We start from the raw sequence: 56,941 nt of genomic DNA, 5'->3' as shown, positions 1-56,941 counted from the left end.
TACCCGTTCAGGTTCACCAACCCGCGGTGCTCCGGTGCGCCACGCAACCGCAGGTCGGGATAGCGGTCGAACAGGGCCCGCAGCGCGGTCACCGCCTCGTTGCGCGCGAGCGCAGCGCCGAGGCACACGTGGATGCCGCTGCCGAACGCCAGGTGGTCGCGGGCGTTGGGGCGCGTAATGTCGAAACGGTCGGGCCGGTCGAACACCTTGGGGTCCCTGTTGGCTCCGCCGAGCAGCAGCACCACCGCGGTGTCCCGCGGGATCGGCACGCCGGCGATCTCGGTGTCGCGGCTGGCTTGACGCGCCGTCATCTGCACGGGGCTGTCGAAGCGCAGCATCTCTTCGATCGCCGACGGCCAGAGGTCGGGATCGTCGCGCAGAAGCGCGAGCTGGTCGGGGTGGTTCATGAGCGCGACGATGCCGTTACCGATGAGGTTCACGGTCGTCTCGACCCCGGCGCCCACGAGCAGCGCCGCGTTCGCGCGCAGCACCCGATCGGTCAGCCCGCTCTCGAGTGCCATCGTGCTGAACGGAGTGCCGTCCGAGCCGCCGGCGCGCAGCCGACGGAAGTGCTCCCGCATGTAGGCCTCGACGTCGCGCAGCTCGGTGATCGCGCCGCGATACGCCGACCAGGTGATGCCGATGTCGAGCAACGGGGCGATGGTGTTGCCCCACCGAAGAATTCGGGCGCGCTCCGCGGTCGGCACGCCGAGCAGGTCGCTGATCACCGCGGCCGGCACCTGAGCGGCGTAGTCCCCGATCAGATCGACCTCACCGCGCCCGTCGAGCCCGTCGAGGAGCTCGAGGGTCAGCTCGTCGATGCGGGCGTCGAGAGTGGCGATGGCGCGTGGGGTGAAGCTGCGCGCCACCATCTTGCGATAGCCGGTGTGCACGGGCGGGTCGGTCATCAGCATCGACGGCGCCTCGACGGGGTTGGGCAGCTCGGGGTCGAGTCGGCGGACGACCCGCGCGAGAGCGTCGGGCAGGCCGGTTTCAGACGGATCGGCCACGCGGAAATCGTTGTCGCGCAGTATCTCTCGGCAGACCGCGTGGTCTGCGGTGACCATCACCGCTGGCGTCTGCGTCAGGGGGCCGCCCCCGCGGATCTCTTCGATGCGACGCAGCCGCCCCGCAGAATCCTCCCGTCCGAGGGTCAACGCCGCCATCGGTTCCCCGTGGCGAGCTCGATAGGAGAGAAAGGCCCGCGGGAGCCCGTGCAGCGCTGTCCAGCGCATCCAGGTCGATAGGTTGCCAGCCATACCTCGACGGTAGGCACTCCAGCGCATGGGCGCATCGGCCCAGGAGCTGATCATGGTCTCCTACCCTGGTAGGAGACCGACCGCCGCCCGCAGACGGTTCCGCGGCTGCGGGACCGCTCCTAGACTGGGACGATGCTCGATGCGCTGCGGCACCGCGTGCGCGTGTACGCCGCGCGCACAGTGCAGGACGTGCCGGGCGGCTACACATGGCCGTTCGTCGTCAGCATCGACGTGACGATGGTCGTGGTGGCAGTGATCGCGGCCCTTCAGCGGCCGTGGTCGCATTGGTGGCTTGCAGCCGTCGCCGTGCTGATCGGTGTCCTGCCCGACATCGTGTTCGTCGTCGCCGGCCGGCGCGTGCCCGTCACCGTCGAGGCGACGACGGTGTGGCTGGCGTGGATGGTGACCACCGCGGTGTTCCTTTTCGGCTTCCCGACCCCGATCGCCGGCGATTTCGCGCCGATCCTTCTCGGCCTTCTGACCGGCGTGATCGGTTCGTTCACCTCATCGCGGGGTGGGCTGCTCGTCGCCGTGTCGGCGGCGGTCCTGGTCGCGGTGGCGGCGATGGCCGGTCGGGTGGACACGCCGTGGCTGTACCTGAGCTTCGTCGCCATCGGCCTGCTCGTCGGCTCGCTGATGCGCACCCAGCAGGAGTTGCTCCTGGAACAGCGGCGGGCCCAGGCCAAACGCGCCGAGCACGCCGCCGCCGACGAGCGTCGCCGCATCGCCCGTGAGGTCCACGACGTCATCGCGCATTCCCTGAGCGTGACTCTGCTGCACGTCACCGGTGCCCGTCGCGACCTGCAGGTCGACCGCGACGTCGACGAGGCCGTGGACGCGCTCGAACAAGCGGAGCGCCTCGGACGTCAGGCGATGGCCGACATCCGGCACACCGTCGGCCTGCTCGACGACGCGACCAGCACCGCGGTTCCCGAGCCAGGAATCGGCGATGTCGCCGCGCTCGTCGACGATTTCGTGCAGGCGGGACTGTCGGTGTCACTGCGCATCACCGGCGACACCGGTCGGATCTCCGCCGCGGAAGGACTCGCGCTCTATCGCATCGCTCAGGAGTCGCTCGCCAACGTCGCCAAGCACGCACCCGAGTCGACGACGGCGGTCACCCTCGAGGTCGCGGGTTCGGCGGCGGCGCTCACGGTCGTGAACCGGATGCCGGCTCTCGTCGCCGGCGCGCGCCGGCAAGACCGGCAGGAAGGGCGAGGCATGCGTGGGATGCGCCAACGGATCGAACTTCTCGGCGGCACCCTGGACGCGGGCCAGGACGGCGGGCAGTGGTCGGTGCGCGCGGTGATCCCGAGCGGCACGCTGTGACCACCGAGATGGTGAGCGCGTTGCTCGTCGACGACCAGGAGTTGGTGCGCTCGGGCCTGCGGCGCATCCTGCGCCGCCGTGACGGGATCGCCGTCGTCGCCGAGTGCGCCGACGGTGACGAGGTGCCCGGCGCCGTGGCCGAGCACGACCCCGACGTGGTCGTGATGGATCTGCGGATGAAGCGCGTCAACGGGATCGAGGCGACTCGCGCCCTGACCGAGGGTGGCGGACCGCCGGTGCTGGCGCTCACGACGTTCAGTGACGAGGAGCTGCTCTCGGGTGTATTACGCGCCGGGGCAGCAGGTTTCGTGCTGAAGGATTCACCGGCGGAGGAGCTCATCCGGGCTGTACACGCCGTCGCGCGCGGCGACGGCTACCTCGACCCGTCGGTGACGGCGCGTGTGTTGACCACCTACCGCACTGCGGCTACCAGCCCTGCGCCCGACGTGGTGCGGGAGCTGACACCGCGGGAGCTCGACGTGTTGACGCTGATCGCCAAGGGCCGCTCCAACAGTGAGATCGCCGAAGAGTTGGTGATCTCCGGGGTAACCGTGAAGAGTCACATCGGCCGCATCTTCGGCAAGCTGGGATTGCGGGACCGCCCGGCAGCGATCGTCTACGCCTACCGGCACGGCATCGTCGCCGCCCGCTGATCAGACGCGTCTGGGCGCCGCGAGACGTTCGCGCCGCAGCGTGTCGACCTCGGGAAGGTCAAGGGGGGCAAGCGGTCCCACCACCTTGGTGAGTAGGTAGTCGGCTAGCTCGGGGTTGCGCGCGAGGCAGCATCCGTGCAGATATGTTGCCACGATGCTGTCCTGCACCGCGCCGTCGAAGCCCGAGCCCGCCCGGTTGCCCGCGCCTTTGGTGACCGCGGCCAGCGGACGCGCCTGTGCGCCCAGATCGGTTCCGCCGCGGTGATTCTCGAAACCCGTCAACTGCTGCGTGAGCCCTTCGATCAACGGTGTCGAGGCCACCTCGCCGATCGTGCGTTCCGGCTGCGGCGATGTCGTCACGTCCAGCAGTCCGACTCCCGACACCCGTTCCCCGGCCGACGTCTCGTACCAGTGTCCCAGCACCTGGATCGCCGCGCAGATGGCCAGCACCGGGGCGCCGCGTGAAACCGCCTGTTGCAGGCCGGGATAGCGGGCCAGATGTTTGGTCGCGAGCCGCTGTGCGTAGTCCTCTGCGCCGCCCAGGGTGTAGAGATCCAGCTCGGCGGGCACCGGATCATCGAGCGTGATCTCGACGATGTCGGCGTCGATACCGCGCAACCGCAGGCGCTGACGCAGCACCAGCGAATTGCCGCCGTCGCCGTAGGTGCCCATCACGTCGGGCAGGACGAGTCCGATGCGGACCGCGGATTCGCTCATGGCAGCCGCCTGTTCAGCTGGAGGAACGCCGTGTAGTTGGCCAGCACCTCGACGTGGCCCGGTGGGCAGCTGCGGATCGCGGCCATCGTGTCGTGCACCAGCGTGTGCTCGACTCCGGCGTAGCCGAGGCGCACCGCGAGATCGGTGCCGCGTTCCCCGGCTGCGACCACCGGCACGTCCTCGAAGTGTTCGAAGCGGACGTCCCACAGCCAGGACAGGTCTTCGCCGTCGGGTACCTGTCCGTTGACCGAGATCACCACCCCCGCTGCGTCGCGGTCGAGCATCGACAGCGCCTCCTGCCATCCGGCGGGGTTCTTGGCCAGCAGCAGGCGGGCGGTGTGCGACGGGGCGACCGGCACGGTGCGGTAGCGGCCTGCCACTTCGTCGACGGCCGAGACGGCGGCGACGGCGGCGGCGGGGTCGGCGCCGAGGGTGACTGCAGCGGCGACGGCCTGGGTCGCGTTGCCGCGGTTGACGGTGCCGGGCAGGGTGAGCGTCATCGGCAGGCTCAGGCCGTCGGGGCCGTAGATGTGGGTGTCGTCGTACCACCAGTTCGGGGTGGGCCGGCGGAAATCGCAGCCCGTCGAGTGCCAGTCCGCTCCCTCGCGCACGATCACCTCACCCGACCGCGGGCAGCTCACCGAATCGCTGGCCCAGCCACCGCCGGCAGCCACCCACACCACATGGGGGTGGTCGTAGGCGGCCGAGGTCATCAGGACGTCGTCACAGTTGGCGACCACCACGGCGGCCCGGTGGCGCTCCAAGCCCCCGCGCAGGGTCCGCTCGATGTGGTTGATCTCACCCACGCGGTCGAGCTGATCCCGCGACAGGTTGAGCAGCACGATCACCGATGGGGAGACGGCGTCGCTGACATGCGGGACGTGCATCTCGTCGACCTCGAGCGCAGCCAGGGGCGCATCCGGCGCGGCGGCCAGCGCGGCCACCAGCCCGGCATCCATGTTGGCGCCCTCGGCGTTGGTCGCGACGGGCCCGACGGTGGCCAACGCCGCAGCTGTCATCCGGGTGGTGGTGGATTTCCCGTTGGTGCCGGTGATGACGACCGTGCGGCGGCCCTGTCCGAGCTGCGCCAGGATCGAGCGGTCGATCGTCATCGCGACGAGCCCGCCGATCATCGCCCCCGCGCCGCGGCCGGTGACCCGTGACGCCCAACGGGCGCCTGCACCTGCTGCGAGCGCCGCCCGTGCGCGTACCGAGACCATTCCCGGCAGTTTAGAGAAGGGGCCGACACGCGGCGTGGGGAGCAAGGCTTGTCGGGGCTGCGTGCCATCCTCGGGGGGTGAGCTCAACCGCCGTCAGCACCTGGGGCCGGCCCGCCGAGCAGGCGGGCGCGGGGTGGGCGGTCGTCGACGTCGAGACCTCCGGTTTCCGGCCCGGGCAGGCGCGCGTCGTCAGCGTCGCCGCGCTCGCGCTCAGTGACGACGGCAACGTGGAGAAGAGCCTCTACTCGCTGCTCGATCCGGGGGTCGATCCGGGCCCAACCCATATTCACGGCCTCACCGCGGAGATGCTCGCCGGGCAGCCGACCTTCGCAGACGTCGTCCAGGATCTGTGCGAGGTGCTGCGGGGCCGCACGCTGGTCGCGCACAACGTCGGCTTCGACTACGCGTTTCTCGCCGCCGAGGCCGAGATGGTGGGTGCGGCCCTACCGACGGACACCGTCATGTGCACCGTCGAGCTCGCCCGCCGGTTGGACCTCGGACTGGAGAACCTGCGGCTCGAGACTCTGGCCGCGCACTACGGGGTGACCCAGATGCGCCCCCATGACGCTCTCGACGACGCGATGGTGCTCGCGCAGATCCTCAAGCCGGTGCTGGTGCGCGCCTGCGAGCGGCGCGCGTGGCTGCCGGTGCACCCGGTGTCGCGGCGCACGTGGCCCAACGGTCGCATCACTCACGACGAGCTGCGTCCATTGAGAGCGGTGGCTACGCGGCTCCCGTGTTGCTTCGCCAATCCCGGCCGGTACGTTCCCGGGCGTCCGCTGGTGCAAGGCATGCGGATCGCGGTGGCCGCCGAGGTCGAACGTACCCACGAGGAGTTGATCGAACGCGCGCTTCAGGCGGGCCTCGCCTTCACCGAGTCCATCGACCAGAACACGTCACTGGTCGTCTGCGATACACCGGAAGTGCAGCAGGGCAAGGGTTTTCAGGCGAAAGAACTGGACGTTCCGGTGATGGCGTCGGCGGAGTTCACGGATGCTGTGGTGTCAGTCATAGGTGGTACCCAGGTCGAAGACTTCGTCGGCTCCGACCTGGGCGATGACCAACTCGCCTTGTTCTGAATCAGGGCGCTTCGCAGATCCGTCCCGGCGTGCATCCCGCGACGTCAGGCATCCCGTCCTGACCCGGCGGAATTTCCCCGACGATGGGCGGCGGACCGCCCTCGGGTGCCGTCGCGTCACATGCGGCGCCACGTGCGGCACCGCCCGGGTCGTCACACGGCACATTGGGCTGTGCACCGGCGATGGGTGCCATCGCGATGACCGTCGCGGCGGCCCCGGTCAGCATGGCTGTTCCGAAGGTGAAGAGTTTCATGCTGCTGTGAATTACCGGCGTGATCGCTGTTTAAACGGCCTAATCGTCGCGATGACGTAGACCCCGCACGGAAACTGTATCAACACAACACTTTTCAAGATCAGCTCAGCGCCGGGCGGCCCGGTTCACCGCCGACACCACCGCGCGCAGCGACGCCGTCGTGATCGAGGTCGCGATCCCGACACCCCACACGGTCTTGCCGTCGATCGAGGCCTCCACGTACGCCGCGGCCTGCGCTTCTTCGCCCGAGGACATGGCGTGCTCGGAGTAGTCGAGCACGTTGACGTCGTAACCGATCGCGCCCAGCGCATCACAGAACGCCGCCAGCGGCCCGTTGCCGGCGCCGACGATCTCACGTTCCGCGCCGTCGACCTTGACGACCGCGGTGATGGTGTCGGTCCCGCCGTCCACCTCGGCGGCGTCGACGCGTTGCCGCATGCGCTCCAGCGGTGTGATCGGCGCCAGGTACTCCTCGTGGAACGCGTCCCACATCTCCTTCGGCGACACCTCGCCACCCTCACCATCGGTGATCGCCTGGATGGCCGCGGAGAACTCGATCTGCAGTCGCCGGGGCAGCGCCAACCCGTGGTCGGCCTTCATGATGTAGGCCACGCCGCCCTTGCCGGACTGCGAGTTCACCCGGATCACGGCCTCGTACGTGCGTCCGACGTCCTTGGGGTCGATCGGCAGGTAGGGAACCTGCCACAGGATGTCGTCGACATCCGAATCCTGTTCGTCGGCCGACACTTTCATCGCATCCAGGCCCTTGTTGATGGCGTCTTGGTGACTGCCGGAGAAGGCCGTGTACACCAGATCGCCGCCGTATGGGTGCCGTTCGTGGACGGGCAGCTGATTGCAGTACTCGACGGTGCGGCGGATCTCGTCGATGTTGGAGAAGTCGATCTGCGGGTCGACGCCGCGGGAGAACATGTTCAGCCCCAGCGTCACCAGGCACACGTTGCCGGTGCGCTCGCCGTTGCCGAACAGGCATCCCTCGATGCGGTCCGCGCCGGCCTGATAGCCGAGTTCGGCTGCGGCGACGGCAGTTCCGCGATCGTTGTGCGGGTGCAGGCTCAAGATGATGCTGTTGCGCGGGGTCAGGTGCCGGTTCATCCACTCGATGGAGTCGGCATACACGTTCGGCGTGGCCATCTCCACCGTCGCCGGCAGGTTCACGATCAGCGGTACCTCGGGCGTCGGCGCCACGATCTCGGCGACGGCGTTGCAGACCTCGACGGCGTATTCCAGCTCGGTGCCGGTGTAGGACTCAGGGGAGTACTCGAAGCGCCACTGGGTGCCGGGGTACTTCTCGGCCTCCTCGACGCACATCCGGGCGCCGTCGGTGGCGATCTTCTTGACGGCGTCACGGTCGGCGCGGAACACGACGCGGCGCTGCAAGATCGACGTCGAGTTGTAGAAGTGCACGATCGCGCGGGGCGCGCCTTCACAAGCCTTGAAGGTCTTCTCGATCAGCTCGGGGCGGCACTGCGTCAGCACCTGGATCGTCACGTCGTCGGGGATCGCGCCCTGCTCGATGATCTCGCGAACGAAGTCGAAGTCGGTCTGACTCGCCGACGGGAAGCCGACCTCGATCTCCTTGTAGCCCATGCGGACCAGCAGGTCGAACATCCGACGCTTGCGGGCCGGGCTCATGGGGTCGATCAGCGCCTGGTTGCCGTCGCGCAGGTCCACTGCGCACCACAGCGGGGCCACGTCGATGACCTTGTCGGGCCAGGTGCGGTCGGGCAGCGTGACGGGCTCTACTTCAGCGGCGAAGCTGCGGTACCGGTTGACCGGCATCGCGGAGGAGCGCTGGGTGTTCCAGGCGGGCTGGCCGTCAGGACGGGGACCGGCAGGCGTGGTGATCGTGCGTACCGAATGGAAGGCGTCGGGGGTGAAGTTCTCGGTCATGATGTGGGCTCCGGGTTGGTCTTGGGAATCTCAGACCGGCGCATCGCGAATACCCGCGACGGGAGGCCAGTCTGGATCAGACCCCGTCGCGGCGTCCGAGAAGGAGCACCCGCTGCACGCGGATGACTGTACTCCCGCGGGCGCGCCGGGCAAAACGCCGGTTGTGCGACCGCGGTGGTGCGGTGTCATCCGCGACACGCCGCGGCGGGCGTATCGGGACGCACACTCGGCGCCTCAGATGTGTGAGTCGGGGAACGCGATCACCGACAGGAACCGGATCGGTACCTCGACCAGGTCGACGGGGCCGTGCGCGCCCTCGCCGTCGAACTGCAGCGAATCGCCGGGGTGCAGCCGGTAGACCGAGCGACTGTGGCTGTAGTCCATGACACCTTCGAGCATGTAGATGAACTCGGTGCCCGGGTGCTGGAACAGCGGATACGTCCGGCTCTTCTCCGACAGCGTGACTTGCAGACACTCCAGGCGCTTGTGTTCGCCGCGCAGGGAGCCGAGCAGTTCGTAGTCGTGCCCCTCGCGGGTGCCCTCGCGCACGATCCGCGCGCCGGTGCCCGACCGCACGAACGCCGCTGGGCGCTCGACGTCGGCGCCGCGGAACAGGCTCGTCACCGGCACGTCGAAACCCTTGGCGAGCAGCGCCAGCGTGGACAGGCTGCAGGACGTCTGCGCGTTCTCGATCTTGCTCATCATCGCCTTCGAGATGCCGATGCGCGCGGCGGTGTCGGCAACGGTGAGGCCCTGCTGCAGCCGCAGAAGCCTCACGTTGCGTCCGATCGCCGTCTCGATCTCGAGTTCGTCGACCGGCTCCTGCGGATCGCGGTCGCGGGCGGTGCCGGACTTGTTGCGCAGCAGCGATGCGTGATCGTCAGCAGAGGTCACAGCTCACCTGTCTAGCGCATCTGTCCGGCGCCGGCGTACGGGTACGGCGTGGTGAGCAGGTCGCCCTCGGCGAAGCGGGACAGCCGGAAATCCGATGCGGGAATGCGGGGGTCGCGGCTGTGCCCGTCGGTGACGATGTCGGCGGCGAGCCTGCCCACCGCAGGCGCGATCTTGAAGCCGTGCCCGGAGAAGCCCGCGGCGACGACGACGCCGTCGAGATCGGTGCGGGAGATCACCGGATTCCAGTCGGGCGTCACGTCGTAGCAGCCGGCGTAGCTACTGGTGATGACCGCATCGGGGAAACCGGGGAAGCGGGTGCCGACCTTGTCCACGGTGAGGTCGACGAACTCTTCGGTCGCCCGGTTGAGATAGCTGTCCGGGTCGGCGGTCTGCGCATCGCTGAGGTCACTGTTGCCGAAGAGGATCTCGCCACCCACCTCGGGCCGCACGTACTGCAGCGAGACCAGATCGGAGAACACAGGCACCGGAGGAAGATCGACGCCGGGGTCGATCAGCACGATCTGCTCGCGTACGACGCGGATGGGGACGTCGATGCCGTACGGCGCGAGGAACGGTTGTGTCCACACCCCGGTGGCGACGACGACGGTGCCCGCGGCGATCTCGGTGCCGTCGGCCAGTGCGACCCCGGTCACGCGATCGCCACTGGTGGTCAATCCCGTTGCGGCACAGCCCTGGAGGATGCGGACACCGGCTGTCCGAGCTGTCGTGGCGAATGCCTGGGCGGTCTGGTACGCGTCGCCGTACCCGCCGCGCGACTCGTACCCGAAGGCCGCGAAAGGCTCCAGATCGGCGAACGGCCACAGTGTCGCGACCTCGCTGCGGTCGATCTCCTCGGTGTGCACGCCGACGGCTTGTTGGGCGGCAAGGCTTTTCCGTAGCGCGTCGACGTTGGCTTCGCCGACGCCGACGACATAACCGGTCTGGCGGAACCCGATGTCGGTGCCGAAGATGTCGATGGCCTGCTCGAACACCTCCAGCCCGGTGGCCGCCATCGCGGCCAGCGAGCTGACCCCGTAATGGCAGCGCACGATGCCGCTGGACTTGCCCGTCATACCGGAGCCGACAGTGCCGCGTTCGACGACGACGACGTCCGTGACGCCGCGCTCGGCGAGTGCCCATGCCGTCGCGCATCCCTCGAGCCCGCCGCCGACGATGACGACGTCGGCCATGTTCACAGTCCCGGAATCCACGACGTGCCGGCCAGAGGGACCTTCGCCATCGCGGCGGCCTCGATGCTGACCGCGACCAGATCGTCGGGTTCGAGGTGGCAGACGTGGGACTTGCCGCATGCCCGCGCGATCGTCTGCGCTTCCATCGTCAGCACCCGCAGGTAGTTGGCCAGTCGCCGGCCGGCGGCCACCGGGTCGAGGCGGGCGGCGAGCTCGGGATCCTGGGTGCTGATGCCCGCCGGATCGTTGCCGTCCTGGTAATCGTCGTAGAAACCTGCTGCGCTGCCCAGTTTTTCGTACTCGGATGCGTAGCGTGGATGGTTGTCGCCCAGCGCGATCAGGGCAGCGGTGCCGATCGCGACAGCATCGGCGCCCAGCGCCAGCGCCTTGGCGACATCGGCGCCGTTGCGGATGCCACCCGACACGATCAACTGGACTCCAGCCTTTCCCGTCGCTCCGCTCGCCCCGGTCCTGTGGACCCCCAGCTCCTGCAGCGCGCGTACCGCCTCGGGGATCGCGGCCAGAGTGGGGATGCCGACGTGTTCGATGAACACCTCTTGGGTGGCGGCGGTCCCGCCCTGCATGCCGTCCACGACGACGACGTCCGCGCCGGCATGCACCGCGAGTTTCACGTCGTAGTAGGTGCGGGTGGCGCCGACCTTCACGTAGATCGGCTTCTCCCAGTCGGTGATCTCCCGCAGCTCGTTGATCTTGATGGTCAGATCGTCGGGGCCGGTCCAATCGGGATGGCGGCACGCCGAGCGCTGATCGATGCCCTGAGGGAGCGTGCGCATCGCAGCGACGCGTTCGGAGATCTTCTGCCCCAGCAACATTCCACCGCCACCGGGTTTCGCGCCCTGGCCGAGAACCACCTCGATCGCATCCGCCTTGCGGAGGTCGGCGGGGTTCATCCCGTACCGAGACGGCAGGTACTGGTACACCAGGTGCTTGCTCTGGCCGCGCTCCTCGGGCGTCATGCCGCCGTCTCCGGTGGTCGTCGACGTGCCGACCTCACTGGCGCCGCGGCCCAGCGCCTCCTTGGCCGGTCCGGACAACGCGCCGAAGCTCATGCCGGCGATGGTCACCGGGATCGCCAGGTGCAGCGGGTGTTTGGCGTGCCGGTCACCGAGAACCACGTCGGTGGCGCAGCGTTCGCGGTAGCCCTCGAGCGGATAGCGCGACATCGACGCACCCAGGAACAGCAGGTCGTCGAAGTGGGGGAGCCGGCGTTTGGCGCCCCAGCCGCGGATGTCGTAGACGCCGGTGTCGGCGGCGCGCTGGATCGCGGCGATGGTGGCGCGGTCGAAGGTGGCGGACTCGCGCAGGCCGAGGCGCGCGCGGTCGTCGGTGTCGGTCATCAGTAGCTCGCAGAGTTGTCGACGTGGAAGTGATACAGCGATCGCGCGGAGCCGTAGCGGGTGTAGGCGGCGGTGTCGTCGTCCTCGAAACCCGCTGCCTTGAGCAGTTGTTCGAGCTCTTCGTGGTGTTCGGCGCGCATCGGCTTGGCCACACAGTCGGCGCCGAGGGAGGCCACCTCACCCCGCACGTAGATGCGCGCCTCGTACAGCGAGTCGCCGAGTGCCTCGCCGGCGTCGCCGCGCACCACGAGACGGCCGGCCTGGGCCATGAACGCGCTCATGTGCCCGACGGTGCCGCCCACCACGATGTCCACGCCCTTCATCGAGATGCCGCACCGTGCCGCGGCGTCGCCCTCGATCACCAGCAGGCCACCGTGTGCCGTCGCACCAGCGGACTGGGAGGCGCTGCCTTTCACCCACACCGAGCCGCTCATCATGTTCTCCGCGACACCGGTGCCTGCGTTGCCGGCGATCACGACATCGGCCTGCTGATTCATGCCCGCGGCGTAGTACCCGACGTGGCCGTTGACCGTCACGCTGATCTGCGCGTCGAGGCCGACGGCGACGTTGTGCGCACCGGCGGGATGGTCGATGACGAACTCGCCCTGCAGGTCCGGGGCGTGCAGCGCGGCGTTGACCTCGCGCAGTGTCGTGGTCTGGAGGTCGAAGCGTGTCATCAACGGCTCCATGCGTAGACGACCTCCGGTTCGGGTTCCCAGATGCGGGCATTCTCGACGCCGGGAAGTCCTGACAAGGCGCGGTATTCACTGGCCATCGCCACCCAGTTGGTGGTCTCGGCGATGACCGCGGGTTTGCACGCGATCGCATCCCGGACCACGGCGAACGAGTCGCGGTTGGACACCAGCAGCGTGTAGAAGCCGTCGAAGGTCGCGCAGAGCTCCTTGAGCGCGCTCTCCACGTCGCGGCCCTCCGACAGCTGCGCCGCGATGAACCGGGCGCCGACCTCGGTGTCGTTCTCGCTGTCGAACACCACGCCGCGGGAACGCAGTTCACGACGGATGGTGGCGTGGTTGGCGAATGACCCGTTGTGGACCATGCACTGGCCCGGCCCGACTGCGTAGGGATGGCAACCCGACGGGGTGACCGCGGACTCGGTCGCCATCCGTGTGTGGCCGACGCCCTGCCAGCCCTGCGCCCCGGCCAGTCCCCATTGCTCGGTGAGTGCGCGGGGGTGGCCGACACCTTTGAGGACCGCCATATCGGAGCCGAAACCGGCGATGATCGCGTGCGGGTAGCACGACCTGACCGCCGCCAGCAGCGCCTCCGACGACGTGTCGCAGGACAGCAGGTGGCTGTCGCCGACGGCGACCACGTCGACGGCGACCACATCCTCGTCGAGGGCGGTGGCCACGGTGCGTCGGACCAGCTCGACGTCTTCGGCCCGCCCGGTGCCCAGATCGGCCACCGATACGCAGCCCTGACCCGGCGGGGCCCACGCGGGATCGCCGTAGACGGCGACGCCGGCCGAATCGCTTCCCCGGTCGCCCATTTCGCAGAGCATGCTGCTCAGCAGGGTGCCCAGGTGGGAGTAGAGCTCAGGTGTGCGCAGGTGCAACCCGACGATGCCGCACATTGTGTCCTCCGTGTTCAGCGCTGTCAGAAGGCGGTCAGGTACTGGTCGATCTCCCACGGGCTGACCGCGCTGTGGTAGTCGAAGAACTCTTCGCGTTTGAGGCCGGCGAAGTACGCGGCGACCCCGTCGCCGGCGGCGTCGAGCACGCCTGAGATGACGGTGTCGTTCTCGAATTCGTCGACGGCGTGCAGCAGCGTGGGCGGCAGCGGGCGGGCGCTGATCCCTGATCCGACTGCACCGGGATCGGTGCTGCGTTTGATTCCGTCGAGGCCGGCGCCGAGCGCCGCGGCGATCGCCAGGTAGGGGTTGGCGGAGCCGTCGCCGCCGCGCAACTCGACACGTTGGTTGTCCGGCACCCGGATGTAGTGGGTACGGTCGTTGCCGCCGTAGGTAGGCAGGCGGGGCGCCCAGGACGCACCGGAGCGCGTGGACACTGCGCCGGTTCTCTTGTAGGAGTTGACCGTCGGTGCGATCACCGCCTGTAGGGCGCAGGCGTGGTCGAGGATTCCGCCGATGAAACCGTATGCGGTGTCGGACAACCCGAGGCCTCGGTCGTCGGCGCCCTCAACGGGGAACACTGCGTTGCCCGCGCTGGTCAACGACAGGTGCAGGTGCAGGCCGCTGCCAGTCTTGTCGGAGAACGGTTTGGGCATGAACGTCGCGATCATGCCGCGCTCCGCGGCGATCATCGACAGCAGGTACCGCAGCGTGACGACACGATCGGCCGTGGTGATCGCGTCCGCGAAGGTGAAATTCTGCTCGAACTGGCCGTTGCCGTCTTCGTGGTCGTTGGCGTAGTTGGACCAGCCGAGACCGTTCATCGCGGCCGAGACGGTCGTCAGGTGGTCGTACATTCGGGTCACCCCGCGTGCGTCATAGCAGGGTTGGGACGCCGTGTCTGCCGCGTCGGCGACCGTGACGCCACCGTCGGCGGTGCGGCGCAGCAGGAAGTACTCGACCTCCGCGCCCACCCACGGCTCGAATCCGCCGTCGCTGCAACGTTGTACGAGATTCTTCAGGATGACCCGAGGGGCGTAGGGCCAGGGTGCGCCGTCGACGTGGGGGTCGCAGTGCACGATCGCGAGGCCCTCCTTGAGGAAGGGGACCGGGGTGAACGAGGCGGGGTCGGGCAGGGCCATCAGGTCCGGGTCCTTGGGCTCCTGACCCATGGCCCCGACGGCGTAGCCGGCGAAGCCGACGCCTTCGGTGGCCAGAAGGTCCACGGCCTCGACGGGAACCAGCTTGGCGCAGGGCTTTCCGCGCAGGTCGACGAAGAGCGCGAGGATGAATTTGGTACCGGCCTTCTCGGCTGCGATCGCGAGGTCCTGGGTCATGGCGTCCACCTTGTGTCTCTTGTAGGGAATCAATGTATCAGTAGCGGAAACACCCCGCACATCGAACGGCCGGTGCGAACGATGGAGCTGTTCGCACCGGCCGGCCGAGTGATCCGTCAGACGGGAGCGAGTTCGTACGACGCCTCGCGGTGGAACGCGGCGTCGATGCCCTTCTCCTCGTCGTCGGGCGAAATGCGGATGCCGACAGTCTTTTTCAGCGCATAAGCGATGATGCCGGCGACGACGAACGAGTAGACCATGACCGCGCCCGCTGCCACGGCTTGGCGCCACAGCTGGTCGAAGCCGCCACCGTAGAACAGGCCGTTGGTCGCATTGGGCATCGAGTCGCTGGCCAGGAGGCCGATCAGCAGGGTGCCGATGACGCCACCGACCAGGTGCACCCCGACCACGTCGAGCGAATCGTCGTAGCCGAAGCGCTCCTTCAGGCCCACCGCGTAGACGCACACCGCGCCGGCGATCGCGCCGAGGATGATGGCACCGACGGGGGTCACCGCACCGCAGGCGGGGGTGATCGCGACCAGGCCGGTGATCGCACCCGAGGCCGCGCCGACGCCGGTGACGTGACCGTCCTTGATCTTCTCCACGGCGATCCACGCCAGCGTCGCCGCGCAGGTCGCGACAAACGTGGTCACCATGACGATCGCGGCCGAATTGCCCGCTGCCAGGGCCGAACCACCGTTGAAGGCATACCAGCCGGCCCACAGCAGGCCGGCACCCAGCAGCGTCAGAGGCACGTTGTGCGGCTTGCGCAGCTGACCCCAGCTCGCCGACTTGCCGAGCACGATGGCGACGGCCAGCGCGGCCGCACCGGCGTTGATGTGCACCGCGGTGCCGCCGGCGAAGTCGATCGCCTTGAGTTTGTTGGCGATCCAGCCACCGGCCGAATCCTCGGTGACCACGCCGTCGAACGCGAAAACCCAATGGGCGACCGGGAAGTACACCAGCACCGCCCACAGCGTCGCGAAGCCCATCCACGCGCCGAACTTCATCCGGTCGGCGACCGCACCGGAGATCAGCGCCACGGTGATGGCGGCGAACAGCGCCTGGAAGATCGAGAACAAACTGACCGGCAGGCCAGAGATCGTGGTCTGCGTCTCGAGAAGATCCTTCATTCCGGCGAATTCGGTCAGGTTGCCGAGGAAGCCGCCGTAGGAGGTGCCGAAGACCATCGAGAAGCCGAACAGCACCCACAGCACGCCGACCACAGCGACCGCGCCGAACGTCATCATCATCATGTTCGTCGAGCTCTTGACGGACACCATGCCGCCGTAGAACAACGCGAGACCGGGGATCATCAGCGTGAGGCCGATGATGCAACACAGCATGAACGCGGTCGTCCCTGTATCCATAGAGTTCTCCTGCGATTACCGGCTCCGCTGCGGAGCCGTTCACCGACAGTTACCGATGTCTCTGTTACGTGGACTGTTTCCTCAGGTTTCGGGCGCGTAACGAGATTGGAGGGAGCCATGCCGGACGAGGTGGGGCGCGTGCCCCAGTACGACGTGTTCGCCGACGAATTCCGTGATCACGCCTACGACGGCCTGTTCAATGCCCACTACGACCGCCCGGCGTGCCTTGCGCTCCTCGGCGACGTGGCAGCAAAGACCGTTCTGGACGCGGCCTGCGGTCCGGGGCTCTACGCCGCCGAGTTGATCCGGCGCGGCGCCGCCGTTGTCGGATTCGATCAGAGTCCCCGGATGGTCGAGTTGGCGCGCCGGCACGCCCCAGCCGGACGCTTCCGGGTCCACGATCTCGCCGAACCCCTGCACTGGGTCGCCGATGAGTCCGTCGATCTCGTGCTGTTCGCGCTGGCGCTGGAGTACGTCGACGACCGTGTCGGCGCGCTGCGCGAGTTGCGACGGGTGCTGCGCCCCGACGGTGCCCTCGTGCTGTCGCGCCAGCATCCCACCGGCGACTGGCTGCGCCACGGGGGGAACTACTTCGAGAGCAGGGTGATCGAGGAGACGTGGAGTCGTGGCTGGAGGGTGCGTTACTGGCTGGCGCCGCTCGAGCAGACCTGCGACGAGCTGCGCGCCGCCGGCTTCCTGATCGAGCGGTTGACGGAACCGCGGCCGGTCCCGGAGGCGGCGAGCATCGACGCGGACAAGTACCGCCAGCTGACCCACGAACCCACCGGCTTCATGGCCATCCGGGCGATCCCGGACCCGCGCTGATCAGCTCAGCGGCCAGTTGAGCACGATCTCGTCCAGCGGGCGCCGTTCGCGGGGCGCGCGATCGCGCTCGGCGATGTCGGGGTCTACGTCGGCGTAGTCGCCGAGCCGGCCGACCGCGATCACCATCAACGGGCGCAGCTCTTCGGGCAGATCGAACGCCTCGACGGCCCCCTCGGTAGAAAAGCCCGCCATCGGGTGCACGATGAGGCCCCGCGCGACGGCCTCGACCGACAGCATCCCCAGGGCCGACCCGGCGTCGACACAGGCGTACTGCGCGGTGTTCTCGTCAGGTCCCTGATCGGCGCACAACAGGATCAGGGCGCTGGCCACCTTGGCGTAGCTGTTCCCTCCCCTGAGCAGGTCGGCCAACGTGCCGAACGTCTCGTCGCCGCGGCGGGCCACCACGAACCGCACCGGCTGGCGTCGCCCCCACGTCGGCGCCCACCGGGCGGCCTCGAGGAGCGCGATCAGCTCGTCGTCGGTGAGGTCGGCCGCCGGATCGAACGCGCGCGGACTCCAGCGAGCAGCGATAGGCGGGTGCACGGGGACCGAGGTCTGGGCCAACCGATCAGGGGACGTCACACCGGCGACGCTACTGGCGCGAATAAATCGGGAGCGCGCAGCCTTTATCCTTGTTCGGGATCTCCCCGGCTGTCGAAACAGTGATGAAAGGTTCTGCAGTGGCGCTCGTCGTACAGAAGTACGGCGGATCCTCGGTGTCCGACGCCGAGCGCATCCGCCGTGTGGCCGAGCGCATCGTCGAAACCAAGAAGGCCGGCAACGACGTCGTGGTCGTGGTCTCGGCGATGGGCGACACCACCGACGAGCTGCTCGACCTGGCCAAACAAGTCTGCCCGGCCCCCCCAGCTCGCGAACTCGACATGCTCCTGACTGCTGGGGAGCGGATCTCCAACGCGCTGGTCGCGATGGCGATCGAGTCGCTCGGTGCCCAGGCCCGCTCCTTCACCGGCTCCCAGGCCGGCGTGGTCACCACCGGCACCCACGGCAACGCCAAGATCATCGACGTCACCCCCACCCGGCTGCGCTCGGCGCTCGACGAGGGCCAGATCGTGCTCGTCGCCGGCTTCCAGGGCGTCAGCCAGGACACCAAGGACGTCACCACCCTCGGCCGCGGCGGCTCCGACACCACCGCCGTCGCCGTCGCAGCGGCCCTGAACGCCGACGTCTGTGAGATCTACACCGACGTCGACGGCATCTTCACCGCCGACCCGCGAATCGTGCCCAACGCCCGGCGCCTGGACACCGTCTCCTTCGAGGAGATGCTCGAGATGGCCGCGGCGGGCGCCAAGGTGCTGATGTTGCGGTGCGTCGAGTACGCCCGCCGGTTCGATTTGCCCATCCACGTCCGCTCGTCGTACTCCGACCGGCCGGGCACCATCGTCACAGGATCGATCGAGGACATCCCCATGGAAGACGCCATCCTCACCGGAGTAGCCCACGACCGCGGGGAGGCGAAGGTGACCGTCGTCGGCCTGCCCGACGTCCCCGGCTACGCCGCCCAGGTGTTCCGCGCGATCGCCGACACCGACGTCAACATCGACATGGTGCTGCAGAACATCTCCAAGGTCGAAGACGGAAAGACCGACATCACGTTCACCTGCTCGCGGGAGAGCGGGCCGGGCGCGGTGGAGAAGCTGACCTCCCTGCAGGACGAGATCGGCTTCACCCGGGTGCTCTACGACGATCACATCGGCAAGGTCTCGCTCATCGGTGCCGGCATGCGCAGCCACCCCGGCGTCACGGCGACCTTCTGCGAGGCGCTGGCCAAGGCCGGCATCAACATCGACCTGATCTCCACCTCCGAGATCCGTATCTCGGTGCTGATCAAGGACACCGAACTCGACCGCGCCGTCGCCGCCCTGCACGAAGCCTTCGGGCTCGGGGGCGACGAGGAAGCCGTCGTCTATGCGGGAACGGGACGCTGACTATGGCCGGGCGAGCGAAGCGACGGGGGAAATAATGGTGAGCATCGGTGTTGTGGGAGCGACCGGCCAGGTCGGTCAGGTCATGCGAACCCTGTTGGTGCAGCGCGACTTTCCGGCCACCGAGGTCCGGTTCTTCGCCTCGGCCCGCTCGGCGGGCAAGAAGTTGGAGTTCCGCGGGCAGGAGATCGAGGTCGAGGACTCCGAGACGGCCGACCCGTCCGGACTGGACATCGCGCTGTTCTCCGCCGGTGCGACGATGTCGCGGGTGCAGGCGCCGAGATTCGCCGCCGCGGGCGCAGTCGTGATCGACAACTCCTCGGCGTGGCGCAAGGATCCCGATGTGCCGCTGGTGGTCTCGGAGGTGAACTTCGCGCGGGACGCCGGGGTGCGGCCCAAGGGCATCATCGCCAACCCGAACTGCACGACGATGGCCGCGATGCCGGTGCTCAAGCCGCTGCACGAGAAGGCCGGCCTGGTGCGCATGATCGCCTCCACCTACCAGGCGGTCTCGGGCAGTGGGCTCGCCGGTGTCGAGGAACTGTTCGGTCAGGCCAGCGCCGTGGTGTCCGAGAGTCAGGCGCTGGTGCACGACGGGAGCGCCGTGGCGTTCCCGGCGCCGAACAAGTACGTGGCGCCGATCGCGTTCAACGTCGTTCCGCTGGCCGGATCGCTGGTCGACGACGGCTCCGGTGAGACCGACGAGGACCAAAAGCTGCGCAACGAGAGCCGCAAGATTCTCGGGATTCCTGACCTCGCAGTGTCGGGTACCTGTGTGCGGGTGCCGGTCTACACCGGGCATTCGCTGTCGCTGAATGTCGAGTTCGCACAGCCGTTGTCGGCCGCCGAAGCCACCGAGATCCTCTCCGGCGCGCCGGGCGTCACGCTGGTCGACGTCCCGACGCCGCTGGCGGCCGCCGGTACCGATGAGTCGCTGGTCGGCCGCATCCGGCAGGACCCGGGCGTGCCCGACGGTCGAGGGCTCGCGCTGTTCGTCTCCGGCGACAATCTGCGAAAAGGCGCGGCGCTGAACACCATTCAGATCGCCGAGTTACTGGCCGCCCAGCTCTAGTACGCCGAAACCGACGTTTGGGCGGGTAAGTGCGAGAGATGGGCGCCATTTCGTCGATCTCGGCGCTGCTGCTGCCGCCCGCGCTCACCCTCGTGCTCGCTGCCGGGGCGAATGCCACGCCGGTCGAACTGCCGCCGCTGCAGCCGGGGCAGGTGCTGCGCGTCGGCCCGGTGGCCGGAACCGGAACGCCGACAGCCGATTACGGTATCGGTGCGACGGACCTGTGCGAGTTCATGCAGTTCCCCTCCGGCATCCTGCAGGTGTGCGGTGACAGCTTCGCCGGCCAGGGCGTCGGCTTCGGCGGGTGGTACTCGCCGATCGCACTACATGTCGTCGACGGCTCGCTGGAAGACCCCGGCGGAGTGCGCTACGACGGAGTGACGGGTATCGGCACTCCGCTGCTCGCCGACCCGACGCCGCCGGGTTCGTCACAGCTGCCCGCGGGCATCGTCGAGATCAACCGCGAGAACTATCTGCTCGTCACCACGACCAAGGATCTGCGCCCCCAGTCGTCACGGCTGGTCAAAGCTGATGCAGGACAGGGCAGATGGGCCACCGTGCCCGGCTCTGTGCGCGACGCCGGCTATGCCGGCGGCGGGCAGTCCCAGATCAGCGGTTACTACGATCCGATCCCGACTCCTGACTCGCCGCGGGGTTGGGTGTACATCGTCGCGAACAATTTCGATCGCACCGGCCCGCTGACCCTCTACCGGACTCCGCCGCAGACGTTCACCGATCGGGCTTCCTGGCAGGCGTGGTCTCCCGCCGGATGGGGCATGCGGCCGGCCCCGCTGTGGGGTGACCGGATCGGTGAGATGAGCGTGCGCCAGATCGACGGGCGGACAGTGCTGTCGTACTTCAATGCCAGCACCGGGAACATGGAGATGCGCGTCGCCGACGATCCGACCCAGCTCGGAACCGCACCGGTGACCACCGTCGTCGTCGCGGCGCCCTGGCCGGAGCAGGCCGACGATCTGCCTGCGCCACAGGACAATCGGCTCGCCCAGCCCTACGGCGGCTATCTCTCGCCTGCCTCCACACCCGATGCCGTGCGCGTGTTCGTCAGCCAGTGGAACACCGCCCCCCGTGGCGGAAGCCCGTACCGGGTCATTCAGTTCGCGGTGAACCCGCTCAAACCCTGATCGCAGGTCTCTCACCGAGATCCACCGAGCGAGCCTCATGGCACCCCGAGCGCCGGCACCATCTCGTCGGGCGCCGCATCGCGGTATCCCGGGCAGCTGGTTTCGATGCTGAAGCTGTGCCCCTCGCGCTCGCTGTCGTTCGGCGGCATCCGCCCGCGGACGGTGTAGGTGTCGTCGACCTTCGTGCCGACGACGGCGTCCGGGTCGGCGACGAAACCCCTGAGGTCGTCGTGGCGGAGCCCGACTCTGAACACCGTGATCTGGCGATGACGGCCAATGTGCAGGCGGACCATTCGACGTCGCCCCTCGCTCACCAGGATCACCACACTGTCATCCGGCTGTCTGACACAGCTCACATCCCGGGTGGTGATGGTACGGCGTTCGCCGTCGTACTGGATCGACGTGACCACCTCGGGGCCGTGGCCCGCGCAGGCGCTGAGGATAACGACGATGACGATGATCGACAGGGAGGTGGGCCTTTGGTACCTCAGAACGTGACCCCACCGCCGCCGCGCCAACGTCCGCCGGGCCAGGGTCCGTCGATGCCGATCATGGCTTCTCCCCACGGTGACGTTTCCGCAGGATATCCCGAGCTCCGACTGACTACCAGCGCAGCCTCATAGCCAATTCACAGGCCACACCTAACCGTTGTTGTGCGTCGTGGAGCAGGATCGTGCGCATGAGTGAGACACCGCCACCGTCGACACCCTCGTCACCCCCGCCGGACCACAACGAGCCCGTTACTGGACCCGTCTTCACGCCGCCACCTCCCACCTCCACCGAGCAGCCGGTCACCTACCCGGGCCCGCCCCAGACCGTGTACGTCGAGCGGTCCAGCCGCCTCACCAAGGTGGCCGCCTGGGTCGGCATCGTCGCCGGGTCGCTGTTCATCGTGGTCGTGATCTTCGGTGCGGGCTTCTTCACCGGGAAGGCCGTCGGCAACCATCGCGACTACGACCGCGGCCACGAGATGATGATGCGCCCCGGTCCGGCGATGTTCCCGATGGGCCCGCCGGGAGGGTTCCAGCGCGGTCCCTCCTTTTCGGGTCCCTTCGGCCGGGGACAGATCATCGAGATCCCGCGCCCACCCGGCGGTTCTCCGCAGGCTCCCGATACGCCGGCGCCGCCGCGGCCCTGAGGGCGGATTTTTCGCGCGGCTTTGGGGGTATGCGGCGATGGATGGCGGCTCAGCCCGACAGCCGCCCAGCGCCGAGGAGATCAGATGTCTGAGAAGTACGCGACCACCGACGGCGGGGCACCGGTCCCCAGCCTCGAGCACTCGCTGACCGTCGGTCCCGACGGGCCCATCCTGCTGCAGGACCACTATCTGCTCGAACAGATGGCCAACTTCAACCGGGAGCGCATCCCCGAGCGTCAGCCCCACGCCAAGGGTGGGGGCGCCTTCGGAGAGTTCGAGGTGACACACGACGTCAGCGCGTTGACCAAGGCGGCCTTCCTCCAACCGGGCGTCAAAACCGAGATGGTGGCCCGGTTTTCGACGGTGGCCGGCGAGCGGGGCAGCCCAGACACCTGGCGTGACCCGCGCGGGTTCGCCCTGAAGTTCTACACGTCGGAGGGCAACTTCGACATGGTCGGCAACAACACGCCGGTGTTCTTCCTACGTGATCCGATGAAGTTCCAGAACTTCATCCGCAGCCAGAAGCGGCTGCAGGCCTCCAACGTGCGCGATCACCACATGCAGTGGGACTTCTGGACGTTGTCCCCGGAGTCGGCGCATCAGGTCACGTGGCTGATGGGGGACCGTGGCATCCCGAAGACATGGCGGAACATGAACGGCTACTCCAGCCACACCTACAGCTGGGTCAACGCCAGCGATGAGCTGTTCTGGGTGAAGTACCACTTCAAGACCGATCAGGGCATCGACTTCCTCACCCAAGAGGACGCCGACCGGCTGGCGGGCGAAGACGGTGACTACCACCAGCGGGACTTGTTCACCGCGATCGAGGACGGCAACTTCCCGAGCTGGACTCTGCACGTACAGGTGATGCCGTTCGAGGACGCGAAGACCTACCGCTTCAACCCCTTCGATCTCACGAAGGTGTGGCCGCACAGCGACTATCCGCTGCAGCAGGTCGGCAAGATGACGCTCAACCGCAACGTCGTCGACTACCACGCCCAGATTGAGCAGGCCGCGTTCGAACCGAACAACATCGTGCCGGGCACCGGTCTGAGCCCCGACAAGATGTTGCTGGCACGCGGCTTCTCCTACGCCGACGCCCACCGGCACCGGCTCGGGGTGAACTACAAGCAAATTCCGGTCAACGAACCCAAGGTCGAGGTGCGCGCCTACTCCAAGGACGGGCCGATGCGCATCCACAACGTCACCGATCCCGTGTACGCGCCGAACTCGATGGGCGGACCCGAGGCTGATCCGCGGCGGGCTTCGGAAGTGCACTGGGCGTCCGACGGGGACATGGTGCGCTCGGCGTACGCGTTGCGGGCCGAGGACGACGATTGGAGTCAGGCCGGCACCCTCGTGCGGGACGTTCTCGACGACGACGCGCGAGATCGACTGGTGCACAACATCGTCGGTCACGTGTCTGACGGTGTGAAGGAGCCGGTGCTGTCCCGGGTCTTCGAATACTGGCGCAACGTCGATCCCGATCTGGGCAAGAAGGTCGAAGAGGGCGTGCGAGGCGCCTAGGTCTGCAGCGAGTGCACGGTTTCTGACAGTTTTCGCGCGAAATCCGTCAGAAACCGTGCGCTCAGCGCTGACCCGGATAGGGCGGCAGCGCCATCTCCCGCGCCGTCTTGATCGCCAGTGCGACGGGCAGGTCGCCGCGGTGGGCGAGTTCGCGCATCCGGTTCAGCTCCACGTGAGCCGCTGCTTCACCTGAGCCCCTGCGCGCGCCTCGGGTGATCCGGAGCGTCGGCGACGACCTTCGATTTCTTGGCCATCAGCGCTCTTCGCGGAAATCGACGTGCCGGCGAGCGACAGGGTCGTACTTGCGCAACACAATCCGATCCGGATCATTGCGCCGGTTCTTGCGCGTGACATAGGTGTAGCCCGTGCCTGCCGTCGAGCGGAGCTTGACCACAGGGCGGACATCAGTGGTGCGTGCCATCAGATCTTTCCTTCCCGGCGGAGGCGGGCCACCACCGATTCGATGCCGTCACGGTCGATGGTCTTGATGCCTTTAGCGCTGACGCGCAACGTGATTCGGCGACCTTCGGACGGTAGGTAATAGGTCTTGTGTTGGATGTTGGGGTCCCAGCGCCGACGGGTGCGGCGGTGCGAGTGCGACACCGCGTTGCCGAAGCTGGGTGCGCGGCCGGTGACCTGGCAGTGAGCCGACATGGCGCTCCTTAATGGAAATCGTTTTCGACAAGATGCGGACCGAACTGTAGCGTGAACGCGTCATTATTGAAAATCATTCCCGATAAGGAGTCTGTCGATGCGCACCCCCGTCATCGTCGTAGCCGGCCAGGACGGCACCGGCGACATCGCCCGAGTTCTTCTCGAACGGCCGGGGACGACGCTGGTGGAGCACTACTTCGACGGCCACGTGGTGCACCGCACCACCGCGTCGATGCAGCGCGGGATCACCGTCAAGGCCGATACCGTGCTGGAATTGAGGAACTGCTGCCTCGCCTGCACCGTGCGCGAGGATCTGCTGGCCCATCTGTGCCACCTACACCGCCGCGGCGGCGTCGACCGGATCGTCGTGCGCCTCGCGCCGTGGCTGGAACCCGAACCCGTCTGTGTCGCGATCACGCATTCGCCCGCTTCGCGTGAGGTGTCCCTCGCAGCAGTGATCAGCGCCGTCGACGCCCACAGTTGGCTGTCCCAGGCGCTCGGCGAGGAGGAGCTGGCCGACGGTCGCACTGTGGCGCAGGTGGTCGTCGGGCAGGTCGAATTCGCCGACGTCGTCGTCGCGAGCGCCCCGGAGCCCGAGACGCTCGCCGTGGTTCGCCGACTCGCGCCGCGAGCCCGCGTGACCGTCGGCACCCACCGGCTCGAACTCTCACTCGCGCACCTGGAACCCGACGCGCGGCGCGGGCGCAGCGACGATCCGCACGCATCGCTGTTGGGTGGTCAACCGCCGTTGGATTCCGACGGCCGCGTCGGATTGGTCGAATTCACCGCGCGGCGTCCCTTCCATCCCCAGCGCCTACACGACGCACTCGACGTGCTGCTCGACGGCGTGATCCGCAGCCGAGGGCGGCTCTGGCTGGCCAACCGGCCCGGCCGGGTGATGTGGTTGGAGTCCGCCGGCGGGGGACTGAGGGTGAGCAACGCGGGAAAGTGGTTGGCTGCGATGACAACTCGTGAGGTCGCCTATGTCAATCCGGAACGTCGGGCGATGGCGAACCTGATGTGGGACGCGCGCCACGGTGACCGGCACACCTCGTTGGCGGTGCTGACGTGCGGCGCACACGCCCGGGACATCACGCGTGCACTGCGCGACGCTGTGCTCACCGACGCCGAGATGAACAGTGCACACGAATGGTCCAGCTACGCGGACCCTTTCGGGGACTGGCACACCGACCCGTGCGGGGACGCTGTGTCCGCGGGGCCGACCGAGCGCGAAGACCGTGCCGACGGCTGAGGCGGTGGATGCTCACCGTTCCGAGTCGAGCGACGCCATGTGCGCGGCGGGGTAGCGGTCACCGGCCACCTGGTTCGCGGGCACCGCGGACTCGATGCGGGCGAGCTGGGCCTCGGTCAGGTCCACGTCGATCGCGCCGAGGGCCTCCTGCAGCCGGATGCGAGTGCGCGCGCCGATCAACGCGACGACGTCGGTGCCACGTGCCACCACCCACGCGATGGCCGCCTGTGCCACAGAGATGCCGAGGTCCTCGGCCACTGTGCGGAGAGATTCGACCAGATCGAGGTTGCGCGTGAGGTTTTCACCGGAGAACCGCGGACTGCGGGTCCGCATGTCGCCGGCGCCGGACGCGGTCCAATGTCCGCCCAGGAGGCCACGGCCCAACACGCCGTAGGCAGTGATTCCGATGCCGAGTTCCCGGCAGACCGAACGGATCTCGCGTTCCACACCGCGGGAGGCGAGGGAGTACTCGATCTGCAGATCCGTGATCGGCCGTACCGTGGTGGCCCGCCGTATGGTGTCGGCGCCGACCTCGGACAACCCGATGTGCCGGACGTAGCCGCTGTCGACGAGTTCGCCGATGGCACCCACGGTTTCCTCGATCGGCACCATCGGATCCAGGCGTGCGGGACGGTAGACGTCGATGTGATCGGTGCCCAGTCGCTGCAACGAATAGGCTGCGGCGGCCTTCACCGACGCCGGACGAGCATCGAAGCCGAGCCATGCGCCGTCCGGGCCGAGTTGCCCACCGAATTTGACGCTCAGCTGGTACGAGTCGCGGGGGATCGACCTCAGTGCCTCGCCCAGCACCAGTTCGTTGTGGCCCATGCCGTAGAAATCTCCGGTGTCCAGTAGCGTGATTCCCGCGTCGAGGGCCGCATGGATCGTCGCGATGCTCTCCGTTCGGTCGGCGTGGCCGTAGGCACCCGACATGCCCATGCAGCCGAGCCCGAGTGCGGATGTGGTCAGTGTTCTGAGTGTGGCGGTTCGCATGATCTCACTGTCGACGCACTGCGAGTTGGCAGCCACGGCACGTTCTGCCGGGGACCCGGAGTCCCTGGCTGAACGGGGACGTCGCGACGACAATTTCCCTATGGATCGTGACGCGCTCGCCGGCTTCCTGCGCCGACGCCGGGAGGCCATCACGCCGGCCGAGGTCGGTCTACCCGACGGCGCGCGTCGCCGCACGGCAGGACTGCGGCGCGAGGAGGTGGCCCAGCTGGCAGGAATGTCGGCTGACTACTACGGCCGGCTGGAACAGGGCAGGAGCACGCAACCGTCCACCCAGATGGTCCGGGCGATGGCGCGGGCGCTCCGACTCTCCGAGGACGAGACCGACCATCTGCACCACCTCGCAGGCCACGCCGCGCCCGATCGCGGGAGCCGGTCGATGCACGTCGGTCCCGCGTTGATGTTCGTGCTCGACCAGCTGCGCGACGCCGCCGCATTCGTCACCTCGGACACCTACGTCGTGCTGGCGCAGAACGATCTCGCCACGGTGCTGATGGGTGATCTCGTCGACGCGCACGCCCACAGCGGCCTGTCGGCCAGCATGAGCTATCGGTGGTTCACCGAACCGCGGATGCGTGAGCGGGTCCCACCGCACGAGCGCGCCGAGCACAGTCGGATCATGGTGGCCGACCTTCGCGCGGTGTGGGCGCGTCGGCGTGCGGACCCGGACGTCAGGGAACTCGTCGACGCTCTCCTACAGCAGAGTTCGGAGTTCGCCGAACTGTGGGAGCGCCACGAAGTGGCCGTCCGGCGGATGCAGCGCAAGACATTTCTCACCACCGTCGGCCCACTCACCCTGGACTGCGAGGTCCTGGCAGCCACCCACGGACAGAAGCTGGTGGTGCTCACACCCCCGCCCGGGTCCGCGGCGTTGGCGAACCTGCGGCTGCTGAGCGTCGTCGGAGCCGCCCCGTAGGGGCTGGCATGATCGGTGAGGTGAAAGCCGTCGCCGTGGGCTGTGTCGCCACTGTGGGTGTCGGTCTAGGCCTCGCGTTCGCAGCCCCTGCCGCCGCCCGGCCCTCCGACCCCGGAGTCGTGAACTACGCCGTACTGAACAAGGGCTCTGTCGGCAACATCGTGGGTGCTCGCCTCGGGCTCGAGTCGACGTTCACCACGCCGTCCCAGGCCTATTGGGTCGACAACCCGGTGTGCAACAACTGGGCTGACATCGGGTTGCCCGAGGTGTACCTGGACCCCGACCTCGCCGCGTTCAGCGGCGCGACGGCGCAGGAATCCCCGTCCGACATGACCCACTTCGTCAAACAGGCGGTCGGCGTCTTCGCCACCGCCGACGCCGCCGGGCGCGCCTACCACCGGGTCGTCGATCGGACCGTCGGCTGCAGCGGTCAGACCACCGCGATGCACCTGGACAACGGCAGCACCCAGGTGTGGAGCTTCACGGGCGGGCCCGCGGGCGCCGCACAGGCCGACTGGGTCAAGCAGGAGGTCGGAGCCGCGTGGCCGGCGACCTCGGGCGCAGCCACCGACAGGCGGTGCTTCGTCACCACCCGCTTGAGGGAGAACGTGCTGCTGCAAGCCAAGGTGTGCCAGTCGGGCAACGGCGGACCCGCGGTCAACGTGCTCGCCGGCGCCATGCAGAACACGCTCGGGCAGTAACGCTGCAAGCCCTGGCAGGCGCGTCATAGGTGTGTCACGGCGCGGACGGGGAATTGTCGGTGCGATCTGGAAGATAAACGGGAAGACTTCTCTTCGCAGATCGCCAACGATGGAAAGAGGGCGCCTGATATGGCCCGCACCATGCCGTGCGACGCTTCGCCCGGCGACACCCTGGCCAGCGCCGAAGCCGCCGCGGAGCGTCTCGTCGCCAGCTGCCTCGTCGACGGGCCGGTCGGCGGGGTGGGCCTCGAGGTCGAGGCCCATTGCTTCGTCTTGGCCGATCCGGTGCGCCGTCCCGGCTGGGACGAGCTGACCGCCACCATCGCGACGCTGCCCCCGCTGCCCGGCGGCAGCGTCGTCACCGTCGAGCCCGGTGGAGCGGTCGAGCTCTCGGGGCCGCCGGCGGCTGATCCCGCTGCCGCGATCGCAGCGATGCGCTCCGATCGCGCCGCGCTGCGCACGGCATTTCTCCAGGCGGGCCTGGGGCTGGTGCTCCTCGGAGCCGACCCGTTACGGCCTCCGGGACGGGTCAACCCCGGTGGCCGCTACCAGGCCATGGAGCGTTTCTTCTCGACCAGCGGCACCGGTGAGGCCGGGGCGGCGATGATGACGTCCACCGCGTCGATCCAGGTGAACCTCGAGGCCGGTCTGCGGCAGCAGTGGGCCGAGCGGGTGCGGCTGGCTCATGCGCTTGGCCCCACGATGATCGCGGTCGCGGCGAACTCGCCGGTGCTCGCCGGCGCCTTCACCGGCTGGCAGTCGAGCCGGCAGCGGGTGTGGGGGCAGCTCGACTCCGCGCGCTGCGGGCCCGTGCTCGGTGTCAGAGGAGACGATCCGGCCAGTGACTGGGCGCGCTACGCGCTGCGGGCGCCGGTCATGTTGGTGCACACCCCCGACCCGCAGCCGGTCACCGAGTGGGTGCCGTTCGCGGACTGGGCCGACGGTCGGGTTCTCCTCGGCGGTCGGCGGCCCACCAAGGCCGATCTCGACTACCACCTGACCACGCTGTTTCCGCCGGTGCGGCCGCGCGGCTTCTTGGAGATCCGCTATCTGGACAGCGTGCCCGACGCGTTGTGGCCCGCGGTGGCATGGACGCTCGCGACACTTCTCGACGACCCGGCCGCCGCCGACATCGCGGCGGAGGCCACCGAGGAGGTCGCCACCGAGTGGGATCGCGCGGCCCGGGTCGGTCTGGCCGATCGGCATCTGCACGCGGCCGCGCTGACGTGCGTGAACGCCGCCGCCGAGCGGGCTCCGGCGGAACTGACGGAATCGATGGATGTGTTGGTGCGTTCGGTCGAGCGGGGTCGTTGCGCCGCCGACGACTTCGCAGACCGCGTGGTGGCCTCCGGCATCGCGGCAGCGGTCGCCCACCTGCCAGAAGGGGAACAGTGACGACGCGCGAGGTACTGGCCGAGGAACTGACCGTCGCCCGCGACCGCACCCTGCGGCTGGTCGACTTCGACGACGCCGAGGTGCGCCGGCAGTACGACCCCCTGATGAGCCCACTGATCTGGGATCTCGCGCACATCGGCCAGCAAGAAGAACTGTGGCTGCTGCGGGGCGGTAATCCCGACCGTCCCGGCATGCTCACGCGCGAGGTCGACCAGCTCTACGACGCGTTCGTGCATTCGCGAGCCAGCCGGGCGAACCTGCCGCTGCTGCCGCCCGCCGACGCGCGCGCCTACTGCACCACGGTGCGCAACAAGGTGCTCGACGTGCTGGACGCGCTGCCCGACGACCATCCCGAGGCCTTCACGTTCGGGATGGTGGCCAGCCATGAGAACCAGCACGACGAGACCATGCTGCAGGCACTGAACCTGCGTTCCGGTGCGCCGCTGCTCGACCGGGGCGCGGCCCTGCCCGCGGGCCGCGCCGGGCTCGCAGGGACGTGGGTCGAGGTGCCTGCCGGCGAGTTCGTGATGGGTGTCGACGCGACCGCCGAACCCTTCTCGTTGGACAACGAGCGCCCAGCACACACAGTCGACGTGCCGGCGTTTCGGATCGGCCGAGTTCCCGTCACCAACGGCGAGTGGCAACAGTTCATCGACGACGGCGGGTACGACCAGCGGCGCTGGTGGTCGGACGCCGGGTGGGCCCATCGGCAGCGGGCCGGGCTGAGCGCGCCGCAGTTCTGGAACACCGGAGCGCTGGCAGGCACCCGCACCCGCTTCGGCCACACCGAGGACATTCCCGCCGACGAGCCCGTCCAGCACGTCGATTTCCACGAAGCGCAGGCGTACGCGGGATGGGCTGGTGCGCGGCTGCCCACCGAGGTCGAGTGGGAGAAGGCGTGCGCGTGGGACCCGGCTGCGCACCGGCGCCGGCGTTACCCCTGGGGTTCGCAAGCCCCGTCTGCCGATCGGGCCAACCTCGGTGGCGCGGCGCTGCGGCCCGCGCCGGTCGGCGCCTATCCGTCAGGTGCGTCGGCCTACGGCGCCGAACAGATGCTCGGCGACGTCTGGGAGTGGACCACCTCGACGCTGCGGCCGTGGCCGGGATTCACCCCGATGGTGTACGAGCAGTACTCCACACCGTTCTTCGACGGCGTCACCACTGGTGACTACCGCGTGCTGCGCGGCGGATCGTGGGCGGTGGCGCCCGGGATTCTGCGGCCGAGCTTCCGCAACTGGGACCACCCGATCCGCAGGCAGATCTTCTCGGGCGTGCGGTTGGCTTGGGATGTGTAGGGATGTCTAGGCATGTGTAGGCACTTGGCCTGGTTGGGCGCGCCGGTCACGCTGGCCTCGCTGATGCTCGAGCCGCCGTCCGCGCTGCTGGTGCAGTCTTATGCCCCGCGCAGGCAGAAGCACGGCCTGATGAACGCCGACGGTTGGGGGGCAGGCTTTTTCGACGGTGCGCAGCCGCGGCGGTGGCGCAGTGCCGGGCCGCTGTGGGGTGACGCGTCGTTCGCCTCGGTGGCGCCGGCGCTGAGCAGCTCGTGTGTGGTCGCCGCGGTGCGCTCGGCCAGCGTGGGGATGCCGATCGAGGCCTCGGCGTCGGCGCCGTTCACCGACGGGACCTGGCTGCTGTCGCACAACGGGCTGGTCGACCGCGCGGTGCTGCCGCTGTCCCCGCACGCGGAATCGACCAACGACAGCGCGCTGCTGGCCGCGCTCATCTTCGACCGCGGCCTCGACAGGCTCGGCGACACCGTGGCCGGGGTGGCCGCCGACGATCCGAACGCCCGGTTGAACATCCTGGCGGGCAACGGTTCTCGACTGCTGGCCACGACGTGGGGGGACACCCTGTCGGTGCTGCGCCGGCCCGACGGCGTGGTGCTGGCCAGCGAACCCTATGACGACGATCCGGCGTGGCAGGAGATCCCCGATCGTCACCTCGTCGACGTTCGGGTCGGGGTGTCCGACACCGCCAATGATGTCCGGGTCGACCTCACACCGCTGAAAGGATCGTGATGACGTTCTCCCTGGAGAACTACCTGGCCGCCGACGCCGCCGAGGCCGCGCTGCGCCGTGACGTCCGCGACGGGCTCACCAGCACTCCGAAGTCGTTGCCGCCCAAATGGTTCTACGATTCGGTCGGCAGCGATCTGTTCGATCAGATCACCCGGCTGCCCGAGTACTACCCGACGCGCGCGGAAGCGCAGATCCTGGCAGCGCACGCCGGTGAGATCGCGGCGGCATCCGGCGCCGACACGCTCGTCGAACTGGGCAGCGGGACCTCGGAGAAGACTCGCCGGCTGCTCGACGCGATGCGTGAGCGCGGCGCCCTGCGCAGGTTCATCCCGTTCGACGTCGACGCCACAGTTCTCACCGCGGCCGGCGCCGCGATAGCCGACGAGTATCCGGGCATCGAGATCGCCGCAGTGTGCGGTGATTTCGAGGAGCACCTGGGCAAGATCCCGGCCACCGGGCGTCGCCTGGTGGCGTTCCTGGGCTCCACCATCGGCAACCTCACCGCAGGGCCGCGCGCCGAGTTCCTCTCGTCGGTCGCGGCGATGATGCAGCCCGGAGACACCCTGCTGCTCGGTACCGACCTGGTCAAGGATTCCGAGCGATTGGTCCGCGCCTACGACGACAGCGCCGGCGTGACGGCACAGTTCAACCTCAACGTGCTCGCCGTGGTGAACCGGGAACTTGGCGCGGACTTCGACGTGGCCGCCTTCGCCCATGTCGCACGGTGGAATTCCGACGAGGAACGCATCGAGATGTGGCTGCGATCGACTCGCGCGCAGCGCGTCCACATCCCGGCGCTCGACCTCACGGTCGATTTCGCCGACGGCGAGGAGATGCTCACCGAAGTGTCGTGCAAGTTCCGGCCTGAGGGCGTGGACGCCGAACTCCGTGCGGCCGGACTCACCCGGACGCAGTGGTGGACCGATGAGGCCGGCGACTTCGGGCTGTCGTTGGCGGTGAAATGACACTCGCCGAGACGTGGCGGGCCGCGCGCCCGCCAGCCGCCGGCGTGCACCTGGACAGCGCAGCGTGTTCGCGGCAGGGTTTCGCTGCGCTCGAGGCCGCGGCCCAGCACGCTCGACACGAGGCCGAGGTCGGCGGTTACGTCGCCGCAGTCGCAGCGACCCCGGTGCTCGACGCGGGTCGTGCGGGGGTGCAGGCACTGACGGGGATGGCCGACGCCGAGGTGTTCTTCACCACGGGGTCCAACCACGCCCTCGACGTCCTGCTCGCCGACTGGGCGGGAGACCGGGTGATCGCTTGTCTGACCGGCGAGTACGGGCCCAACCTGGCGATCATGGCGCGCCACGGCTTCGAGATCCGCGAACTGCCCGTCGATGGGTTCGGACGGCTGGACCTCGACGCCGTCGGTGCGGCGCTGGCCAGCGATCCGCCCGCGCTGGTGCACCTGACGATGCTGGGCAGTCACAGCGGGGTCGTCCAGCCAGTCCGCGAGCTCGCCGGCGCGTGCCGTAGCCAGGGCCTACCGCTGATCGTCGATGCGGCGCAGGCGTTCTCGCATCTCGACTGCACGGACATCGGAGCCGACGCGATCTACTCGTCGTCACGGAAGTGGTCGGCCGGGCCACGTGGGGTGGGCGTGCTGGCCACCCGCCCCGGGCTGCTGTCCGACGGCACGCAGATGCGGATCGCGCACGCCGAAACCAGCGTCGCCTCGCACGTCGGATTCTCGGTGGCCATCGGTGAGCACATCGCCGCCGGACCGGCGAACGTGCAGGCCCGGCTGCGGGAGGTGGGCGCGCAGACCCGCCGCGCGCTGGCCGACGTGGCGGGCTGGCACGTGCGGGAGAGCATCGAGGAACCGAGTGCGATCACGACGCTGACCCCGCCCGACGGCGTCGACGCCGCGACGGTACGCGCCGACCTGATCGTCGACCACGGCATTCTCACCACCTTCATCGGCGTCGAGCGTGCGCCGCAGGTGATGACCCGTCCGGCCCTGCGGGTCTCACCGCACGTCGACGTCACCGACGACGACCTGGCGACGCTCACCTCAGCCTTGGCGGCCGTCGCTCGGGTGTGACGCGGGGCACTTCTGGTTATCCCTGCTGCATCATCACTGGAGGGACCTTGGAGGGACACTGCCCATGACCGCCACCGAGGCCGACGAACGGGAACCGCAGGAGCCGTCCAAGCCGGAGAAGAAGCGCGACCGCACGCACTGGCTCTACATCATAGTGATCGTCGCGGTCATCGCCGGCATCATCGTCGGGCTGGTGGCACCCGAGGTCGCCGGTTCGCTGGGCGTGCTGGGGGAGCTGTTCGTCAAGCTGATCAAGATGATGATCGTCCCCGTCATCTTCTGCACCGTGGTCCTCGGCATCGGCAAGGTGAAAGCCGCCACCTCGGTCGGCAAGGTCGGCGGCCTGGCCATAGCCTACTTCCTGGTGATGTCGACGGTGGCGCTGGCCATCGGTCTGGTGGTCGGAAACCTGATCAGCCCGGGCACCGGGTTGAACGTGCCGAGTGATCCCGGCAAGGGTGCGGAACTGGCCGGTGAGGCCGAATCTGCCGGCGGAGCAATGGATTTCATTGCCAACATCATCCCGTCCACGCTGTTCTCGTCGGTTACCGAGGGCAACGTGCTGCAGGCGCTGTTCGTGGCGCTGCTCGTCGGATTCGGCATCCAGTCGCTGGGTGCCACCGGGGAGCCGCTGCTGCGCGGCATCGAGGCGCTGCAGAAGTTGGTGTTCAAGATCCTGATCGGCGTGCTGTGGCTCGCGCCGATCGGTGCCTTCGGCGCCATCGCCGAGGTGGTCGGCGACACCGGCTTCGAGGCGGTCATCCAGCTCGGCGTGCTGATGGCGGCCTTCTATCTGACGTGCGTGATCTTCGTGTTCGGCGTGCTGGGCGCGCTGCTGTGGATGGTGGCTAGGGTGTCGGTGTTCAAGCTCGCCCGCTACCTGGCCCGGGAGTACCTGCTGATAGTCGCGACGTCGTCGTCGGAATCGGCGCTGCCGCGGCTCATCGCGAAGATGGAGCACGCCGGGGTGAAACCCGCGACGGTCGGCATCGTCGTGCCGACCGGATACTCGTTCAACCTCGACGGCACCGCGATCTATCTGACGATGGCCTCGCTGTTCATCGCCGATGCCCTGGGCGACCCGCTGTCCATCCCTGAGCAGCTCGGCCTGCTGGCGTTCATGATCGTCGCGTCGAAGGGGGCCGCCGGCGTCAGCGGCGCCGGGCTGGCCACCCTGGCCGCCGGGTTGCAGAGTCACCGACCCGAACTGCTCGACGGTGTCGGGATCATCGTCGGCATCGACCGGTTCATGTCCGAGGCGCGGGCGCTGACCAACTTCTCCGGCAACGCCGTCGCCACGCTTCTCGTCGGGCACTGGACGCACAGCGTGGACCACGAACGTCTGCGTGACGTGCTCGACGGGAACCGTCCGTTCGACGAATCCACGATGGTCGACGACCACGACACCAGCGATCGGCCCAGGGAGACCTCTCCGACCGGGTAGGTCGGGCCCTACCCGTCTGTCCGCACTTGCGCTGCCCGACGATTCGGTTGTGGCCCGCAGGTGTTCTCCACGTCACATCTGCCATGCCATGGTGGTGCCCGACACCAGCCACGCACTGCAGATCGGGTTCTGGAAAGGACAGCAGCCATGAAGGTCGAAGATCTCCTGAAGCCCTTCCCCATCAAGGAGTTTCATCCGTTCCCGCGCGCCATGATGGGTCCCGGCGCGCACGAGATGGTCGGCCCGGAAGCTCTCAAGATGGGCTTCAAGCGGGTGCTGCTGATGAGCTCGGGCCTGCGCGGAACCGACATCGTGCACAACATGGCCGAGTCGCTGAAGTGGCACGGCCTGGAGGTCGTGGTCTACGACCAGGTGGAGTCCAATCCCAAGGACTACAACGTGATGGACTCGGTGAAGCTCTACCAGGAGAACGAATGCGACAGCTTCATCTCCATCGGGGGCGGCTCCACCCACGACGCCTGCAAGGGTGCCCGCATCTCGATCGCGCATGACGGCCGCAACGTCAACGACTTCGAGGGCTTCAACAAGAGCGAGAACCCGAAGAACCCGCCGCACATCGCGATCTCCACCACCGCGGGCACCGGCTCGGAGACCTCGTGGGCCTACGTCATCACCGACACCACCACCGATCCGGACAACCCGCACAAGTACGTGGCGTTCGACGATGCATCGGTGGCCACGCTGGCTGTCGACGACCCGGTGCTGTACTACGAATGCCCCACCGACTACACCGCGCAGTGCGGCTTCGACGTGCTCGCACACGCCTCGGAACCCTACGTGTCGCGGCTCAATTTCGAACCGTCACTGGGCAATGCGATCCGTGCGATCAAGCTGACCGCGGAGAACCTGCGCGAAGCCACCTGGAACGGAACGGATCTCAAGGGCCGCGAAGGCATGATGTACGCCCAGTACATCGCCGCGCAGGCCTTCAACTCCGGTGGCCTCGGCATCATCCACTCGATCTCCCACGCCGTCAGCGCGTTCTACGACACCCACCACGGGCTGAACAACGCGATCGCCCTTCCCCGGGTGTGGGCGTTCAACATGCCGGTGGCCTACAAGCGCTTCGCCGACATCGCCCAGGCGATGGGTGTGGACACCTACGGTATGACCGACGTGCAGGCCGCCGACGCGGCGCTGGCCGCGGCGATCCGCCTGCTGCGCGACGTCAACATCATCGAGCGCTTCGTCGACGTCAAGCAGGACAGCTACTCGAAGAACCGACTGGGCAAGGGGCCCACCAAGTTCTACGAGAACGCACCGGTCATCAAGGGTGACAAGGCCGACGTCGATCGCATCACCAACCACGTCCTCGGTGATGCGTGTACACCCGGCAATGCGAAGGAATGCACGTTCGACACCGTGCGCCCGGTGGTCGATCACTGCATGAACGGCAGCCTCGACGAGCTGCTGCCCTGACATGTTCTCTTCCGTGGAGGGGGTGCGCGAGGCGCTCGCCGGCGAGGGTTACATCGCCGACGAGCGCCTGGCCACCACGGTGTTCCTGCAGACCCGCCTGGACAAGCCGCTGCTGATCGAGGGACCGGCCGGTGTCGGCAAGACCGAACTGGCCAAGGTACTGGCGGCAGCGACCGGCCGCCGGCTGCTTCGCCTGCAGTGCTACGAAGGGCAGGACGAGACCAAGGCACTCTACGAATGGGATTACGGCAAGCAGCTGCTCTACACCCAGATCCTGCGGGAGAAGATCGGGCAGCTGGTAGCCGATGCGACAGACCTCGACGAGGCCGTCGAGCGGATCGGCACCCAGGAGAGTGTGTTCTTCTCCGACCGCTTCCTTGCACCGCGACCCCTGCTTGAGGCGGTGCGGTCCGCCGAGCCGGTGGTGCTGCTGATCGACGAGATCGACCGCGCCGACGAGGCTCTGGAAGCGGTTCTGCTGGAACTGCTTGGCGAGTACCAGGTTTCGGTTCCTGAGCTGGGCACGTTCACCGCGATCCACGCACCGTATGTGATCCTCACGTCGAACAACACCCGCGACCTCGCGGCGGCGCTCAAGAGGCGGTGCCTGCACCTGTTCCTCGACTATCCGGCGGCCGAGCGGGAACTGCAGATCGTGAAGTCGAAAAACACCGGGCTCTCCGATGCGCTCGCCACACAGCTCGTCGATGTCGTGCGTGGGCTTCGTGAACTCGAACTACGCAAGGCGCCCAGCATCTCCGAGACCATCGACTGGGCGCGCACCCTGGCTGTCCTCGGGGTCGACGACCTGTCGGCCCAGGTGCTCTCGGACACCGTGTCGGTCGTGGTCAAATACGACAAGGATGTCCGCAAGGCACTCGACGCGCTGCCTCGCCTGGTCGATCCGAACGCGACAGTGCCTGAGCACAAGCATCATTCGCATGACCATCCGCACGGGCACAGCCATGACCACCCGCACGGCGACGATCACGATCACGATCACGGTGATGACGGTCGGACCGCCCGGCTGGCCAAGGACAAGCCCGGCCGCTTCACCGACGGTTACTACGGCACTCCCAAGAGGTCGGATACCGCGACCTTGGGTCGACGCCGGGCACTGTGACCGATGGAAGCCACGCTGCACCGCTTCGTCCGGCTTCTCCGTCTCGGCGGGGTGCGAGTCTCGATCCCCGAGGCGACCGACGCGATGCGGTGTGCCGCGCAGCCCGGCGTGCTTTCGTCGCGAGCCCTGCTGCGCACCGCTTTACGCGTCGCGCTGGTCAAGGACGAGCGGGACGGACCGATGTTCGACGAGATCTTCGACGCGTTCTTTCACCTCGTGCGGGTCGGTGACGACGCCGCCGGCCACGGGCACTCCCACGCGCACGACGACCTCGTCGACACCGGAGAGCTCGAATCCTTCACGCTCTCCGAACAACCCAGCGACACTCCCGAGCAGGGCCATGAGCACGGCAAGCCGTCGAGCATCCGCGACTACTTCAAACAGGAGGATCTCGCGCAGCGCTACAACATGCACCAGGAAGCAAACAAGATCGATCTAGCCGCGCTGACCGACGAGATCGCGTTCAGCGATCAGACCCGCACCGGCGCCGACGACGCCTACCGGGTGCAGCTGTCCACCGACCGATTGAGCGGTGCACCCACCGTCGGGAACCTGTCGACGTCGGCCGGCACCCCCGTCGACGCGGAGCTGACCATCGCCGAGCAGGAGGCCCTACTCGGTTGGCTGGACGGTGAATTCGGCCCTCAGGACGGTGATCACGAGGACGCCGCGGCGCTACGCAGGCGGCTGGCCGGCGTGCTGGAGAACCTGCCGCAAGCGCTCAAGCGTCACCTGGAGGCGCTGCTGGCGCTGGAGACCGCGATCGTCGAGACGCGGGAGCGGCGCGAAGCCCAGGTGGACCGGATCGGGGAGGCCGAGCGCGCCGACCTCGAGGACTCACTGCGCCGGCTCGCCCGCACCCTGCACGGCGCGTTGACCCACCGGCGCCGGGTCGCGGCCGCGGGACGCGTCGACTCCGGACAGACCATGCGCCGCAACATGCGCTTCGACGGCGTGCCGTTCATGCCGGTCACCGTGCGGCGCGCCGAGGACCGGCCGAGGCTGGTCGTGCTGGCCGACGTGAGCCTGTCGGTGCGGGCGACGTCACGGTTCACCCTGAGCCTGGTACACGGTCTGCAGGACCTGTTCACCCAGGTCCGCTCCTTCGTGTTCGTCGCCGACATCGCCGAGACCACCGAACTGTTCCGCGACCACGCCGGGGACCGGGCGCTGGGCCAGATCTTCGGCGGGGACGTCATCGACACCGCCGCGAACTCCGACTACGGCGCCGTCTTCGGCGAGTTCACCGCCGAGCACTCCTCGGCGGTGACCCGGCGCACCACGGTGCTGGTGCTCGGCGACGGGCGAACCAACGGCCGCGACCCCAACCTCGCCGCGTTCGAAGAGATCACCCGCCGCGCGCGCGAAACCGTGTGGCTCACCCCCGAGCCGCGCTACTCCTGGGGTCTGGGCAGCTGCGATCTGCCCCGCTACGCCGAGTTCTGCGACCGGGTGCGCGTGGTGGCCGACCTGACCGGCCTCGAAACTGCCGCCCACGAGTTCGCGGCGGAAGCCGTGGGCAGGTGAGGTGTGGGTCGTAGTGTGGAACGCGGAGTGTCGGCCCGGTCACAGGACGTGACCGCGGCCCGAGGCTGGCGAGGCGAGGCAGTGACGACAAAACAGCTGACGACAAAACAGCTGACGACAAAACAGCTGGCGACAGGGCAGACGAGCGCGGCGGTGGAGTCACGGCTGCTGAAGTTCCATGCCCCGGAGATCGTGTTCGGGGTGTCGTCGATGGTCGAGGCGGCGCACGCGGCGATGCGGCTCGGGGCGATGCGGCCGATGCTGGTGACCGACCCGGGGCTCATCGAAGCCGGTTGGGCCGACGAGATGGTGCGCCACCTCGCCGACCAGGGCATCGCGACCCGACTGTGGCACGACCTGACGCCGAACCCGAAGGACCACGAGATCGCCGCGGGATTCGAGCGCTACGCCGAGTACGGCTGCGACGTGCTGGTGGCCGTCGGTGGCGGATCGGTGATCGATGCCGCCAAGGGGGTGGCGATCCTGGCCGCCAACGGCGGCAACATCTTGGACTACGAGGGCGTGGACAAGGCCGAGATGCCGATCCCGCCGCTGGTCGTCGTCCCGTCCACCTCCGGCACAGGCGCCGACGTCTCGCAGTTCTGCATCGTCACCGACACCACCCGCAACACCAAGATCACGATCCTGGGCAGGGCACTGGTGCCCGACATCACCGTGATCGATCCGCGGCTGCTCACCACGATGCCGGATTGGCTCAACGCCGCCACCGGTCTGGACGCCCTCACCCACGGCATCGAGGCGTACGTCTCGCTGGGGCACAACCAGCTCACCGACCATCACGCGCTGCGCGCCGTGCAGATGGTGACCGACAACCTGGCCGCGACCCTGGAGCGGCCCGACGAGATGCCGGCGCGGGTGCTGATGGCCCAGGCCGCGCTGGAGGCCGGGCTGGCGTTCACCAATGCGATCCTGGGCGCCACGCACGCGATGAGCCATCAGGTGGGCGGGCTGCTGGACCTGCCGCACGGCGTCGTCAACGGCGTCCTGCTTCCGCACGTCATCCGGTTCAACGCCGAAGCCGACCCCGAGCCGTACAAGGCCATCGCGACGTTCCTGGGGGTCGCCGACCCGGGAACGCCGGCCGCCGAAGCAGCACTGGCGCTGGCCGACCGCATCGATGCGCTCGCCCGCGACGTCGGCGTGCCCCGCGGGCTCGCCGAACTGGGTGTGCGGCCCGAAGACCTGCCCCGGCTGGCCACGACCGCGCTGTCCGACGCCTGCATGAGCACCAACCCGCGGCCCGCCGACGTGGCCCAGATGCACGCCCTGTTCCAGGCGGCGATGTGAGATGACGGCCGCCGACGCCGGCCCGCCCGACCTGGCCAGGCTCACCGGGTTACGTTCTGGCAAGGGTCGCTTCTACTCCGAATTACGGCTCACCGCAGCGCGATTGGATCGGGTGATCGCGGCGCTGGACACCATCTCCCGCGCCCTGGTGCAGACGATCGACGGCCCGGAGAAACTCGTCCGCGCTGTGGCCGAGGCGGCGCGCGCCACGCTGGACGCCGACTGGGTGCTGCTTGCGCTGGCCGACGGTGCGCTGCCCGAAGCCAGTGTGCGACATCTGATCCTGGATTCCGAAGGCGTGGCCTACGCCTTCGAGGGGCTCCGCGATGCCGCCGATCCGGGCGCCGCGCTACCCGACGCGGTGCTCAACCGGCTCAACGACATCCTGCGCGGGCAGCTCGCCGGTTTTCGGCTGCCGGTGATGGAGAAGCAGCACGCCCACGTCCCGATCGAACTCGACGGCACGGTGATCGGGGCGTTCGCGGCGTGGACGCCGCCGCACCGCGCCCTCGACGGCACCGACGCGATGGTGATGCGCATCCTCGCCGGCCAGACCGCGGTGGCCCTGCAGAATTCTGCGCTGTTCACCAAATCGGTGTCCCTGCTGGCCCAGTCGGAGGCGCGCAACGCCGAACTGCTGGCCACCCAGCGTGAGCTCGGCGCCGTCCAACGCCACCAGGTGCTCAACTCCGAACGTCACCGCATCGCGCGAGAGCTGCACGACAGCGTCGCGCAGACGGTGCTCTCAGCCGGCATGCAGATCGAGGTATGCCGCAGCGAAATCGCCCAGCAGGAAGGCGAACTCGCCGGGCGACTGGACCTGGCCAAGGAGCTCACCCGGTCGGCAACCGAACAGTTGCGCTCAGCCATCTATGCGCTCAACCAGCCCGCCGACGCGCGCAGATCCGGACTGGCCGCCATGCTCGGCCAGCTCGCCACCGTGCACATGCCGGAGGATCTGCGGGTGACGTTGCGCGTCGACGGACACGCGAGCGAACTGCCCGGCGACGTCGAGCACGATCTGCTGCGGATCGCGGGGGAAGCGCTGTTCAACACGGCGATGCACGGCCAGGCCACGCGGGCCATCGTGCGGCTGACCTATCGGGTTGACGCGGTGTCGCTCTCGATCGCCGACGACGGCACCGGCGATCCCGACAAGATGCGGCTCATGCTGCGCATGGCCGAAGCCGCCGACGTCGACGGTCGCCATCGCGGTCTGGCCAACATGGCTGCGCGTGCGACCGGACACGGCGGCAGCTTCGACGTGTACCGCTCGCGCCTCGGCGGAGTCCGCGTCGTGGCCCGCATTCCCTATCGCAGAGCAGATCTCGCAGAAAGCGGGTCATCATGACACCCATCAGGCTGGTCCTCGTCGACGATCACGCGATCCTGCGCCAGGGCCTGCGGTCGGTTCTCGAACGCGCCGACGACCTCGTCGTCGTCGGCGAGGCCGCATCGGAGGCCGAGGCGGAAGCCGTCGTGCGCGCCACCTCGCCCGACGTCGTCCTGCTGGACCTCAAGCTGTCGGCGGGATCGGAGTTCGAGGGACTGACGTTGTGCGGCAAGCTCTCCGCCGCCTATCCGAACCTGGGCCTACTGATACTCACCACGTTCCTCGACGAGGACCTGGTGGTACGCGCGGTGCACGCCGGTGCCCGCGGGTACGTGGTCAAGGACGTCGACACCACCGAGCTGGTCCGCGCCATCCGTGCGATCTCGGCGGGCGACAGCGCGTTCGACTCGCGCAGCGCCGCGGCCGTGGTCCGCTCGATGTCGGGGCGGGGCGAGCCCAGGGCACAGCTCACCGACCGTGAGGTGGAGGTGCTGCGACTACTGGCTGCGGGCCTGTCCAACAACAAGATCGGCGAGAAGCTCTACATCTCCGCGACCACCGCGAAGTTCCACGTCAGCAACATCATGCGCAAGCTCGAGGTGAGCAGGCGCGCCGAAGCGGTGTACGCGGCGAGCAAGCGAGGCCTGATCTAGCGGTCGAGGATCAGCCAGCCGCCGTGGAAGTCGAAGGTGTGCGCCGAGATTCCCGGATGGCGGTCCGTCAGCGTGTCGGCCAGACGCCTCATCCGCGCCGGATTGAAGCGTTGCACATGTCCGTAGCATTCGCGCGGCTCGTCCTCGAACGGGACCGCGATCACCACCCGGCGGCGCGCCAACCGGAGCGCTTCGTCGCAGACGGCCGTCATCACCTCGTCCGGTAGATGCTCGATCAGGTGCAGCGCAGTGACGGTGTCGGCGCTGCCCGACCGCAGGGGCACGGACGTCGCATCGCAGGCCAGCGTGGTCAGCGGGCGCTGCAGCCGCGGACTCACCGTCGCGAGCAGCTTCATGGTCGAGGCGCTGAGATCAGTTGCCGTGACGTCGATGCGACGTGCCATCCGCAGTGGGAAGAAGCCGAAGCACGAGCCCAGATCGACAAGCTTGCCGCCGCGCACCTGCGTCGCCGCTTCGGCGTGGATGGGACCGAAGGCGGTGGTGCCGCGTTCGAGGGCGGCCAGCGAGTTGCGATAGAACCGCAGCCACGAGGGCAGGCTGCCGTCGACGGTCGAGCGGACCACGCCGGTGAACACGAGCTCGAATTCTGCTTGCCCCCGGAGCACCTCGGTGTCGACCAGGTGCTCGGTGAGCAGCGAGGTCAGTGCGTCGGACAGCTCCGCCGGACTCAGGTCGTGCTCGACACTGAGCAGATCGTCGCGCCGCTGCACGCAGAACCTACCGGCGCACACGGTTGACGCGCTGCGGTGCGGCCGGTGCGGACCCCGCCGGCGGCTGACCCGGATGCCGTGGCTGCTCCACAACCCCCGGGGTGACGGCGCGAGCGGATCGAGTTGAGCTGCTTGCATATTCGATGACGCTAGGAGACGGTGGCGAGTGTTCGCGTGCCCCGATCGGGTGCGATCTGGGGACCGCCCGGGTGGGTGGGTACTGCCCGATCGGCGAGTACTCCTGCTCGGGCGGGGCTTCTAGCGTGGACGGCACCGAGACACTGAGGAGTCACCATGGCCGCCTGGTTCGAGACAGTCGCTGACGCGCAACGACGAGCCCGAAAGCGCCTGCCGCCCAGCGTGTACAGCGCGCTCGTCGCCGGCTCCGAGAAGGGCGTCACGGTATCGGACAACACCGCGGCATTCGCGGAGCTGGGCTTCGCTCCCCACGTGGCGGGCTTGTCCGGCAAGCGCGACATGGCGACCACGGTGATGGGGCAGGCGATCTCGCTGCCGGTGCTGATCTCCCCGACCGGGGTGCAGGCGGTCCACCCGGACGGCGAGGTGGCGGTGGCGCGCGCGGCCGCGGCCCGCGGCACCGCGATCGGACTGTCGTCGTTCGCGAGCAAGCCCATCGAGGAGGTCACGCTCGCCAACCCCGCCACGTTCTTCCAGATGTACTGGACCGGCGGTCGGGACAAGCTGCAGGCCCGCATGGAACGAGCGCGGCGCGCCGGCGCCGTGGGCCTCATCATCACCACCGACTGGTCGTTCTCGAACGGCAGGGACTGGGGGAGCCCGGCCATCCCGGAGCGGATGGACCTCAAGGCGATGCTGCGCTTCGCGCCCGAGGGGATCCGCAGGCCGCGGTGGCTTCTCGAGTTCGCGAAGACGGGACGGGTTCCGGACCTGACCGCACCCAACCTCGCCGACGGCGGCGACGCGCCGACCTTCTTCGGCGCCTACGGCGAATGGATGCAGACGCCGCTGCCGAGCTGGGAGGACATCGCTTGGCTGCGCGAGCAGTGGGGCGGACCCTTCATGCTCAAGGGCGTGATGCGCGTCGACGACGCCCGGCGGGCTGTCGATGCCGGTGTCACCGCGATCTCGGTGTCCAACCACGGCGGCAACAACCTCGACGGCACGCCCGCGGCGATCCGTGCACTGCCGGCGATCGCCGAGGCCGTCGGCGATCAGCTGGAGATCGTGCTCGACGGCGGTATCCGTCGCGGGTCCGACGTCGTCAAGGCCGTCGCGCTCGGTGCCCGCGCGGTGATGATCGGCCGCGCCTACCTGTGGGGCCTGGCCGCCGGCGGGCAGGCCGGTGTCGAGAACGTCCTCGACATCCTGCGCGGCGGTATCGATTCCGCGCTGCTGGGCCTGGGGCTGTCGTCCATCCAGGAACTCGAGCCGGCGAGTGTCATTGTGCCCGAGGGCTTTCGGCGCGACCTGGGAGTTCAGCGGGGTGTCTAGCCCGCTTTGTGCGCAGTGAGCAGGAACGCGCTCATCTTCGCCCGGCCCTTCTCGTCACGCGCGTGGGGCGGCAGGGGCATTTCGGCGGGCATGTTCGCGTGGATGAAGGCCGGCCGCACGTCGTCGATCTCCCAGTATCGGCCGACGGCGTCGCGCAACTCGTCCTCGGTGACCTCGTTCGGCTTCTGCTCGATGTCGGGTGGGAACGCCCCCGCCGCGAACACCAGGATGAAGTAGCTCGCACCCGGCGCTGCGGCGCGGTGCACCGCCTGCACGTAACCGTCGCGGCCCTCGATGGGCAGCGAATGGAACAGCGTGGAGTCCATCACCGTCGAGAATCGGCCGTCGAACCCCGTGAAGGTCGTGATGTCCGCGGCCACGAACGTCGCCCCGGAGAGTCCCCGATCGTGAGCGGCCGCCGTCCCTGCCGCGACCGCGGTCGGCGACAGGTCGATCCCCGTCACCGTGTAGCCCCGTGCCGCCAGCGTCAGCGACAGCTCGGCGTGGCCGCAGCCGGCGTCGAGCACCTCGCTGCGCACCCTGCCGGCATGGATCAAGGCCGCGAGCTCGGGCTGTGGCTCGCCGATGTTCCAGGGTGGCTCGGCGCCGTAGGGGGTGTCGCCGCGATAGGTGCCGTCCCAGTCCATGTCCTGCAGATGGTCTGCCATGGGCGCCAAGGTACGCGCCCTTCGGGAAGTTTCGGCCGTGCTCGCGGCTTGAAGAAGGAAACTGCTTCACGACGGACGGATGCGCCATGACGATCACGCCCCTGACCATTCCCCGCGGCTCGTTCGACCTCGCGGGCCTGCTCCATCTGCCCGACGATGTCGATGGCTCGGGTCCCGTCGCGGCGGTGGTGCTGTCCACGCCGGGCAGCAGCGTGAAGGAGCAGATCGGCGCCAACTACGCGTCCCGGCTGGCCGCCCGTGGCATCGCCGCTCTGGTGTTCGATCCCGCCTATCAGGGGGAGAGCGGTGGCACCCCGAGGGATCTGGAGGATCCCTACCGTCGCGGCGAAGACATCTCCTACGCCATCGACGCCCTCCAGCTCGTGCCCGACGTCGCCGCCGATCGCATCGGGGTGCTCGGAATCTGCGCCGGCGGCGGATACGCCGTGCACACAGCGCGCACCGACCACCGCATCCGCGCGGTCGGGACCGTGGTGGCCGGCAACATGGGTGAGAGCTGGCGGTCGACGGCCTTCGCCCCGGACGGTCCCGCGGCGGCACTCGATCGGCTGGCGGCAGATCGCACCCGCGAGGTCCAGACCGGCCGCCTCGAACGCCTCAACTGGTTACCCGACACCGCTGAAGACGCGGTCGCCGCGGGCATCACCGACATCGACAACACCCAGGCCATCGAGTACTACCGCACATCGCGGGGCGGGCACCCGCGCTCGACCAACCGGCGGCTGGCACGGGGGGACTCCCTGCTGATCGGCTACGACGCGTTCCATCTCGTCGACCAGTTGCTGACCCAGCCTCTCCAGGTCATCGTCGCCGGGCGCAAAGGGGTGACGATGTCCTACGAAGCGGGCATGAAACTCTGGGAGCTGGCGCCGAACCCGATCGACCTGATGGTGATCGAGGGCGCCGGCCACTACGAGATGTACGACGTTCCGGAGTACGTCGACCAAGCCGTCGACCGACTGGCCGACTTCTATCGCGAGTACCTGCCCGCCGCGTAGGTCACGCGTCGACGGTCACAGTGGCCCGGTAGTCCTGTAGCGCAAGGGAATCCTGCGGTGACTGCGGATAGGGATCGAGGGAACGCAGCGTGACGGTGTGCCCGCCCACCCGGGCCGTCGGCCCCGTCGTCTCCGACGCGGGGAAGGTGCTCAGCTCGACCGTCTGCGGCGGTGCGCCGGCAGATTCGACGACGAGTGCGATGCGCGCCTGACCCGCCCAGACGCAGTCGACCAGTGCGGGGCACCGGGAGTCCTCGAGCACCCGGTCGAAGCGGACGGTCACCGTCGAACCCGCCACGCTCGCCTGCTGCCCACCGGCCAGTACGAGCACCGGCTCTGCCGCGGCAGTACCTCCCGTGGCGAAAGCCAGAACGGTTGCGGCGCAAGCGATCATGTATCCCCTCACGTCGGCACCTCCCAGGTGTGCACCGGATCGTTGGAGTGCATGCGCTCGCAGTACAGGCGCAGCATCTCGGCCAGCGCCGCGGGTCGGCTCATGCCCCGACCCTGCAGCGCCGCCACCGCAGCCGTCTGCCACACGGCGCCGTTACGGCCCGATTTGGCGCGGCCCTCGATCACCCCGAGGTAGCGGTCGCGCACCTCGGCGGCCACCTCCCAGCGGCGTAACCCCTCGTCGGCCAACGGCAGCAGATGCCGCAGCACCAACTCGTCAGGGGTGACCTCGCCTGCACCCGGCCAGTACAGGCGGGCGTCGAGGCCGTGCTGAGCGGCTGACTCGAAATTCGCCTGTGCCGTCGCGAAACTCAGCTTGGTCCACAGCGGGCGGTCCTCCTCGGACAGCGCCCGCAGCGCGCCGTAGTAGAACGCCGCGTTGGCCATCATGTCGACCACCGTGGGTCCCGCGGGCAGCACGCGGTTCTCCACCCGCAGGTGCGGGCGGCCAGCCACCACGTCGTACACCGGCCGGTTCCAGCGGTAGATGGTGCCGTTGTGCAGCCGCAGCTCCGACAGCGCCGGCGTACGGCCGGCGGCGAGTTCGGCGACCGGATCCTCGTCGGACAGCTCGGGCAGAAGCGACGGGAAGTACCGCACGTTCTCCTCGAACAGATCGAAGATCGACGTGATCCAGCGTTCCCCGAACCACACCCGCGGCCGCACGCCCTGCGTCTTCAACTCGTCGGGGCGCGTGTCGGTGGCCTGGGTGAACAGTTCGATGCGCGTTTCTGCCCACAGTCGGTGGCCGAAGAAGTACGGCGAGTTGGCGCCCAGCGCGAGCTGCGGACCGGCGAGCACCTGGGCGGCGTTCCAGTTGTTCGCGAAGTCACCGGGTGACACCTGCAGGTGCAATTGCATGCTAGTGCAGGCTGATTCGGGGGCGATCGAGGCGGTCTGCAGGCTCAGCCGTTCCGGACCGTGGATGTCGATGTCGATGTCTTCACCGCGCGCGGTGAAGATCGAGTCGTTGAGCGCCTGATAGCGGGTCGACTCACTCATCCAGTGCCCGGACAGATGCTGGGGCATCAACGTCGGCAGGATGCCGACCATCACGATGTGGGAGCCGTCGCTGTTGGCTTTGGCCTCCGCGGCGTTCAGGCTGGCGCGCACCTCGCCCTCCAGGTCGAGCGCGGCCCGCCCGGGGAGCCGCCGCGGCGGCACGTTGAACTCGATGTTGTAGGCGCCGAGCTCGGTCTGGTAGGCGGGATCGGCGATCGCCGTGAGCACCTCGGAGTTGTTCATCGCCGGTTGGTAGTCGCCGTCGACCAGATTGCACTCGATCTCCATGCCGGTCAGCGGCTTCTCGAAGTCGAAGCTGGATTGCGCCAGCATCGTCTCGAACACGTCGAGGCACAGCTGCACCTTGCGCCGGTACTCGCGGCGATGCTCGCGAGTGAACTCGGTCTGCGTCAGTTCCTCGCCCACGACAGCCATTGAACGCCATCGCCGGCGATCGGGCGCAACAGTTGGCCGGTAAGGTCGCTCCTGCGCACAGGGGAGGAACCGACGTCCATGAGTTCGCGTGTCAGCTTCGCGCTGCTCGGGCCGTTTCACATGACGGTGGAAGGCGCCGCCGTCCCGCTGGGTACGCCGAAGCAGCGGGCCGTGCTGGCCGTCCTGGTGCTCAACCGAAACCGCGCGCTGTCCACCGAGATGCTGATCGATGCGGTGTGGGGCGAGCAGGCCCCGGCCGAAGCCCGCGCAAGCCTGCACGCGTACGTGTCGAACCTGCGCCGCCTGCTGCGCACGGCCGGCGTCGACGACCGCCAACTCCTGGAGAAGGCCTCCGCGGGTTACCGCGTCCGCGTCGACGAGGGCGACGTCGACCTGGGCCGCTTCATCGCGGCCCGGGGTGCAGGTCTCGAGGCCGCTGCGGCGGGACGCTTCCAGGACGCGAGTACGCACCTGTCGCACGCGCTTGCCGAGTGGAAGGGCGACTTTCTCGTTGATCTGCGCGGCTTCCCGTTCGTGCAAACCTTCGAGGTGGCACTGTCCGAGGACAGGATCTCGGCGCACACCGTCCGGGCCCAGGCCGAGATCGCCTGCGGGCGAGCGGACTCGGTGATCGCTGACCTCGAAGAGCTTGTCGCCCGCCACCCGTACCGGGAGCCGCTGTGGGCTCAGCTGATGACGGCCTACTACCTCGCGCAGCGCCAGTCGGATGCCCTGGACGCGTTTCGCCGCGTCAAGGACGTGCTCGCCGACGAACTCGGTATCGACCCGACGCCCGAGCTGCGCGACCTGCACGCGGTGATCCTGGCGCAGGCGCCGCTGAACGTCGGACCGTCGATCCGCAAGACCGCCGCCGACACGATGGTGGCCACCGTGAACCGCCTGATGTCGGCGTCGCAGAGCGGCGCCGCGCGACTGCGCGCTGCAGGCGGCACGACGTATCCGTTGACCGACGCCGTCACCCGCATCGGCAGGCATTCCGACAACGACATCGTGCTCGGCGACCCTCGGGTCAGCCGCCAGCACGCGGTCATCGTCGGCTCCGGCGCCGGGTACGTGATCATCGACGCCGGATCGGCCAACGGAATCCACCGCAACGGCGGCCGAATCCAAGGCAGCGCCGAACTCTCCGCCGGGGACCGGCTCGGAATCGGCGACGGCGAGTTCGTCTTCGAACACGACGGAGGGTAGGACCGCGGCGCCGGCCGAGGCATCCCAAGATTTTTCCAAGGCCGCCCCGACATCGTTGTCTCACTCGTCGCGGACACCGGGACGGCACGGTCGAGGTTCCGGCCGGGCCACCGATCGGGGGACGGTACCACCGGTGCCCGACGAGCAGGCCGCTGATGCGAGGGAACTCACGCGGCCGACCGGTCGGGTCCGGGGATCTCGGTGGAGCACGTGCGCCGGGGCCCCGGATCCGGCCACCCCTGCCCGGTCAAGCGAGGATCGCGCGCGCTCGCACCACGTCGGGCAGGGTGCATTCCGCGGGCAGCCGCGTCAACGTGTCGGCGAGCTGCGGGTGGGCCGCCTCGCCGCGGAGGTCGACGTCGTCGAGTGCGGCCCGAAGCTCGTACAGCGGCGCACCCTGGTGGCGGGCCATCGCCATCGCCACCCCCAGGTCCGCTGCGCTGGTGTCGGGATCGGTGTGGGTCTTGGCCCGCGCGCGCAACAACTCCGCGTCGAAGAAGTGCATCTGGGTGTCCTCGGCGATCTGCAGCGCACCGTTGATGCGATCGCGGGCCTCCTCCAACCGCCCCGCCGCGATCAGCAGACGACCGATCACGCAGTCGTACTGGGTTTGGTAGGCATACAGCCCGAGTGATCGCCAGAAGTCGGTGAACCCGGTGAGCTGATCGATCTGGGCCGACAGATCGCCGGCGTCTGCGCCTGAGCGCAACGAGAGTTCGGCTGCGACGGTGGCCTGACCGAGCGTCGACCCCAGCATCTGCCAGAAATCGATGCCGTACCGCTCGGCACGCTCGACCATTTCGGACACCACCCGCTCGGCGCGGTCGAGGTCGCCGCTCTCGCGGCGCAGCCAGATCTCGATGTGATTGGCGTAGGCCTGGTTGTAGGGGCCCCAGGGGAACGCCAGTTCGTCCCCGCGGTTCTCCGCCTTGGCCATCGCGACTTCCGCAGCCGCCTGTTCGCCCCGCAGCACGTGGTAGATCGAGAGGTGTTCGTAGGCCAGCGCGACGACGTCCCAGGGAATGAACCATAGCTCCTGCATGCTGTTCTGACCCTCGGCGTCGAAGCCGGCGCTGGCCTCTTCGAAATACCTTCTTGCCCTCTCGAATTCGCCGCGCAGGAACATGACCATCCCGTGCACGCAGGCGATGGCCGGGTTCCACACCCGGCGCCGCTCGTCGGGAGTCTCCTGCAGAGCCTCCGCCAGCTGATGCGCGCGGCGAAGATCGGACTTGTTGATGTAGTAGCTGCTGACCGCCAGTAGGGTTCCGATCACCTGATCGTCATGCAGATCAGAGCCGACGATCTGCAGGCTCCGCTCCAGATCCTCAGCCACCGAAGGGCTTTGGTAACCCTCGGCGGTCGAGGTGAGGAACCCGCGCTCGAGCCGGGGCTCGATCTCCAGCCGGTCGCGATCCCGCCCGGATGGGCACAGTTCGAGTTGAGCCAGCGACCGCGTCAGGTAGGCGCGGGCCTCCTCCAGGGCGCCGCGGCGGCGCGCGGTTGCCGACGCCTCGCGATAGGCGCCGGCGGCGTCGGCGTGCCGCTCGGCCTGCTCGTAGTGGGCCGCCACCAGACGCCAGTCCGGCTCCCCGGCCGCACCGGCGACCAGGACGTCGGCGGTGCGGCCATGCAACGCCCGGCGCACGCTCGGCGGTGCCAGTTCGGCAGCCACCTCACGCAGCAGCTCGTGGCGGAACTTCCACACGTCGGGCCCATGCGGCTCGAAGACCTTCGCATCCTCGAGCTCGTCGATGACGTCGTCGACCTTGTCCTCGCTCAGCGACGACACCGCAACCAGCAGTGCCCGGTCCACATGTCTGCCGATCACGGCGGCCGCCTCGACCACCGGCACCACGTCGGGGACGGCGAGCAAACGGGCGAACAGCGGCTCGTAGAGGGAGTCGGGCACCGTGGAATGTACTGCGCCAGGGTCAGATTCGAGTCCGTTGACCACCTGCTCGATGTAGTACGGCACGCCGCCGCACCGCGCTCGCACCGCCGCGCACTGCTCGGGTGCGATCCGCGGATCCAGGGCCAGCACCAACTCGTCGGTCTGCTCGTCGGACAGCGGCGACAGGTCGAACACCTTGGCCGGCCACTGCTCGTTGAGCCAGTTGCCCTCGCGGCCGGTGATCACCACCAGCAGGCGGCCGTCGGTTGCGGCGAGCACGCTGCCCAGCAATTCGAGCGTGGACTGGTCGAACCAGTGGGCGTCCTCGGCCAGCACCAGGCCGGGTCGTCCGCCGAACGCGGAGAACAGGTAGTTCTTCATCGCCGCCGTGATGAGTTCGACCAGCTTGCGACCCTCCGCCTGCGGCGGGTCGTAGCCGAGTGCGGCATCGAGGCCCAGAATGGGTGCGAGCAAAGGGATCTGGGTGACAGGATCCACGCCGAGCGCGCGCAGCTCGGCCTCCAGCAGCTGCAGGCGACGGGCCGGCTCGGTCACCCGCGTGATACCGCAGCGCCGTTCCAACAGCAGTCGCGCCGGATGCAGGCCCACATCGGCGTGCACGGGCGAGCCGACGAGCTCGACGACGGTTCCGTTGTCATGCTGCACCAGCTCGGTGGCCGCCACGGCGAGTCGGCTCTTGCCGATGCCCGCCTCCCCGCGGAACGCCACCGCCGGTACCGTCAGCGTGCCCGCCTGCGCGCGCCGCCAACTCTTCTCCAGCCGAGCGAACTCGCGGTCCCGTCCCACCAGCGGACCCATCGGTGCCGTCGCGGTGTAGGCGCGTTCGCCGAGAACGCGGAACGGATTGATCACTTCCGCGGAGCCCGGCATCGCCGCCGACGGCAGCTGCTCCAAATCGAAGGCGTTGCGCACCAACGGTTCCACCGAATGCGACACCGCCACCCCGCCGGTCGGAGCCAGCGCCGACACCTGTGCGGCCAGGTTGACCGCAAGGCCGTACACATCGTCCTGGTCGCTGTCGAGATAGACGGGCCCGCGGTGCACACCGATGCGCATGTCGACGCCCGCGCCGAACCGGCGCCGCGCCTGTTCACTGAGCCGTTCCACGTCGCGCGCGATGTCCAGCCCCGCCTGGACAGCACGGCGCACGTCGTCGTCGTGGGCGTTCGGATAGCCGAAAACCACCAGCAGGCCGTCGGCCTTGGACGAGGCGACGTGGCCCTCATAGCGCTCGGCCACCTGCCGGACGACGTCGCGGAAGCGACTGACCAGGAGGCGGTGGGTCTCCGGCTCGACACGCAGCGCCAGATCGGTGGCGTCGACGAGATCGGCCGAGATGATCGTCAACCGGCGGATCTCCCCCCGATCAGTCGGGGCCCGCAGCAGATCCTCGGCCTCAGCATTGCGATGGTCGACGGCCAGGACCTGATCGGCCAGCGCGGACGCCTTCGCCCGGTCACCACTGTTGACCGCGGCCACGGCCCGGTCGAGGAGATCGTCGATCGACCCGCCCGTGCGCGTCAGGTCGAGGCCCGTGTCATCGTGCGTCCCGACCTCGCCTCCGTGCAGCGTCGCGGCCAGATCGCCCTCTGCACCCGGCAGGCTCGACGTCACCGACACCCGCGCCTGCGTGGACGCCGCGCCGTCGAGCGCCCGGCTCGCCGCCTCGGCGAGTTCCAGCGCGCTCTGATACCGGTCGTCGGGGTTCTTGGCCATGCCCTTGGCGATGACGGCGTCGAAGGCGGCCGGGATGTACGGGTTGACGGCCGACGGCCTGGGCGCAGGCGCGGTCAGATGGGCCATCATCTGTTCCTCGACGGTCTGGCCGTTGAACGGTGGGGTCGCGGTCAGGCACTGCGCCAGAACGCATGCCAGCGAGTAGACGTCGGACCGAATGTCGCTGAGCCCGTTGCGGAATCGTTCGGGCGCCATGTACAGCAGGGTGCCGACGATGTGCGCCGAATTGGTCAACCCCGTGTCGGTGATGGCCCGCGCGACGCCGAAGTCGATCAGATATGCGAAGTCGTAGCGGGCGATGAGGATGTTGGACGGCTTGACGTCGCGGTGCACCAGACCGGCCTGATGGGCGGCATCGAGCGCCATCGCCACCTGCTCGACGATCACGACCGCCCGACTGGGGATGAGCGCGCCGTTGGCGAGCAGATTCTGCAGGTCGCAGCCGTCGATCAGCCGCATGTCCACGTACAGCCGACCGTCCACGTCGCCGTAGTTGTGGATCGGCACCACGTGCGGCTCGGTCAATTGCGCGGCGGCGTGCGCCTCACGGCGGAAGCGTTGGAGGTAGAGCTCGTCCTCGGCCCACTGGGCCGGAAGCAGCTTCAGAGCCACGACGCGGTCGGTGACCGTGTCATGGGCGCGCCACACTTCGCCCATGCCCCCACGGCCCAACAGATCGATCAACTGATATCGACCGAAGGGAGTCCCCTCCATCGAACCTCCCCCGCAAAAACCAGCTACCCCCGCGACAGTTTCACACTAGGGCGGCCGGGTACGGGACGCGAGCGGTTCGGGAGCACCGCGTCGAACTCGACGCCCGGCGGCCCGCTGGCCCATAAACTCGCCGTGTGGAGGGTGCTTCGGAGGGGAAGGTGCTGGGCTACCTGGTGGTCCACGGCCGCGACGAGCTGACGGTCCCCATCGTCGATCAACTGTTCGTCGGTCGGGAGTGCGCCGGCATCAGCGAGCACCGGCGGCTCGTTCTGTCCGAGAAGCACATTTCTCGCAACCATTTCGAGATTCGACTGATCGCCGACCTCGACCTCGCCGTGGTCATCGACACCAGTACCAACGGGACCTCCCTGAACGGCATGCCGCTCGCGCGTACCGTTGCCGCGCCCATCGTCCCCGGCGATCGAATCACCGTCGGCGACATCGCGATGACGTTCCGGTCGGACCGGTTCGCCAAGAAGGACCGGCAGCTGCCCACCCTGACCCAGGCCGAGATCAGCCAGGCGGACATGGTGATGGTCGTCGGCGACATACTGTCCTATTCGACGATCTCGGAGGTGACCGACAGCAGGGTGCTCGCGGAGAGCATGTCCACGCTGTGGTGGCGGCTCGACGAACTCCTCAGGGCGCACCACGGCACCCTCAATCACTACGCCGGCGACGCGATCTACGCGGTGTGGAACACCCAGACGCACGCGAGTGCCCACGCGGCAGCGATCGACTTCGCGCTCGCCGCCGACCGGGCAGTTGCCACGCTCGGCCCGTCGCTGACACTGCGCGATGGCGCCGGGGCGCCGATTCGGATGGGCTGGAGCGTGGTGCACGGCGCGGCCGCCCAGACCGCGATGGCGGGAGCGATGGCCACGATCCTCGGCGACTCCACCAACCTGGCCTTTCGGTTGGCCAGTATTGCCGGCCGCGACGGCCGCTCACCGGTCCTGGTGACGGGCCGGGTGCACGACGCCACCGCGGACCTCTACCTGTGGGGCGTACCCGACGAGGTCACGGTCAAGGGGCGGCACACCCGCGAGATCATCTATCCGGTGATCAGCCGCCTGCCGACGGCCCCCGCGTCGCCAACATCACCTGCGGACTGAGACAGCCACCGCGCAACTCGACCTGCATCGCCGGGTCGGCGTGGCGGGCCAGCGTGCGCAGCGCCGACGGGCTGTAGGCCCGCAGCGAGCTGATCACGCCGTCGTGGGCGAACGGCAGGAACGGCGCCAGCGGCAACATGGTGGCCAGCCGGGCCAGGTGCAGCAGCGCGGGTGGGCGGGGCAGATCGATGATCAGCAGCGTGGTGGCCACCCGGGTGCCTTCGGCGAGGACCGTGGCCGCAGCCGCCGGCGGCAGATGGTGAAACGACAGCGCGAACACCGCGAGGTCGAAAGCACCGTCGGCGGCGTCGAGTGCGGTGGCATTCATCTGCGCGACGGTGGCGCGGGGATGGGCGCCGAGCTCGGCGGCGATGGCCGCCACGGACTCGGGTTCGACGTCGGTGACGGTGACACGGGCCGATGGATGCCACTCGAGCAGCCGACGCGACAGTGCGCCGTGGCCGGCGCCCAACTCGAGAATCCGCGGATCGGGGACGTCGGCGACCTGCTCGAGCGCGAGCGTGGCGAACCGGTCGTGGTTGCCGAACACATCACCGGTCCAGTCCAGCGCGCGGATCACGCTGCGCTTCACCTTCGGGTCGACGTCGTCGCGGTCCAGGTACTCCTCGCGATCGGTCTCCAGCAGACGGTCCAGGCAGGAGGCCTTCGGACCGCCGCGAGGCATGTCCGCGAGCTGGGCCGTATCGGTGGCGGTGATCAGGGCGCCACCTGGAAAGGTATGACGGGCGGCGGGCCGCCGCCGGGCATGGTGAACAGCTCGGGGATCTGCGGACGCTCGGTGGGAACCTTCGTCCCGTCGCGGTACACGAGCGTTCCGGTGTAGACGCCGTTGTCGTAGTCGTCGTAGTAGAAGCTGCCCTCGACGATGTACTGGCATTCGGCGCGCGTCGCGGTCACGGGAACGAAGACGCCACCGAAGTCGGGAGACTCGCACCCGGCCCGGGGGTCGACGGCCGGGGGAGCGGGCTGGGCGATCGCGGGGGCGCTGAGAAGAAGGGGCGCGGCCACGAATGCGGCGGCCGCGGCGAGCCTGCAGCGTCGAGTGTTGATGAGCGGCACCTTTCCGTCGCGCCTTCGCGCACTCTAGCGCGACCCGGCCGGGCGTTCGGCCGATCAGCGGGTCCCGTGGTTCATCGTCGTGGTTCATCATGGACGGATGGCCGACTTCGTCGCTGCAATCGACCAGGGCACCACCAGCACCCGGTGCATGATCTTCGACCACGACGGCGCCGAGGTGGGCCGCCATCAACTCGAGCACGAGCAGATCCTGCCCCGGGCCGGATGGGTCGAGCACAACCCCGTGGAGATCTGGGAGCGCACCGGATCGGTGGTGGCCACAGCGCTGAACAAGACGAACCTGTCTGCCGTCGATCTCGCTGCACTGGGCATCACCAATCAGCGCGAGACGTCGCTGGTGTGGAATCGCAAAACGGGACGTCCGTACCACAACGCGATCGTGTGGCAGGACACCCGCACCGACCGCATCGCCTCGGCGCTGGACCGCGACGAACGCGGTGACATCATCCGCCGTAAGGCCGGGCTGCCGCCGGCCACGTACTTCGCCGGCGGCAAGGTGCAGTGGATTCTCGACAACGTCGACGGGGTGCGTGCCGATGCCGAGAAGGGCGACGCGATCTTCGGCACCACCGACACGTGGGTGCTGTGGAACCTGACCGGAGGGCACCGCGGCGGCGTGCACGTGACCGACGTGACCAACGCCAGCCGCACCATGCTGATGAACCTGGAAACACTCGACTGGGACGACGAGCTGCTGTCGTTCTTCGACATTCCCCGTCAGATGCTGCCCGAGATCCGCCCG

The 56,941-nt window shown here is 68.5% G+C and carries 53 protein-coding genes (2 of these 53 only partly in view); 29 read left to right on the top strand and 24 right to left on the bottom strand.

All coding sequences use genetic code 11. From position 1 onward, the window contains the following. Positions 1–1,259: the 5' portion of a cytochrome P450 gene (locus ACZY1G_RS14415; RefSeq protein WP_463822757.1), read on the bottom strand. 55 nt of this gene lie to the left of the window's left edge; 1,259 of the gene's 1,314 nt are visible here — the first part of the coding sequence; it begins with the start codon at positions 1,257–1,259; its stop codon lies off the left edge, out of view. Positions 1,260–1,391: 132 nt separating this feature from the next. Here ACZY1G_RS14415 and ACZY1G_RS14410 point away from each other — a divergent pair, with 132 nt between their 5' ends. After that, complete coding sequence (locus tag ACZY1G_RS14410; RefSeq protein ID WP_463822756.1) at positions 1,392–2,588, top strand: sensor histidine kinase; 1,197 nt, start codon at positions 1,392–1,394, stop codon at positions 2,586–2,588. Positions 2,589–2,596: 8 nt separating this feature from the next. Next, entirely contained in the window at positions 2,597–3,241 is a 645-nt protein-coding gene (locus ACZY1G_RS14405; RefSeq protein WP_463814750.1) for a response regulator transcription factor, read from the top strand. On the opposite strand, the gene ACZY1G_RS14400 is transcribed toward ACZY1G_RS14405, so the two are convergent. Both ACZY1G_RS14400 and ACZY1G_RS14395 read right to left on the bottom strand, forming a co-directional pair. After that, positions 3,242–3,958, bottom strand: a complete 717-nt coding sequence (locus ACZY1G_RS14400; RefSeq protein ID WP_463822755.1) for a type 1 glutamine amidotransferase — start codon at positions 3,956–3,958, stop codon at positions 3,242–3,244. After that, entirely contained in the window at positions 3,955–5,178 is a 1,224-nt protein-coding gene (locus ACZY1G_RS14395; protein WP_463822754.1) for a MurT ligase domain-containing protein, read from the bottom strand. The genes ACZY1G_RS14400 and ACZY1G_RS14395 overlap by 4 nt, the downstream gene beginning before the upstream one ends. A gap of 77 nt (positions 5,179–5,255) precedes the next feature. Between ACZY1G_RS14395 and ACZY1G_RS14390 the strand changes: the two genes are divergently transcribed. Next, entirely contained in the window at positions 5,256–6,257 is a 1,002-nt protein-coding gene (locus tag ACZY1G_RS14390) for a DEDDh family exonuclease (protein ID WP_463822753.1), read from the top strand. A 1-nt stretch (position 6,258) separates the two neighbouring features. On the opposite strand, the gene ACZY1G_RS14385 is transcribed toward ACZY1G_RS14390, so the two are convergent. The 9 genes from ACZY1G_RS14385 to ACZY1G_RS14345 form a co-directional block, all read right to left on the bottom strand. Then, positions 6,259–6,510 carry a hypothetical protein gene (locus ACZY1G_RS14385; protein WP_463812532.1) on the bottom strand — a complete coding sequence of 84 codons (252 nt, stop codon included), beginning with the start codon at positions 6,508–6,510 and terminating at the stop codon, positions 6,259–6,261. 105 nt (positions 6,511–6,615) lie between these two features. Next, complete coding sequence (gene leuA / locus ACZY1G_RS14380; RefSeq protein WP_463812531.1) at positions 6,616–8,421, bottom strand: 2-isopropylmalate synthase; 1,806 nt, start codon at positions 8,419–8,421, stop codon at positions 6,616–6,618. A 234-nt stretch (positions 8,422–8,655) separates the two neighbouring features. Continuing rightward, complete coding sequence (locus tag ACZY1G_RS14375; protein ID WP_463812530.1) at positions 8,656–9,315, bottom strand: helix-turn-helix domain-containing protein; 660 nt, start codon at positions 9,313–9,315, stop codon at positions 8,656–8,658. An 11-nt stretch (positions 9,316–9,326) separates the two neighbouring features. Next, positions 9,327–10,505, bottom strand: coding sequence for an NAD(P)/FAD-dependent oxidoreductase (locus ACZY1G_RS14370; protein WP_463822752.1), 1,179 nt, complete (start codon positions 10,503–10,505; stop codon positions 9,327–9,329). 2 nt (positions 10,506–10,507) lie between these two features. Further along, entirely contained in the window at positions 10,508–11,863 is a 1,356-nt protein-coding gene (locus ACZY1G_RS14365) for an FMN-binding glutamate synthase family protein (protein ID WP_463812528.1), read from the bottom strand. Continuing rightward, on the bottom strand, positions 11,863–12,552 hold the full coding sequence (locus ACZY1G_RS14360; RefSeq protein WP_463812527.1) for a protein glxC: 690 nt from the start codon (positions 12,550–12,552) through the stop codon (positions 11,863–11,865). Before ACZY1G_RS14360 ends, ACZY1G_RS14365 begins: the two co-directional genes overlap by 1 nt. Beyond that, a complete protein-coding gene (locus ACZY1G_RS14355) occupies positions 12,540–13,457 on the bottom strand; it encodes a class II glutamine amidotransferase domain-containing protein (RefSeq protein WP_463812525.1) in 918 nt (305 codons plus the stop codon). The genes ACZY1G_RS14360 and ACZY1G_RS14355 overlap by 13 nt, the downstream gene beginning before the upstream one ends. A 23-nt stretch (positions 13,458–13,480) precedes the next feature. Then, positions 13,481–14,791, bottom strand: coding sequence for a type III glutamate--ammonia ligase (glnT, locus tag ACZY1G_RS14350; RefSeq protein WP_463822751.1), 1,311 nt, complete (start codon positions 14,789–14,791; stop codon positions 13,481–13,483). Positions 14,792–14,907: 116 nt separating this feature from the next. Beyond that, positions 14,908–16,161: an ammonium transporter gene (locus ACZY1G_RS14345; protein WP_463812523.1), complete on the bottom strand. Its 1,254-nt coding sequence runs from the start codon at positions 16,159–16,161 to the stop codon at positions 14,908–14,910. Positions 16,162–16,299: 138 nt separating this feature from the next. On the opposite strand from ACZY1G_RS14345, the gene ACZY1G_RS14340 reads away from it, so the two are divergent. Beyond that, entirely contained in the window at positions 16,300–16,986 is a 687-nt protein-coding gene (locus tag ACZY1G_RS14340) for a class I SAM-dependent methyltransferase (protein WP_463822750.1), read from the top strand. On the opposite strand, the gene ACZY1G_RS14335 is transcribed toward ACZY1G_RS14340, so the two are convergent. Beyond that, positions 16,987–17,568 (bottom strand): nitroreductase family protein, encoded by a 582-nt coding sequence (locus tag ACZY1G_RS14335; protein WP_463812521.1) that lies wholly within the window; start codon positions 17,566–17,568, stop codon positions 16,987–16,989. 98 nt (positions 17,569–17,666) lie between these two features. On the opposite strand from ACZY1G_RS14335, the gene ACZY1G_RS14330 reads away from it, so the two are divergent. The 3 genes from ACZY1G_RS14330 to ACZY1G_RS14320 are packed head-to-tail and all read left to right on the top strand — an operon-like array spanning position 17,667 to position 21,143. Next, complete coding sequence (locus ACZY1G_RS14330; RefSeq protein WP_463812520.1) at positions 17,667–18,932, top strand: aspartate kinase; 1,266 nt, start codon at positions 17,667–17,669, stop codon at positions 18,930–18,932. Positions 18,933–18,963: 31 nt separating this feature from the next. Continuing rightward, the gene (locus tag ACZY1G_RS14325; RefSeq protein WP_463823003.1) at positions 18,964–20,001 is read left to right on the top strand and encodes an aspartate-semialdehyde dehydrogenase; all 1,038 of its coding nucleotides are present in this window, start codon (positions 18,964–18,966) and stop codon (positions 19,999–20,001) included. Between the two features lie 38 nt (positions 20,002–20,039). Continuing rightward, entirely contained in the window at positions 20,040–21,143 is a 1,104-nt protein-coding gene (locus ACZY1G_RS14320; RefSeq protein ID WP_463812519.1) for a DUF4185 domain-containing protein, read from the top strand. 35 nt (positions 21,144–21,178) lie between these two features. Here ACZY1G_RS14320 and ACZY1G_RS14315 read toward each other — a convergent pair whose 3' ends face one another. Continuing rightward, complete coding sequence (locus tag ACZY1G_RS14315) at positions 21,179–21,553, bottom strand: hypothetical protein (RefSeq protein ID WP_463822749.1); 375 nt, start codon at positions 21,551–21,553, stop codon at positions 21,179–21,181. A gap of 269 nt (positions 21,554–21,822) precedes the next feature. Here ACZY1G_RS14315 and ACZY1G_RS14310 point away from each other — a divergent pair, with 269 nt between their 5' ends. Together ACZY1G_RS14310 and ACZY1G_RS14305 are read left to right on the top strand one after the other, a co-directional pair. Then, positions 21,823–22,281 (top strand): hypothetical protein, encoded by a 459-nt coding sequence (locus ACZY1G_RS14310; protein WP_463822748.1) that lies wholly within the window; start codon positions 21,823–21,825, stop codon positions 22,279–22,281. An 84-nt stretch (positions 22,282–22,365) separates the two neighbouring features. Next, positions 22,366–23,808 carry a catalase gene (locus ACZY1G_RS14305; RefSeq protein ID WP_463822747.1) on the top strand — a complete coding sequence of 481 codons (1,443 nt, stop codon included), beginning with the start codon at positions 22,366–22,368 and terminating at the stop codon, positions 23,806–23,808. A gap of 253 nt (positions 23,809–24,061) precedes the next feature. On the opposite strand, the gene rpmG is transcribed toward ACZY1G_RS14305, so the two are convergent. Next, the gene (gene rpmG, locus ACZY1G_RS14300) at positions 24,062–24,229 is read right to left on the bottom strand and encodes a 50S ribosomal protein L33 (RefSeq protein ID WP_241204663.1); all 168 of its coding nucleotides are present in this window, start codon (positions 24,227–24,229) and stop codon (positions 24,062–24,064) included. Further along, a complete protein-coding gene (gene rpmB / locus ACZY1G_RS14295; RefSeq protein WP_463812515.1) occupies positions 24,229–24,462 on the bottom strand; it encodes a 50S ribosomal protein L28 in 234 nt (77 codons plus the stop codon). The genes rpmG and rpmB overlap by 1 nt, the downstream gene beginning before the upstream one ends. A 97-nt stretch (positions 24,463–24,559) precedes the next feature. Between rpmB and mrf the strand changes: the two genes are divergently transcribed. Further along, positions 24,560–25,714, top strand: a complete 1,155-nt coding sequence (mrf, locus tag ACZY1G_RS14290) for a ribosome hibernation factor-recruiting GTPase MRF (protein ID WP_463822746.1) — start codon at positions 24,560–24,562, stop codon at positions 25,712–25,714. 12 nt (positions 25,715–25,726) lie between these two features. Here the strand turns inward: mrf and ACZY1G_RS14285 are convergent, their stop codons facing one another. Continuing rightward, positions 25,727–26,707 (bottom strand): aldo/keto reductase, encoded by a 981-nt coding sequence (locus ACZY1G_RS14285; RefSeq protein WP_463822745.1) that lies wholly within the window; start codon positions 26,705–26,707, stop codon positions 25,727–25,729. A gap of 100 nt (positions 26,708–26,807) precedes the next feature. On the opposite strand from ACZY1G_RS14285, the gene ACZY1G_RS14280 reads away from it, so the two are divergent. The 14 genes from ACZY1G_RS14280 (at position 26,808) to ACZY1G_RS14215 (ending at position 42,630) form a co-directional block, all read left to right on the top strand. After that, positions 26,808–27,641: a helix-turn-helix transcriptional regulator gene (locus ACZY1G_RS14280; protein ID WP_463822744.1), complete on the top strand. Its 834-nt coding sequence runs from the start codon at positions 26,808–26,810 to the stop codon at positions 27,639–27,641. 8 nt (positions 27,642–27,649) lie between these two features. Beyond that, positions 27,650–28,342, top strand: coding sequence for a sensor domain-containing protein (locus ACZY1G_RS14275; RefSeq protein ID WP_463822743.1), 693 nt, complete (start codon positions 27,650–27,652; stop codon positions 28,340–28,342). 129 nt (positions 28,343–28,471) lie between these two features. Then, on the top strand, positions 28,472–29,737 hold the full coding sequence (gene egtA / locus ACZY1G_RS14270; protein WP_463822742.1) for an ergothioneine biosynthesis glutamate--cysteine ligase EgtA: 1,266 nt from the start codon (positions 28,472–28,474) through the stop codon (positions 29,735–29,737). Continuing rightward, positions 29,734–31,032, top strand: coding sequence for an ergothioneine biosynthesis protein EgtB (egtB, locus tag ACZY1G_RS14265; protein ID WP_463822741.1), 1,299 nt, complete (start codon positions 29,734–29,736; stop codon positions 31,030–31,032). Before egtA ends, egtB begins: the two co-directional genes overlap by 4 nt. 12 nt (positions 31,033–31,044) lie before the next feature. Continuing rightward, complete coding sequence (gene egtC, locus ACZY1G_RS14260) at positions 31,045–31,758, top strand: ergothioneine biosynthesis protein EgtC (RefSeq protein WP_463812508.1); 714 nt, start codon at positions 31,045–31,047, stop codon at positions 31,756–31,758. Beyond that, positions 31,758–32,723, top strand: coding sequence for an L-histidine N(alpha)-methyltransferase (gene egtD, locus ACZY1G_RS14255; RefSeq protein ID WP_463812507.1), 966 nt, complete (start codon positions 31,758–31,760; stop codon positions 32,721–32,723). The genes egtC and egtD overlap by 1 nt, the downstream gene beginning before the upstream one ends. Beyond that, positions 32,720–33,802 carry an ergothioneine biosynthesis PLP-dependent enzyme EgtE gene (gene egtE, locus ACZY1G_RS14250; protein ID WP_463822740.1) on the top strand — a complete coding sequence of 361 codons (1,083 nt, stop codon included), beginning with the start codon at positions 32,720–32,722 and terminating at the stop codon, positions 33,800–33,802. Before egtD ends, egtE begins: the two co-directional genes overlap by 4 nt. Before the next feature lie 64 nt (positions 33,803–33,866). Next, positions 33,867–35,246 (top strand): cation:dicarboxylate symporter family transporter, encoded by a 1,380-nt coding sequence (locus tag ACZY1G_RS14245; RefSeq protein ID WP_463822739.1) that lies wholly within the window; start codon positions 33,867–33,869, stop codon positions 35,244–35,246. 147 nt (positions 35,247–35,393) lie between these two features. Continuing rightward, positions 35,394–36,686: an NDMA-dependent methanol dehydrogenase gene (gene mdo, locus ACZY1G_RS14240; protein ID WP_463812504.1), complete on the top strand. Its 1,293-nt coding sequence runs from the start codon at positions 35,394–35,396 to the stop codon at positions 36,684–36,686. 1 nt (position 36,687) lies between these two features. After that, on the top strand, positions 36,688–37,809 hold the full coding sequence (locus tag ACZY1G_RS14235) for an AAA family ATPase (protein ID WP_463822738.1): 1,122 nt from the start codon (positions 36,688–36,690) through the stop codon (positions 37,807–37,809). A gap of 3 nt (positions 37,810–37,812) precedes the next feature. After that, complete coding sequence (locus tag ACZY1G_RS14230) at positions 37,813–39,336, top strand: VWA domain-containing protein (RefSeq protein WP_463812502.1); 1,524 nt, start codon at positions 37,813–37,815, stop codon at positions 39,334–39,336. Between the two features lie 126 nt (positions 39,337–39,462). After that, positions 39,463–40,644 (top strand): iron-containing alcohol dehydrogenase, encoded by a 1,182-nt coding sequence (locus ACZY1G_RS14225; RefSeq protein ID WP_463823002.1) that lies wholly within the window; start codon positions 39,463–39,465, stop codon positions 40,642–40,644. A 1-nt stretch (position 40,645) separates the two neighbouring features. Then, a complete protein-coding gene (locus ACZY1G_RS14220; RefSeq protein ID WP_463812501.1) occupies positions 40,646–41,995 on the top strand; it encodes a MadS family sensor histidine kinase in 1,350 nt (449 codons plus the stop codon). Next, a complete protein-coding gene (locus tag ACZY1G_RS14215; RefSeq protein ID WP_335333660.1) occupies positions 41,992–42,630 on the top strand; it encodes a MadR family response regulator transcription factor in 639 nt (212 codons plus the stop codon). The genes ACZY1G_RS14220 and ACZY1G_RS14215 overlap by 4 nt, the downstream gene beginning before the upstream one ends. On the opposite strand, the gene mftM is transcribed toward ACZY1G_RS14215, so the two are convergent. Continuing rightward, positions 42,627–43,499, bottom strand: a complete 873-nt coding sequence (gene mftM, locus ACZY1G_RS14210; RefSeq protein WP_463812500.1) for a mycofactocin oligosaccharide methyltransferase MftM — start codon at positions 43,497–43,499, stop codon at positions 42,627–42,629. The genes ACZY1G_RS14215 and mftM overlap by 4 nt on opposite strands. Before the next feature lie 156 nt (positions 43,500–43,655). Between mftM and mftD the strand changes: the two genes are divergently transcribed. Next, a complete protein-coding gene (gene mftD, locus ACZY1G_RS14205; protein WP_463812499.1) occupies positions 43,656–44,834 on the top strand; it encodes a pre-mycofactocin synthase MftD in 1,179 nt (392 codons plus the stop codon). On the opposite strand, the gene ACZY1G_RS14200 is transcribed toward mftD, so the two are convergent. After that, positions 44,831–45,502: a class I SAM-dependent methyltransferase gene (locus ACZY1G_RS14200; protein ID WP_463822737.1), complete on the bottom strand. Its 672-nt coding sequence runs from the start codon at positions 45,500–45,502 to the stop codon at positions 44,831–44,833. The genes mftD and ACZY1G_RS14200 overlap by 4 nt on opposite strands. An 86-nt stretch (positions 45,503–45,588) precedes the next feature. Between ACZY1G_RS14200 and ACZY1G_RS14195 the strand changes: the two genes are divergently transcribed. Then, positions 45,589–46,521: an alpha/beta hydrolase gene (locus ACZY1G_RS14195; protein WP_463822736.1), complete on the top strand. Its 933-nt coding sequence runs from the start codon at positions 45,589–45,591 to the stop codon at positions 46,519–46,521. Between the two features lies 1 nt (position 46,522). Here ACZY1G_RS14195 and ACZY1G_RS14190 read toward each other — a convergent pair whose 3' ends face one another. Then, positions 46,523–46,927: a hypothetical protein gene (locus ACZY1G_RS14190; RefSeq protein WP_463812496.1), complete on the bottom strand. Its 405-nt coding sequence runs from the start codon at positions 46,925–46,927 to the stop codon at positions 46,523–46,525. Then, positions 46,924–48,411 carry a glutamate-cysteine ligase family protein gene (locus ACZY1G_RS14185; RefSeq protein ID WP_463822735.1) on the bottom strand — a complete coding sequence of 496 codons (1,488 nt, stop codon included), beginning with the start codon at positions 48,409–48,411 and terminating at the stop codon, positions 46,924–46,926. Before ACZY1G_RS14185 ends, ACZY1G_RS14190 begins: the two co-directional genes overlap by 4 nt. Positions 48,412–48,489: 78 nt before the next feature. Here ACZY1G_RS14185 and ACZY1G_RS14180 point away from each other — a divergent pair, with 78 nt between their 5' ends. Further along, positions 48,490–49,620: a BTAD domain-containing putative transcriptional regulator gene (locus ACZY1G_RS14180; RefSeq protein WP_463812494.1), complete on the top strand. Its 1,131-nt coding sequence runs from the start codon at positions 48,490–48,492 to the stop codon at positions 49,618–49,620. Between the two features lie 247 nt (positions 49,621–49,867). Here the strand turns inward: ACZY1G_RS14180 and ACZY1G_RS14175 are convergent, their stop codons facing one another. Further along, complete coding sequence (locus ACZY1G_RS14175) at positions 49,868–53,986, bottom strand: serine/threonine-protein kinase (protein ID WP_463812493.1); 4,119 nt, start codon at positions 53,984–53,986, stop codon at positions 49,868–49,870. A gap of 134 nt (positions 53,987–54,120) precedes the next feature. Between ACZY1G_RS14175 and ACZY1G_RS14170 the strand changes: the two genes are divergently transcribed. After that, positions 54,121–55,101, top strand: coding sequence for an FHA domain-containing protein (locus tag ACZY1G_RS14170; protein ID WP_463822734.1), 981 nt, complete (start codon positions 54,121–54,123; stop codon positions 55,099–55,101). Here the strand turns inward: ACZY1G_RS14170 and ACZY1G_RS14165 are convergent. Beyond that, positions 55,052–55,786, bottom strand: coding sequence for a class I SAM-dependent methyltransferase (locus ACZY1G_RS14165; RefSeq protein WP_463812491.1), 735 nt, complete (start codon positions 55,784–55,786; stop codon positions 55,052–55,054). The genes ACZY1G_RS14170 and ACZY1G_RS14165 overlap by 50 nt on opposite strands. A gap of 32 nt (positions 55,787–55,818) precedes the next feature. Further along, on the bottom strand, positions 55,819–56,181 hold the full coding sequence (locus ACZY1G_RS14160) for a hypothetical protein (RefSeq protein ID WP_463812490.1): 363 nt from the start codon (positions 56,179–56,181) through the stop codon (positions 55,819–55,821). Positions 56,182–56,278: 97 nt separating this feature from the next. On the opposite strand from ACZY1G_RS14160, the gene glpK reads away from it, so the two are divergent. Then, a protein-coding gene (gene glpK / locus ACZY1G_RS14155) for a glycerol kinase GlpK (RefSeq protein ID WP_463812489.1) crosses the window boundary here: on the top strand, positions 56,279–56,941 show its start. The gene runs 855 nt beyond the window's last position; the window shows 663 of its 1,518 coding nt (coding positions 1–663); the start codon lies at positions 56,279–56,281; its stop codon lies beyond the right edge, outside the window.

It is taken from the genome of Mycobacterium sp. IDUB_5, assembly GCF_055419565.1.
The sequence above is the reverse complement of the archived record's forward strand: the minus strand, read 5'-3'. Positions and strand labels throughout refer to the sequence as shown.

Bases quoted from the DNA above. Each gene is read 5' to 3' on its own strand.
- glnT (WP_463822751.1), bottom strand. From the start codon at position 14,791: ATGACCCAGGACCTCGCGATCGCAGCCGAGAAGGCCGGTACCAAATTC.
- mrf (WP_463822746.1), top strand. From the start codon at position 24,560: ATGCGCACCCCCGTCATCGTCGTAGCCGGCCAGGACGGCACCGGCGAC.
- ACZY1G_RS14410 (WP_463822756.1), top strand. From the start codon at position 1,392: ATGCTCGATGCGCTGCGGCACCGCGTGCGCGTGTACGCCGCGCGCACA.
- mftM (WP_463812500.1), bottom strand. From the start codon at position 43,499: ATGCAAGCAGCTCAACTCGATCCGCTCGCGCCGTCACCCCGGGGGTTG.
- ACZY1G_RS14215 (WP_335333660.1), top strand. From the start codon at position 41,992: ATGACACCCATCAGGCTGGTCCTCGTCGACGATCACGCGATCCTGCGC.
- ACZY1G_RS14200 (WP_463822737.1), bottom strand. From the start codon at position 45,502: ATGGCAGACCATCTGCAGGACATGGACTGGGACGGCACCTATCGCGGC.
- leuA (WP_463812531.1), bottom strand. From the start codon at position 8,421: ATGACCGAGAACTTCACCCCCGACGCCTTCCATTCGGTACGCACGATC.
- ACZY1G_RS14245 (WP_463822739.1), top strand. From the start codon at position 33,867: ATGACCGCCACCGAGGCCGACGAACGGGAACCGCAGGAGCCGTCCAAG.
- ACZY1G_RS14365 (WP_463812528.1), bottom strand. From the start codon at position 11,863: ATGACCGACACCGACGACCGCGCGCGCCTCGGCCTGCGCGAGTCCGCC.
- ACZY1G_RS14165 (WP_463812491.1), bottom strand. From the start codon at position 55,786: ATGCCTCGCGGCGGTCCGAAGGCCTCCTGCCTGGACCGTCTGCTGGAG.
- egtE (WP_463822740.1), top strand. From the start codon at position 32,720: ATGACACTCGCCGAGACGTGGCGGGCCGCGCGCCCGCCAGCCGCCGGC.
- ACZY1G_RS14275 (WP_463822743.1), top strand. From the start codon at position 27,650: ATGATCGGTGAGGTGAAAGCCGTCGCCGTGGGCTGTGTCGCCACTGTG.
- ACZY1G_RS14360 (WP_463812527.1), bottom strand. From the start codon at position 12,552: ATGGAGCCGTTGATGACACGCTTCGACCTCCAGACCACGACACTGCGC.
- ACZY1G_RS14285 (WP_463822745.1), bottom strand. From the start codon at position 26,707: ATGCGAACCGCCACACTCAGAACACTGACCACATCCGCACTCGGGCTC.
- ACZY1G_RS14370 (WP_463822752.1), bottom strand. From the start codon at position 10,505: ATGGCCGACGTCGTCATCGTCGGCGGCGGGCTCGAGGGATGCGCGACG.
- ACZY1G_RS14220 (WP_463812501.1), top strand. From the start codon at position 40,646: ATGACGGCCGCCGACGCCGGCCCGCCCGACCTGGCCAGGCTCACCGGG.
- ACZY1G_RS14310 (WP_463822748.1), top strand. From the start codon at position 21,823: ATGAGTGAGACACCGCCACCGTCGACACCCTCGTCACCCCCGCCGGAC.
- ACZY1G_RS14320 (WP_463812519.1), top strand. From the start codon at position 20,040: ATGGGCGCCATTTCGTCGATCTCGGCGCTGCTGCTGCCGCCCGCGCTC.
- egtD (WP_463812507.1), top strand. From the start codon at position 31,758: ATGACGTTCTCCCTGGAGAACTACCTGGCCGCCGACGCCGCCGAGGCC.
- ACZY1G_RS14355 (WP_463812525.1), bottom strand. From the start codon at position 13,457: ATGTGCGGCATCGTCGGGTTGCACCTGCGCACACCTGAGCTCTACTCC.
- ACZY1G_RS14395 (WP_463822754.1), bottom strand. From the start codon at position 5,178: ATGGTCTCGGTACGCGCACGGGCGGCGCTCGCAGCAGGTGCAGGCGCC.
- ACZY1G_RS14345 (WP_463812523.1), bottom strand. From the start codon at position 16,161: ATGGATACAGGGACGACCGCGTTCATGCTGTGTTGCATCATCGGCCTC.
- ACZY1G_RS14180 (WP_463812494.1), top strand. From the start codon at position 48,490: ATGAGTTCGCGTGTCAGCTTCGCGCTGCTCGGGCCGTTTCACATGACG.
- ACZY1G_RS14400 (WP_463822755.1), bottom strand. From the start codon at position 3,958: ATGAGCGAATCCGCGGTCCGCATCGGACTCGTCCTGCCCGACGTGATG.
- egtC (WP_463812508.1), top strand. From the start codon at position 31,045: ATGTGTAGGCACTTGGCCTGGTTGGGCGCGCCGGTCACGCTGGCCTCG.
- ACZY1G_RS14195 (WP_463822736.1), top strand. From the start codon at position 45,589: ATGACGATCACGCCCCTGACCATTCCCCGCGGCTCGTTCGACCTCGCG.
- mftD (WP_463812499.1), top strand. From the start codon at position 43,656: ATGGCCGCCTGGTTCGAGACAGTCGCTGACGCGCAACGACGAGCCCGA.
- ACZY1G_RS14185 (WP_463822735.1), bottom strand. From the start codon at position 48,411: ATGGCTGTCGTGGGCGAGGAACTGACGCAGACCGAGTTCACTCGCGAG.
- ACZY1G_RS14385 (WP_463812532.1), bottom strand. From the start codon at position 6,510: ATGAAACTCTTCACCTTCGGAACAGCCATGCTGACCGGGGCCGCCGCG.
- rpmB (WP_463812515.1), bottom strand. From the start codon at position 24,462: ATGTCGGCTCACTGCCAGGTCACCGGCCGCGCACCCAGCTTCGGCAAC.
- mdo (WP_463812504.1), top strand. From the start codon at position 35,394: ATGAAGGTCGAAGATCTCCTGAAGCCCTTCCCCATCAAGGAGTTTCAT.
- ACZY1G_RS14235 (WP_463822738.1), top strand. From the start codon at position 36,688: ATGTTCTCTTCCGTGGAGGGGGTGCGCGAGGCGCTCGCCGGCGAGGGT.
- egtA (WP_463822742.1), top strand. From the start codon at position 28,472: ATGGCCCGCACCATGCCGTGCGACGCTTCGCCCGGCGACACCCTGGCC.
- ACZY1G_RS14175 (WP_463812493.1), bottom strand. From the start codon at position 53,986: ATGGAGGGGACTCCCTTCGGTCGATATCAGTTGATCGATCTGTTGGGC.
- ACZY1G_RS14405 (WP_463814750.1), top strand. From the start codon at position 2,597: ATGGTGAGCGCGTTGCTCGTCGACGACCAGGAGTTGGTGCGCTCGGGC.
- ACZY1G_RS14280 (WP_463822744.1), top strand. From the start codon at position 26,808: ATGGATCGTGACGCGCTCGCCGGCTTCCTGCGCCGACGCCGGGAGGCC.
- rpmG (WP_241204663.1), bottom strand. From the start codon at position 24,229: ATGGCACGCACCACTGATGTCCGCCCTGTGGTCAAGCTCCGCTCGACG.
- ACZY1G_RS14230 (WP_463812502.1), top strand. From the start codon at position 37,813: ATGGAAGCCACGCTGCACCGCTTCGTCCGGCTTCTCCGTCTCGGCGGG.
- ACZY1G_RS14305 (WP_463822747.1), top strand. From the start codon at position 22,366: ATGTCTGAGAAGTACGCGACCACCGACGGCGGGGCACCGGTCCCCAGC.